Origin of the sequence: Caulobacter sp. S45, assembly GCF_009765965.1 — a bacterium.
Taxonomy (GTDB): Bacteria; Pseudomonadota; Alphaproteobacteria; order Caulobacterales; family Caulobacteraceae; genus CAHJWH01.
Genome location: NZ_LMUL01000014.1, coordinates 1 through 57,671, shown reverse-complemented (window position 1 = coordinate 57,671; position 57,671 = coordinate 1). Strand labels below are relative to the sequence as shown.

Here is a 57,671-nt window from a genome sequence, read left to right as displayed (position 1 = left end):
GTGGGTGAAGTCCTCTTCCACCACTACCCGCGCCAGCGCCTCGCCAATTGGGATCAGCAGCGATTCCGGCGAGCGCCATCGCCTCGCCGACTCGAGAGCGAGATGGTCGCCGTCTCGATGGAAAACGATCCGGCCATAGGCCTCATCACGCTCGAGCAGTCGATTTAACGGCTCCAAGTCTTTGACGGCGTCCGACCCAAGCGGGCGGCCCCTCCAGTCTCGTACGAAACCCCTGAACCACTCGCGCAGGTCGCGCGCCTGACCTGCCACCCGGTCCAGCTCGCTTGGCATTGCACGCGCTGCGATCTCCCGCAACGCATCGGCGGGCACGAGGCCGCCCTGGCGTAGCCAGCTGATCAAACCAGGGCCGTCGGCGATCCAGTCGACTAACGCATCCGTCGGCGTGGCCACGGAGTTCAGGAAGTCGAGGCCGCGCGCATCGGCGACGAACATGGCAGGCGGATCGAGGGACATGGCGTCGGTCTTTCAGAGCTTCTCGGCTGCCTGGATACGTAACCTGTAAATACGTTGTTGACAAGTTACATGACCAGAGCGTAACCCTATTAAGGCGCTCAATGCGGTGTCGCATCTCGCCAGCCCATCGCGGAAGTGGAAAAGGGAGGAAGCCTTATGAGCACCAATGACGTCACTGTGGTGCTTGCCCATGGAGCTTGGGCGGACGGATCAAGCTGGGCGCGTGTCATCGAACGGCTCCGATCGGAAGGCCAGCGAGCCGTCGCCGCGCCCCTACCGCTGACGACGCTCGACGATGACGTCGCTGCGCTGGACCGTACCATCGAGCGGGCCGGCGGCCCGGTCGTGCTCGCGGGCCACGCCTATGCGGGAGCCGTGATCGGCGCCACCCGCTCGAAACGGGTCAAGGCGCTGGTCTATGTGGCCGCCCTCGCCCCTGATGCGGGCGAGACGGTCGCCGACGTGTTCTACCGGACCGAGCCACATCCCCTGGCGCCAAGGCTAGCCCCGGATGCAGACGGGCTGATCTGGCTGCCGGAGGAGGCCTTCGCGACTGCTTTCGCGCCACAAGCGTCGGAGGCCGAACAGGCCGTCCTCGCCGCCGTGCAAAGGCCCATCGCCGCCGCCTGCATCGGCAAGCCCGTCGGGCGCCCCCTCTGGCGGGATATCCCGAGCCTATATCTGGTGGCGGAGGAGGATCGCATGATCTCTCACCTCAACCAGCGCTTCATGGCGGAACGAATGGGCGCCCGCACGATATCCCATCCCGTCGATCACACTCCGATGGTCGCCCGGCCCGATCTCGTGGCCGCCGCGATCCTCGACGCGTTTCCTCGCTGAGAGGCTGGAGATACGGGCTGAAGGCCGACCGATGGAGGGCCGCCCTCGCCCCTTAAGACACCTCAGTAACTGCTTTATGGCAGTTACCACACAAGGAGAAATGCCATGAGTTCGATCACTTACAACAACGTTGACGTCGACGGACTGAAGCTCTTCTACCGCGAGGCGGGGGCTTCGAATGCGCCCAAGCTCCTGCTGCTGCACGGCTTCCCCACGTCCAGCCACATGTTCAGGGACTTGATTCCTCTTCTGGCCGATCGCTTCCACGTCATCGCGCCCGACCTGCCGGGCTTCGGACGGTCTGACACCCCCAAGGCCAACACCTTCGACTCCATCGCCGACACCATCGAGCGCTTCACCGAGATCGTCGGCTTCGACCGCTTCGCCGTCTACGTCTTCGACTACGGGGCGCCGACTGGCTTTCGTCTCGCGATCCGCCACCCGGAGCGTATTACCGCGATCATCTCCCAGAACGGCAACGCCTATGTCGAGGGCCTGAGCGATGGCTGGAACCCGATCCGCGCCTACTGGGAGGAGCCGTCGGAGATAAACAGAAACGCCCTGCGGGCGATGCTGACGCCGGAGACCACCTACTGGCAGTACAGTCATGGCGTGGCGGACCCGACACGGATTTCCCCGGATGGCTACACTCTGGACGATTACTATCTGACCCGCGAAGGCGCGGCGGATGTGCAGCTCGATCTGTTCGGGGACTACAAGAGCAATGTCGCGCTCTACCCGACCTTCCAACAGTATTTCCGGACCCACGCGCCACGGTTCCTCGCGGTCTGGGGAAGGAACGATCCGTTCTTCCTTCCGCCGGGCGCAGAGGCGTTCAAGCGCGACATCCCCGGCGCCCAGGTGAACTTCTTCGACACCGGCCACTTTGCGCTCGAGACCCACGCAACCGAGATCGCCGAGGCAATCCGGAAATTCCTCGGCTGAGCATCAGCGGGGCGGACGCGGCCTCCCCGCCGCCGCCCCGCTTCAATCCCGAAGCTCGCCGAAGATGTGGCCAGAATCCATGCGAACAAAGGAGACGGAAATGAGCAAGACGGTGGCGATCGTGACCGGCGCTAGCCAGGGTATCGGCGGCGCGACGGCTGTGCGACTGGCCCGAGACTTTTCGGCGCTGGTGCTGGTGGCTAGAAACCAAGACAAGCTGGATGAGACGGCGCGGCTGGTTCGTGAGGCCGGGGCCGAGGCGCTGACGATTGCAGTCGACCTGTCCGAGGCGTCTGCTGCGAAGCGCATCGTCGACGACACCCTCGCCAAGTTCGGTCGGATCGACGCTCTGCTCAACATCGCCGGAGCGGTTCCCCAGATCGACCTGTTCGAGATGACCGACGCGCAATGGGACGCGGGGCTGGCGCTCAAGCTGCATGGGGCGCGCCGCCTGACCATTGCCGCGTGGCCGGCGCTCAGGGCCGCCAAGGGCTCGGTAGTCCTGATCTCGGGCAACTCGGCGATCTTCCCCAAAGCGCCCTACGCCGCGGTCGGAACCATCAACGCGGCGATCGTGGCGCTGGCCAAGGCGTTCTCGGATCGCGGCATCGAGGACGGCGTGCAAGTGAACAGCGTCCTGCCGGGCGCAGTGATGACCGGCCGCCGCCGCTCCTACCTGGAACATTGGGCCCCGCTCCACGGCATGACGCTCGAGGAAGCCACGGCTAGGTTTCCGAAGGAGGCGGCGATCGCCCGTTACGGCGAGCCCGCGGAGATCGCCGACCTGATGGCGTTCCTCGTTTCGCCGGCCGCAAAGTGGATGACGGGCTCAGCGCTCCGTATGGACGGCGGGGAGGTCAAGTCGATCTAAGGCAAGATGCGAAACGCGCCGGCATCCCCATTCCCTGACGGAGAAGGTTCAAGCAGGGCTGGACTGCGCTTGCACTGTAGTTCCGCGCCCCAATGGGCCGCTGGAGCTGTTGCCGCCGACGTGCTGGATTCTGCGCGGACAGGGGGCGTCGCCGCAGCCAGCCTTGCCGCCTAGACGCATATTCATCCGCGCCATAGTGAGTGTTGACGGCGGCCGCTACTAGGCTGCATGGTGGGTCTCGACAGTCGTCAATAATGAGCGATTGCGAAAACAGGGAGGGCGGCGGTGAAGAAACTGAACGCCGCCAGGCGTGCCAAGAAGCAGGCCTGTGGATCGCTTCGCGCCGTCATTGGCGCCTCGCACTACAGATATAGCGCCTAAGCCGTGGCGGTCCAGGAATCCGCACCGCCGGTCGGCCCCTTCCCACCGGTCGAGCAGCCCCTGACGGGCCGATCCGCCGCGCCAGGCAGGCGGGCCTGGATCGTGCTGGCCATGCTCTGCTTCGTGTATGTCCTGAACTTCCTCGATCGCCAGTTGCTTTCGATCCTGGCCAAGCCGATCCAGGACAGCCTGCATCTGACCGACAGCCAATTGGGCAGGATCGGCGGGCTGTATTTCGCCCTGTTCTATTGCCTGATCTCCATCCCTGTCGGCTGGCTCGCGGACCGGACCAACCGGGTCGGGGTGCTGTCGCTGGCCTGCGCGATCTGGAGCGCGGCGACAGCGGCTTGCGGGCTGGCGACCAACTATCCCCAACTCGTCGCGGCGCGGATGGCGGTGGGCGTTGGCGAGGCCGGGGGCGTGCCGCCCTCCTACGCCATCATCTCCGACTACTTCCCGCGCGGGCGTCGCGGCACGGCGCTGGGCCTGTTCAACCTGGGTCCGCCAATCGGACAGGCGCTGGGCATCGCCTTCGGAGCCTCCGTCGCCGCCGCCTTCAGCTGGCATCAGGCCTTTCTGGCCGTGGGCGCGGTCGGCTTGCTGGCGGCCGTGGCGATCAAGCTGGTCGTGCCCGAGCCGCGGCGCGGCGGCCTAGACCCCAACCGATTGGCCGAACCACCCGCCCCCCGTGTCCTCAAACCCCCGATCCTCGCCGCAAAGCCTTCGACATCGGGCTTTTGGCCGACGATGCGGATGTTCTTCTCCAGCCCCTCGCTCGTGCTCGTCTCGCTCGCAAGCGGCGCGACCCAGATGATCACCTACGGGTCGACCAATTTCACCACCCTGTTCCTCATGCGCGAAAAGGCCATGACGCTGAACCAGCTGGCGCTCTGGTACGCCCTGCTCGTCGGCATCGGCATGAGTGCCGGGATATTCGCGTCCGGACGGGTGATCGACCGGTTCACGCGCCGTTCGAAGCGGGCCTACGCCCTGGTCCCGGCAGGCGCGCTCGCCCTGGCGGTGCCCTTCTTCGTGGGCTTCGTCTGGGCGCCGTCATGGCCGATGGCCCTGGCCTTCCTGATCGGCCCGGTCTTCCTCAACTACTTCTATCTCTCTTCGGCGGTCGCCCTGGTCCAGGAGGAGGTCGCACCGCACCAGCGCGTGCTGTCGGGCGCCCTGCTGCTGCTGATCATGAACCTGATCGGCCTGGGCCTCGGACCGACCTATGTCGGCGCGGCGAGCGATTTCTTCCGCGCCGCCCACCCGCACCACTCGCTGCAATTCGCCTTCTACGCCCTGCTGCCGTTCTACGGCCTGGCCATAGGGCTGTTCCTGTGGCTGGCGCGGGTGCTGCGAAAAGAAGACCTCACAACGGGAGCCCCGCGCGCATGATCCGGATCCGTCGCCTACTTGCCCTTCGTCGCTTGCTTTTTTGGGGCGCTGCAGCCGCCTGCCTCGCCGCCTCGCCCGCGGCCCACGCCCAAAACGCCCCGCTCGTGGACGCTCCCGCCGGCCGGGTGCAGGGCGCAAGCGCAGGCTCGGTGAACGCCTTCAAGGGCATCCCCTATGCGGCCCCGCCGGTCGGGCCAGCGCGCTGGAAGCCGCCCATCTCCGCCCCGCGCTGGGAGGGCGTGCGCGAGGCCACCCAATTCGGCCCCGCCTGCATGCAGCCCAATCCCCGCTCGATCAGCATCTATGCCGACCCGTTAGCCTCGACGAGCGAAGACTGCCTGTCGCTCAACGTCTGGGCGCCCAAGGGCGCGCACGACCTACCCGTTATGGTGTGGATTCACGGCGGCGCCCTGACCAGCGGCGCCAGCAGCGAAACGATCTATGACGGCGCCCGGCTGGCCGCCCAGGGGATCGTCGTGGTCTCGATCAACTACCGGATGGGCGTGCTGGGCTATCTGGCCCATCCCAGCCTCGGCGCGGAGTCGCCGGCTGGCCTGTCGGGCAACTACGGCCTGCTCGACCAGATCGAGGCGCTGCGCTGGGTCAGGCGCAATGTCGGCGCGTTCGGCGGCGATCCGTCCAAGGTGACGATCGCGGGCGAATCGGCCGGCGGCCTCAGCGTCATGTACCTGATGGCCTCCCCCCCGGCGCGGGGCCTGTTCAGCGGCGCGATCGCCGAGAGCGCCTACATGATCACCACGCCGGCGCTGAAGCGGAGCGTGTTCGGCATGCCCTCGGCCGAGGACGAGGGGGTGAAGCTCGCCGCCAAGCTCCATGCCTCCGACATCGCCGCCCTGCGCGCGATGGACCCGCAGGCCCTGACCAATGCGGCCGCCGCCTCCGGCTTCGCCCCGTTCGGCGCGGTGGACGGGAAGTTCCTGCCGGGCCAGTTGGTCGACGTCTTCGACAAGGGCGAACAGGCGCGCGTGCCGATCCTGGCCGGCTCCAACAGCGGCGAGATCCGCTCCCTGACCTTCCTGCTGCCGCCGGCGCCCGCCAGCGCAAGCGAATACGAGCGGATCATCCGCGAGCGGTATCGCGACCTCGCAGACTCGTTCCTGAAGCTCTATCCCAGCACCGACATTCGCGAGAGCATGCTGGCGACCACGCGTGACGCCATGTACGCCTGGACCGCCGAGCGGCTGGCCAAGGCCCAGGCTGCGATCGGGGCGCCGTCCTATCTCTATCTGTTCGATCACGGCTATCCGGCGGCGGACAGTAAGGGCCTCCACGGCTTCCACGCCAGCGAACTGCCCTTCGTGTTCGGCACGCGGGACCTCCTGCCGCCCTACTGGCCCAAACCGCCGGAGACGGCTGAAGAGACGCGGCTGTCCGACGCCATGGTGGGCTACTGGTCCAGCTTCGTGAAAACTGGCCGGCCCGAGGCGACGGGCGAGCCCCAATGGCCGCGGTTCGGCGCGACGGACGCCTACATGGCGTTCGAAGCCGGCCCGCAACCGAAGACCCACCTGCCCCAGGAAGCCTACGCGCTGCACGAGGCGGTGGTCTGTCGTCGCCGGGCCGACGGAACCCTGGCGTGGAACTGGAACATCGGCGTGATCGCCCCGCCGACGCCGGATAAGAGCCCAGCGTGTCCGTGACCGCCCTGCGCCTGGCCCTCAGCCCTTGAGGGCCAGGAAACCCGCGGCCATGAACTTGGCGATCCGTTGCTTGACCGCGCCGAAGTCGTCGGAGTGGCACACGCCGCCCGAGAGCCGGTCGATCCGCCCGGTCCGGGCGAGCGTGTTCATCAAGGCGCCCGTCACGAAGTGGTATCCCCAGAAGATGTCCGCCTCGGAATAGTCGGGTAGCGCGCGCTTCAGTATGCCGACGAGCTTGAGCACCACCGGATCGAAGTGGACGTCCATCAGCGCCGCCCCCTCGGGCGTGTTGCTGACGCGGGCGCAGAAGGCGGCGTAGTTCAGCCAGGGCTCTCCCCCCTCGATATAGAGGTCAAGGTCGACATCCAGAAAGGCGTGCAGGGCCCCCTCCACCGTAGGGTGGTCGCCGGCCGTCGCCTCATAGCCTTCGAGGGCTTCCATGCGACGGCCGACGGTGACGCCGGCCCGCCGCGCGAACACCGCCTCGAACAGGTTGTTTTTGTCCTTGAAATAGTAGTGCAGGAGCGTGGTGTGCACGCCGACGCGCTGGGCCACGTCGCGAAGGGTTACGCCATCAAGGCCAGCCTTCGAAAACAGGTACTCGGCCGCATCAAGGATGGTTTCCAGAGTTTCCGCCCGCTGAGCCGCCTTGCTGCGACGAACGCGCTTGGCGCTGGAGGCTTCCGACACCGAGCTGTCCCCTGTTTCTCCAGGGGCGAGCGCCCGCGTCACATCTGTCAACGATCGACTCCCTCGGTGGCGATCTTCCCGTTGACGTAGTCGGCACGCAATTGGTTCTTGTCAATCTTTCCGGTCGCGGCGAGCGGCATGGTCTCGACCTGCGCGATCTGGTCGGGCAACCACCAGTCGGCGATCTCACCGCGAAGCATGTCGAGCAGGGCCGGGCCATCGACCGCCTGGCCTTGCCGCGACTCCACGATCAGGACCGGACGCTCGCCCCACTTGGCGTCGAAGCGACCGATCACCGCCACCAGGCCCACGGCGGGATGGCGGCCGACGATATCTTCGATCTCGGCGGGATTGATCCACTCGCCGCCGGACTTAATCAGGTCCTTCGACCGTCCACAGATGGTGAGGGCGCCCGCCTCGTCGATGCTGGCCAGATCGCCGGTGTCGAAATACCCCTCCTGGTCCAGGGCGTCCGTCTCCGCCTTGAAGTAGCGGTCGAGCACGCTCTGACCCTTCACCTTCAGGTGGCCGACCACCCCGCGCTGCTCCGCCAGCGTGACGCCCTCGGCGTCGGTGAGCTTAAGGTCGAGCCCCATGGGCGGGCGGCCGGACGCGCGCGTCTCGGACGGCGGCGCGTCGGCCGGCGCGATGGTGCCCATGGGCGATAGCTCGGTCATGCCCCAACTGGTCTGCACCCGGGCGCCCAACCGCTCCTCCATCCGCCGGATCAGCGCGTCCGGACAGCTCGAACCGCCAATGATCACCCGCTTCAGGTCCGGTAGCTCACCGCCCACCGCGTCGAGATGATCGAGCACGCCGAGCCAGACGGTCTGGACGCCGGCGGCGACGGTCACCCCCTCATCCCGCATTAGCACGGCCAAGCTGGCGCCGTCGGTGTGGCGGCCGGGCAGGATCAGTTTGGCGCCCGTTGCGGGCGCGGCAAACGGCAAGCCCCAGCCGTTGGCGTGAAACATCGGCACGGCCACAAGCAGGGCGTCGCTTCCCGTCAGGGCGATGCTGTCGGCCTGTAGGGCGCGCAGGGTGTGCAGGTAGTTGGAACGGTGGGTGTAGAGTACGCCCTTGGGCTTGCCTGTAGTGCCTGACGTGTAGCAGAGCCCGGCTGGGGTCTCTTCGTCGAAACCGCCCCAGGCGACAGGGGCGCCGTAGGCGTCGAGCAGGGCCTCCTGCGGCCAGACCCGCGCTTTCAGGCCCAGGTTGTCCGGCGCCAGCCCGTCGCCATCCATCAAGATCACGTGCTCGAGACCCGGACAGAGCGGCGCGAGATCCGCCAGCAGCGGCGTCAGGTTGCAGGCGACGGCCAGCACCCGATCCTCCGCCTCGTTGATCATCGCCGCCAGATGGGCTGCGGTCAGACGTGGATTGAGGGTATGGCAGACGAGCCCCGCGCCCATGGCGGCGTAGTACATCTCCAAATGATGCTGGGTGTTCCACGCCAGCGTCCCGACCCTGTCGCCGAAGCTCAGCCCCAGCGCCGCAAGCGCGCCCGACAGGAGGTTGCTGCGGGTTCTCAGCGCGGCATAGCCGATCCGCCGCACGCTCCGGCCCGCCTCCGCCGTGACGATCTCGCGGTCCCCCGACCACTTGGCGGCATGGTCGAGGAACTTGTCTACCGTAAGGGCGTAGGATTGCATGGGCGCTTGGCGAGGACTGTGAGTACGAGGACACTGTTAACGTAGGGATTTGGCCGCCGGCCACGTCCGGTCGGCGGCCGAGCAAGGCGGCGTCAGAACGTCTTCAAGACACTGATGCCGAACTGTCGTGGCGCGCCAGCCAGGCGGATGGGCGACAGCAGCGCGCTGACGTATTGGTCGTCGGTCAGGTTGTAGCCGTACAGGGTGGTGACGAAGCTGCCGTGGGTCCAGGCGAGCGAAGCGCCCAGGATCTTGCGCGACGCCAGGAAGTCGCCCTGCGACGCGTTGTCGAACAGAGTGCCCCACTGGGATGACACGTAGCTGAAGTTGACGTTTGGCGTGATCAGGTCGCCATTCCCCAGATGGAAGTCGTACTGCCCGCTGACATTGAAGGTGACGTCCGGAGCATAGGTCTGCGGATGGCCGCTCAGGTTGAGGCAGACCCCGTTGGCCGGCCCGTTCCGCGGATCGCAAGTCCCAGATTCGGGCAACCGCGGGTCCTCGGCGTAGAAGGTTCCGAGCGCGGTGTGCTCGAGGCCCATCCCGAAGCTGCCCTTGAAGTCACCGAACACCGCCTGGGCCGACGCCTCCAGCCCGTATAGCTTGGTGCCGCTGGGATTGTTGACCTCGGTGCTCTGGAGCGGGTTGTTCGGGATCGGCAGAATGACCTGGAAATCTTCGAAATTGTTGTAGTAAGCCCCGAGCTGAGTGCGCAGATGGCCGTTCAGCAGCTTGGACTTCCAGCCGATCTCGTAATCGGTGACGCGTTCCTGCTTGAACGGCGCAGGGATGCCGCCGCCGCCGAAGTACAGTGGCTCGTTCAATCCGCCCGGTTTGGCTCCGGTCGCGACGAAGACGTAGGCGAAGTTGTTCGGGTCGATGTTCCAGTTCAGCGTCACCTTTCCGGTGACGTTTGAGCCGTCCTCGAAGTTGTTGTCCAGGAAGTTAAGCCCGAATTCCGGCACGAAGAACAGCACGTTGACGTCGGTGGTGCTCCAGCTGGAATAGCGCAGCCCCGCCTGGAGCTGGAAGCCTGCCGGCAAGTTAAAGCTGAGCTGGCCGAACACCGCCTCGGTATTGGTCCTGTTCAAGCCTTGCAGGTCCTCGTCCACCTCGCCCGGCGGAACGCCGACGTCGAACTTGCCGCCCTTGCCCTCCGGATAGAGGTAGTCGTTGCTAGAGTAGTAGGCGCCCAGGATCCAAGTGACCGGTCCCTTGTCGGGCGAGATGATGTTGAATTCCTGGGACCACAGCCGTTCGTCCACCGACTCGGCGATGATAAAGTTGTTGGGCGACGGCGCGTCCGTGCCGTCGATGTCGCCCTTCCACCCCGTGCGACCCTGCTGATAGCCGGTGACCGAGCGCAGCGTGATGCCGTCGGGCAACACATAGTCGATCTTCAGGTCAGCGCGAGCGAACTGGTCGACGGCGTAGGTCTCGTAGTTGTTGTTGAAGCGGAACAGGTTGTTGGTGGGATTAGCGCCTCCGGTAGGAGCCACCAGCGCGTCGCCGAAATAACCGCCGTTGTCGAGATAGCTGTAGTCGACCTTGAACAGTACCTTCAGCGCTTCGGTCGGCCGCCACAACAGCGAGAACCGCCCGCTGCCCCACATCGTGTTGGGGTCCCCGGTCAGGCCGTTGATGTGATAGAAGGTGTCGCGGTACTGGGTGTTGAAGGCGAAGCGCGCGGCCAGGGTGTCGTTGATCGGGATGTTCACCGCGCCCTGCAGCTGGGTGTCGTTGTAGTTGCCGTAGTGGGCCAGCAGATAGCCGCTGTTACCGCCGTTGATCATCGGGTCCTGGGTATTGACGATCACCGCCCCGCCGGTGGCGTTCTGTCCGCTGAAGGTGCCCTGCGGGCCGCGCAGCACTTCGATGCTGGAGATGTCGTAATAGGGCTCGTCCTGGAAGTAGCCGGGGAACGAGGCCACCCCGTCGCGATAGGTGACGACGCCGGTGGCCGTCTGGGTATTGTGCTCGCCCTTGCCGATGCCGCGGATGTCGATGTCGTTGCCCTGGCCGAAGTTGTTCACGGTCAGCGACGGGCTGACGAACTGCAGTTGGTCCACAGTGAACACGCCCCGCTTGAACAGGTCGTCCTGGGTCAGCACGGTCGCGGCGATCGGCGTTTGCTGCAGATTGGTGGTGCGGCGCTCGGCGGTGACGACAACTTCCTTTACCGAAGTCCCGCCGTTGCTACTGCTCGGTGTGGACGACGTGGCCGGAGCCGGCGCCGGCGTCGTGGCTTGGGCGGACGAGGTGGTCTGCGCTCCAGCCATGCTGCACCATCCCAGCGCCCACGCGGACGCGCTCAGCCACAATAGGTGGGTCTTCATGTTCCTCCCCTTGCCAACATCTGGCTCGCGCTCTTTGGCGCTTGAGTCGAAGCTCGCTCACCCCTGCCAGACTGTCAACGCTAATTATTGCACTAGTGAATGTCTTGACCGTCGCGCATGGCGCTGCCTAGATGGCGCACACACGGGGGCCTGAGGGTCCTCACGAAGCAGAAAAGCCAGTGGCGACAACGCCGCGGCGGCGGGCGGGAGACGCGTGTGATCGATCTGAACGGACGTGTAGCTATCGTAACGGGCGCGGGCGGCGGCCTGGGCCGCGCCCATGCGCAGCTGCTGGCGCGGCGCGGGGCGCGGGTGGTGGTGAACGACCTGGGCGTCGCCGCCGAAACCGTGGCCGCCGAGATCGCCGCAGCAGGGGGTCAGGCGCGGGCCGCCTTGGGCTCGGTGACCGATGCGGCGTGTATGAAGGAGATGGTCGACAAGACCCTGGAGACCTGGGGTCGCGTAGACATCCTGATCAATAACGCAGGCATACTGCGCGACAAAACCTTCGCCAAGATGAGCTTGGACGACTTCCGCTTGGTGGTCGACGTGCACCTGATGGGCGCGGCCAACTGCACCAAGGCCGTGTGGGACGCGATGCGCGAACAGAAGTATGGCCGCATCGTCATGACGACCTCTTCTTCCGGTCTCTACGGCAACTTCGGCCAGTCCAACTACGGCGCCGCCAAGATGGCGCTGGTGGGCCTGATGCAGACCCTGGCCCTCGAAGGCGATCGCTACGACATCCGCGTGAACTGCATCGCCCCCACCGCCGCCACCCAGATGATGGAAGGCATCGTACCGCGGGAGCAGTTGGCGATGCTGCGCCCAGAGTTCGTCAGCCCGGCGGTTCTGGCGTTGGTCTCGGAGCAAGCTCCGACCCGCACGATCGTCTGCGCCGGCGCGGGCGGTTTTGAGATGGCCAACGTCACCCTGACCCAGGGACTTCACCTTCCTGGCGACCCGCCCTCGGCCGAGGCGTTGCTGGCGCGGTGGGCGGAACTGGCGGATCGGCGCGGCGAGACGTTGCCGGATCGGGGCTGGGCCCAGAGCGAGCTCGAGCTGAAGAAGGCCGGTTTCGTCGCCCCGCAGACACAGGCCGAGGTCGCCTGAGATGACGCGCGACGCTGTTATCGTCTCGGTGGCGCGGACCCCGATCGGACGGGCTTACCGGGGGGCGTTCAACGCCACCCCTGCCCCGTCGCTGGCGGCCCACGCCATCCGCGCCGCCGTCGCGCGCTCGGGCGTCGATCCCGCCGAGATCGAGGACTGCATCCTGGGCGCGGCCATGCCCCAGGGCGTGCAGCACACCATTGGGCGCACCGCCGCCTTGGCCGCCGGCCTGCCCGTCACCGTCGCCGGGCAGACCATCGATCGCCAGTGCTCGTCGGGTCTGATGAGCATCGCCATGGCCGCCAAGCAAGTCATCGTCGACCGGATGGACGTGGTCGTGGCGGGCGGTGTGGAGTCCATTTCGCTGGTCCAGACCCCCCAGTTCCGCGCCGACCCCGATCCGGCGCTGCTGGCCCTGCACCCCGACATCTACATGCCGATGCTGGACACCGCCGAGATCGTTGCGCGCCGGTACGACATCTCCCGCGAGCGCCAGGACGCCTACGCCCTCGCCTCGCAGCGCCGGACGGCCGAGGCCCAGGCCGCCGGCCGCTTCGACGAGGAGATCATCCGCGTCGAAACCACCAAACTGGTCGTCGATAAGGCCACCGGCGCAACCTCGCACGCAGACGTCGTCCTCAGCCGAGACGAAGGCAATCGCCCCGACACGACCCTCGAAGGCTTGGCCTCGCTGAAACCGGTTCGACCAGACGGGTCGATCACCGCCGGCAATGCGAGCCAGCTATCCGACGGCGGCGCCGCCTGCGTGGTCATGGAGGCCGGGCTGGCCGCCGCGCGAAGCCTGACGCCGCTCGGCCGCTATTGCGGCATGGCGGTCGCGGGTGTGGAGCCCGACGAGATGGGCATAGGCCCGGTCTTCGCCGTCCCCAAACTGCTGAAGCGGTTTGGGCTCGGTATCGACGACATTGGGCTTTGGGAGTTGAACGAAGCGTTCGCCGTGCAGGTGCTCTACTGCCGGGATCGCCTCGGCATTCCCGATGATCGACTAAACGTCGACGGCGGCGCCATCTCCATCGGCCATCCTTACGGCATGTCGGGGACCCGTCTGGTGGCCCACGCGCTGCTCGAAGGTCGTCGACGCGGGGTGCGCCACGTCGTGGTCACCATGTGCATTGGCGGCGGCATGGGCGCGGCGGCCTTGTTCGAAGTGGTCTGATCGAGGGGACAAGTCCGTAGTCCCAAAAACAATATGGCTTAGGGCGGAATCCCGATGAGGTTTACGACATTGATGGCGCTTGTCTTGAGCGCCGGTCTACTCGCTCCGGTGTGCGCCTCCGCCCAGGCCGCGCCCCACCGCGCCTCGCCGCCAGGGTCAGGCTACGCGGACCCGGCCGCCTGGCTCTGCCGACCCGGGCGGACGGACGACGTATGTGGCCGCTCGGACCAGGACGCCACCGTCCTCGACGCCGACGGCTCGACCCGTCTGGAGCGGTTCCGCGCCGATCCCAGCGCGCCCATCGACTGCTTCTACGTCTATCCCACCGTCTCCACCGCGCCCGGCGGCAACGCTCCGATGAAGGTCGAGAAGGAGGAGATCGCGGTCATCAACCAGCAGTTCGCGCGCTTCGCCTCGGTCTGCCGTCCCTATGCGCCGCTCTACCGGCAGGGAACGCTGACGGCGCTCCACGCGGCCATGAGCGGACGTCCGAACCCAGCCGACCGAGCCATGGCCTACGACGACGTGAAAGCCGCCTGGGACTACTATCTTGCGCACGACAACCACGGCCGCGGCGTCGTGCTGATCGGCCACTCCCAAGGGTCTCTGGTGCTGGCGCAACTGACCCGACAAGAGATCGACGGGAAACCGATCCAACGACGGGTCCTGTCAGTCATCCTCGCCGGGTATTACTTGCAGGTTCCCGTCGGCAAGGACGTGGGCGGTGAGTTCAAGACGATCCCCCTATGCCGTGCAGCCGGCCAGATCGGCTGCGCCATCAACCTTGCTTCCTACCGCGCCGACAGCCCTCCTCCCGTCGACGCTCAGTTGTTCGGCGCCTCGCACGGACGGGGGCTGCAGGCGGCCTGCACCAATCCGGCGGCGCTGGGAGGCGGCTCCGGCCCGCTCCACGCCTATCTGGGCGCGGGCCACGAAATGGTCACCGCCAGCGGCGTGCCGCCCGGTCCCTGGACCCATCCGCCGAAGCCGATCTCCACGCCCTTCGTCGAGGTTCCCGGCCTGCTCAGCGCCGAATGCCGCGAGGACAACGCCCACACCTATCTGGCCGTCACCATCCATCCGACGCCAGGCGCCGCACGCACCAATGCGATAACCGGGGACGTGATCGTGAACGGCCGCCTGCTGAAGGACTGGGGCCTGCACCGGATAGATATGAATCTGGCCATGGGCGACCTGATCGACATCGTCCGCGCCCAGGGTCGGACCTATCTGGCCCGAGAGCGGTAGCCGGCAATCCCAGGGCGTCCGTCATGACCCTCACCCCGCCCCTGCCGTCCTTCCGACTCAACGGCAAAAGAGCGCTTGTCACCGGGGCGGGACGCGGCATCGGCGCAGCCGCCGCATCGGTCTTCGCCCAGGCGGGCGCGGCGGTCACCCTGTGCGCCCGCACATCCAGCGAGGTGGAGGCCCTGGCCGGGGACATCCGCGAGGCGGGGTTTGCGGCGGACGCCTTCACGCTGGACGTGACCGACCTCGCCGCCGTGCGCCGCGAGGTCGAGGCGCGTGGGCCGTTCGACATCCTGCTCAACAACGCCGGCGCCAACCGCATCCGCTCCATCGTCGAAGTGACGGAAGAGGACTATGACGCGGTGCTGGACCTCAATCTGAAGGCTGCCTTGTTCGTGGCGCAGGCGGTGGCGAAGGGATTGCTGGAAGCCGAGAGGCCCGGCTCGATCATCAACGTCTCCTCGCAGATGGGTTTGGTCGGCGGGGGCGGACGTTCGCTTTACAGCGCTTCGAAATGGGGCCTTGAGGGCTTGACCAAATGCATGGCGATAGAGCTCGCGCCGCACGCTATCCGCGTCAACACGATCTGCCCGACCTGGATCGAGACCGCGTTGACGCGGCCGCTTCTGGAAGATCCCGCCACACGCGATTGGGTGTTCAGCAAGATCAAGCTCGGCCGGCTCGGTCGCATGGATGAACTGACCGGCGCGCTGCTGCTGCTGGCCTCGGACGCGTCCACGCTGATGACCGGAAGTTCGCTGGTCGTCGACGGCGGCTGGACGGCGGGCTAAGCCGCCGCCATCGGCCGGCGCTGGAAAGTCGCCGTAACCCTTTGCACATACCGAACCGTGGACTTTCCGCGTCCGGCTGCCTAAGCTCCGCGGCTAAGTAGCTGGCCTTCAGGATGCAGGGGGAAATCAACCTCCCGCATCGGCGCTCGAAGGGCTACCGAAGAGCCGTCAACCGATATCCGAGCGAGATCGACGATGAAAATGGCCTATTCGGCCGCGCTTGCGGTCCTAGCGGCGACGGGCGCGCAGGCCCAGGTCAATATTGGAACACAGGCGCCCGACCCCACAGTTCCGTTCGTCATGACGCAAGTGGCGACCTTCAACCTGCCCTGGCGCCTGGCCTTCCTGCCTGACGGGCGCATGCTGATCACCGAGAAGGTCGGCCCGATCTGGGTGGTGACCCAGGACGGCGCCAGGACCCCGGTCGCCAATGTTCCGGCCGTGCTGTCCAAGGGACAGGGCGGCATGCTCGGCGTCTTCCTGTCGCCCCATTACACCACCGACCACTATGTCTACCTGACCTATTCGGAGCCGGGCGACGGGGGCTCCAGCCTGGCGCTGGCCCGGGCTAAGCTATCGCTCAGCCAGGGCGCGGCGAGTCTGGACGACCTCAAGGTGATCTGGCGCGACGGCGAGCGCGGCGAAGGCGGACAGTTCGGCGCCCAGATCGCCTTCTCGCCCGACGGCAAATATCTGTTCCTGACGGTCGGCGACCGCCAGCGCATGACCCCTGCCCAGGACCCCAACCAGCCCTTGGGGAAAATCCTGAGGCTGACGCTCGACGGCAAGCCGGCCCCTGGCAATCCGCAGGCCGGCAAGGTCGGCGCGGCCACCGTGCCGGTGATCGATCCGCCAAAGGACACTGAACTGGCCAAGACCGCGCCGGTGATCAGGACCTACACCTTCCCCGGGCCGAACCTGACGCCGGCGGAAACCTGGACGACGGGCCACCGCACGCCCTACGGCCTGGCCTTCGCGCCCGACGGCCGGCTGTGGGAAATCGAGCACGGCCCCAAGGGCGGCGACGAACTCAACCTGATCGAGCCGGGCAAGAACTATGGATGGCCGCTCGTATCCTACGCGACCAACTATGACGGCGTGCCGATCCCCAGCCCGGATACTCGGCCGGATCTTGCTAAGCCGCTCCTTTACTGGACCCCGGTTATCGCCCCTGGGAACTTCATCTTCTACAAGGGCAAGATGTTCCCGCAATGGAACGGCTCGATCCTGGTTGGCGGCCTTGCCAGCATGTCGCTCACCCGCATCGTCATCAACGGCGCCACGGCGAAGCCGGCCGAACGCTGGAGCCTCGACCACCGCATCCGCGACGTGGAGGTGGGGCCGGACGGTGCGCTGTGGATACTTGAGGATTCCAGACACGGCGGACTGTTTCGCGTGACGCCCAAGTAGGGCGGCGCGCCTCTCGCCGCCGTAACCATTCCGCCCTGGCGGCGAATTAAGCTCCATGCTCCTCTTCGTTTTCTCCTACCTCGGCGGCGCCTTCACCATCGTCAGTCCGTGCATCCTGCCGGTCCTGCCGTTCGTGTTCGCCCGCGCCGATCAGCCGTTCGTGCGCAACGGCCTGCCGTTGTTGTTGGGCATGGCGCTGACCTTCGCCGGGGTGGCCACGTTCGCCGCCGTCGGGGGCGGCTGGGTGGTGCAGGCGAATGGCCTGGGTCGGATCGCGGCGATGGCGATCCTGGCCCTGTTCGGCTTGCTGCTGCTGTTCCCCTCCCTTGCGGATCGGGCCACACGCCCGCTGGTCGCCATGGGCGCGCGCCTGTCCGAGGCGGCGACGCCAGGGGGCGGGTCGGACGGCACCTTCGCCACCTCCTTCCTGCTCGGGATCGCAACGGGCCTGCTGTGGGCGCCCTGCGCGGGTCCGATCCTGGGCCTCTTGCTGACCGGCGCAGCGTTGAAGGGCGCCAGCGTGCAGACCTCGTTGCTGCTGCTGGCCTACGCCGCCGGCGCCGCGTCCTCGCTGGCCCTGGCCCTGCTGGTCGGCGGGCGGGGGTTCGCCGGGATGAAACGCTCGCTCAAGGCCGGCGAGTGGATCCGCCGGGTGCTGGGGGCGGCGGTCATCGCCGGGGTCGTGGCGATCGGGCTTGGCCTGGACACCGGCCTGCTCAGCCGGCTGTCAACGGCTAGCACCGCCAGTATCGAACAGGGTCTGCTCGATAGATTCCACGTCGGTCGGGTGCGGGGCGCTGCCGACGCCCTACCGCCCGGACCGCTGCCGGTGGAAGGTGTCATGGCCCCTTTAAGCGGCGCGGTCCAATGGCTGAACTCGCCGCCGCTGACCGCGCAGAGCCTGCGTGGCAAGGTGGTGGTGGTCGATTTCTGGACCTATTCCTGCATCAACTGCCTGAGATCGCTGCCCTATATCCGGGCCTGGGCGGACAAGTACAAGGACCAGGGCCTGGTCGTCATCGGCGTCCATACGCCGGAGTTCGCCTTCGAGAAGGATATCGCCAACGTCCGCCGCGCCGTCCACGACCTGGGCGTGACCTATCCGGTCGCGATCGACAACGACCACACCGTCTGGCGGGCGTTCAACAACGAATGGTGGCCGGCCCACTACTTCATCGACGGCCAGGGCCGCATCCGCGCCCATCACCTCGGCGAGGGCGGCTACGCCCAGTCGGAAAGGATCATCCAGCGGCTGCTGGCCGAGAACGGCGCTGCTCACGTGGCCGGCGGCGTCGTCCAGGTCCAGGGCCAAGGCGCGGCCGCGGCGGCGAGCGGGAACAGGACGATCACGCCGGAGACCTATATCGGCTATGCCCGCGGTCGAGGCTTCGCCAGTCCCGGCGGCATGGTTCGGGACGAGCGTCATGTCTATTCGCCGCCTTCGCCCCTGACGCTGAATCAATGGGCGCTGGCCGGCGACTGGACCGTCGGACCTGAGCACGCGGTTCCACAAGGGCCCGGCGGCCGGATCGTCTACCGGTTCCACGCCCGCGATCTCCACCTAGTGCTCGGCCCTTCCACCGACGGCAAGCCCGTGCGGTTCCGCATCCGGCTGGACGGCCAGCCGCCGGGCGCCGACCACGGTGTCGACGTCGACGCTAAGGGGATGGGTGTGGTCGCACAGCAACGTCTGTTCCAACTCGTCCGTCAGCACGACGGTGTCCGCGACCGGACGTTCGAGATCGAGTTCATGGATTCGGGCATTCAGGCCTTCGCCTTCACCTTCGGCTAGGCTCAATCAACTGAAACCGCCCCAACTATGCTTCCGCGACCCCGTCACGTTAGCCTGACACTTCTCTTCGAACATGGAATTCGCCACGTTCCCAATCGCAGCGGGGTAGCCGCCCACGATAAAGTTGCCCCATGCGTCCACCGCTCAGCGGACAGGCTTCTTCACGCCTCGATCACGTGCGGCGCAAACCGCGAGAGGTTGCCTGTGATCAGACCATCCTCTCGAACACCCAGGCCAGCTGGCTCGCCGTCGACGCTCCAACTCCCGATAATCGGTCGTACGCCGCCAAAATCGGGAAGGTCGAACAGGCCTTGATAGATGACCCTTCCCTCACCGTATGCGCCGTCCGTGCGGGCGATCTCACGGCCAGCCTTTACGACGTGGATATTGGCGCCTTCACGCGCCAAGACCGGCTTTCGAACATAGCTATCGGAAGCGGGCGCATTCCTCGACGCCCACAGGAGATTGGGATGCCCCGGATATAGATCCCACAAAATCGGCAAGATCGCCTTGTTGCTCCATATCATTTTCCAGATCGGCTCAATCCAAACCGTGCGGCCCTGGTTCTCGATCAGGTTGCGTCCGAACGACTCGCTAACCAGCCACTCCCAAGGATAGAGGTGATACAGAGTGCGGATCTCGCGCTCTTGCAGGTCATAAAATTTGCCGGCCGCCCAGCCGATGTCCGAGGCCAGCAAGACCTCCCCGGCCAGTCCAGCTTCCCGCGCCGTGTCGAGGAGATAGGCGGTCGTAACGGCGTCCTCGCCCGTGCTCTCCTGGGCGTGGGCGAAATGGACAAGATCGCCAGCCAGATAGGGCCCGATATCGCTCCATTTGGCGACGAGGCTATCGTGCAGGCTGTTGAACTGCTCGTGGGTCGGAAAGCACTCTTCCTTCCAGGCCCACTGCACCACTGCGGCCTCCAGCAAGGAGGTGGGCGTATCGCAGTTGAACTCGAACAGCTTTGGAGGGCCACGTCCGTCGAAGCCCAGGTCGAAGCGACCATAGTTGAGCGCTGGCGGCTCGGCCTGCCAAGCCTCGATGATCAGAGGCTCACACCAACCGGGTATGCCGAACTGTGCGAAGAGCCGGTTGGCGACGATGTGCTCGCCGGCGTTCAGGAACATGAGATACAGGTCACGCGTCGCGGTCTCGATCGCCTCGATCTCGGCGGGCGTGAAGACGTAGCAGGCGCTCTCGTTCCAGTAGGGCGCGCCCGCCGCCGTGTGCCAGATGAGGCCCAGAGCCTCGACCTTGCCTTGCCAATCCGCACGCGGGCTGAGCGTTCTGCGCTGCACCCCTATTCTCCGGCGCCAAAGCCGCCAAAGCCCCCGAAGCTTCTCGCGGTCCCACCGAAGCCACCCCGGGTGATCCCGCTAGGCGGCAGGGTCCCATAAGCGACCCCAGGCCGAGGTTGATATGACCCGCCGCCCACTAAGCCGCCATAGCCCGGGGCATATCCTCCGCGGTTGAGCGATCCGAGATAATACCAAAGGAAGGGGCTGACCCCACCGCCGACCGGCCGCGTCGTACCGCATCAATCTTCGGACACCCGCTTGCCCTGTTGATCGACGCATACCCGGGCCGGGCCTGTGGAGGCTTCCCAGCCTTGATCCTTGTGGCGGTCGCATCCCGACACCGCTCCCGCCACGGCCAGGACCATGGTTAGATTCAAATATTCGAATTTTTTCACGTCGCCCGCCCCAGAAACCGTGCGGCTTGTATTCCACTTCGTGGCGACTTCAACCGTGGGCAGCCGCCATGTGAGTCCTTTGCGACGAGGTATCGCGCCGAAGACCAGGGCCGGTGGGACGCGCCTCCTCGGCAAGTGGTCGCTCCTCGAGCATTTGTGCGATCCATTGCGTCAACTCCCTCCCGACCACATGGCGCGGCGACGCCGCAAAAGCAGGTAGCCTGCGGGCACGACCAGCATCGACAGCAGCGGGGCGGTGATCATGCCGCCGATCATCGGGGCGGCGATGCGGCTCATGACCTCGGAACCGGTCCCATGCCCGACCAGGATCGGGAACAGGCCGGCCAGGATCACGGCGACCGTCATAGCCTTGGGCCGCACCCGCAGCAGGGCCCCCTCGCGAACGGCGGCTTCCACTAGATCGGCTGAAGGGGAAGGCCCATACGCGGCGAGCGCGGCCTTCAGGTAGATCAGCATCACCACACCGAACTCGGCGGAGACCCCGGCGAGCGCGATGAAGCCCACGCCGGTGGCGACCGATTGGTGGAACCCGAGCAGGTAGAGGATCCAGAACCCACCGGTCAGGGCGAATGGCAGGGTCGCCATGATCAGTGCGGCTTCGTCGAACCGCCCGAAGGTGACGTAAAGCAGGATGAAGATGATCAGCAGGGTCGCTGGGACGACGATCTTCAGCCGGGCGACCGCGTGCTGCAGGTATTCGAACTGGCCCGAGTAGCTGAGACTTACGCCCGGCGAGAGATGGACGTCCTTGCCAACGGCGCGCCGCAGATCGGAGACGACCGAGACCAGGTCGCGTCCGTGCACGTCGATATAGACCCAGGTCGAAGGCCGGCCGTCCTCGCTCTTCAACATGGGTGGGCCGTCGGTGATCTTGAGGTCGGCGACGGTTCCCAAGATGATCTGCTGACCCGAGGGCGTCAGGATCGGCAGGTTGCGCAGGCCCTCCAGGCTGTCGCGAAGCTCCCTCGGATAGCGCAAATTGATCGGGAAGCGGGCGAGCCCCTCGACCGTCTGGCCGATCTCCTCACCCCCGACCGCGCCCGAGATGGTGCTCTGCACGTCGGCGATGTTGAGGCCGTAGCGCGCCGCCGCAGCCCGGTCGATATTGGCGTCGATATAGCGGCCGCCGCTGAGCCGGTCGGCGAGCGCCGAGGTGACGCCAGGGACGTTTTTCGCCGCGGCGGCGACCGCCTGGGCGATGCGGTCGATCTCACCCAGATCGGAGCCCGCGACCTTCACGCCGATCGGGCTCTTGATGCCGGTGGCCAGCATGTCGATCCGGTTGCGGATCGGCGGGACCCAGACGTTGGTCACCCCAGGCACGCGGACCGCCTGGTCGAGTTGGGCGGTGAGCTTGTCCATGGTCATGCCAGGGCGCCATTGGGCGCGCGGCTTGAACCGGACCACCGTCTCGAACATCTCCAGCGGGGCCGGATCGGTGGCGGTCTCGGCCCGTCCGGCCTTGCCGAACACGCTCTCGACCTCCGGCACGGTCTTGATCAGGCGGTCGGACTGCTGAAGCAGCTCCGAGGCCTTGCCGATCGACAGTCCCGGCAGGGCCGAGGGCATGTAGAGCAGGTCTCCCTCGTCCAGGGGCGGCATGAACTCGCCGCCCAGATGCGTCGCCGGCCAGGCCGTGGTGGCGAACACCAGGGCTGCGATCAGCAGGGTGGCGCGCGGCCGACGCATCACCCAATCCAGCGCCGGTCGATAGATCGCGGTCAGGGCCCGGTTGATCGGGTTGGCCCGCTCCGAGGGAATACGCCCCCGGATCAGATAGCCCATCAGCACCGGGATCAGCGTCACCGAGAGAAGCGCGGCGCCGGCCATGGCGTAGGTCTTGGTCAGCGCCAGCGGCCGGAACAGCCGCCCTTCCTGCGCCTGCAAGGTGAAGATGGGGATGAACGAAAGGGTGATGATCAGTAGGCTGAAGAACAGCGCAGGTCCGACCTCGACGGCCGCTTCGGTGACGACTTGCCAGCGAGCGTCGCCAACCAAGCGTTCGCCGGGATGATCGTGATCCCAGTGTTCGAGCCGCTTGTGGGCGTTCTCGATCATCACCACCGCCGCGTCGACCATGGCGCCGATGGCGATGGCGACGCCGCCGAGCGACATGATGTTGGCGCTGACGCCCTGCAGATGCATGACGATAAGCGCCGTGAGCACCCCGAGCGGCAGGGTGATGATGGCCACCAGCGCCGAGCGGACGTGCCAAAGGAACAGGGCGCAGACCAGCGCCACGACGATGAACTCCTCGATCAATTTCTCGGTCAGGTTATCGACGGCGCGGTCGATCAGGCCGGAGCGGTCATAGGTCGGGACGATCTCGACGCCGGGGGGCAGGCTCGCCTTCAAGGCCTGAAGCTTGGTCTTGACCGCCGCCAGCGTCGCGCGGGCGTTCTCACCTGAGCGAAGGATGATGACGCCGCCGGCGACCTCGCCCTGGCCGTTTAACTCCGCCACGCCCTGGCGGATCTCGGGTCCGATCTGGATCATGGCGACATCGCCCAGACGAACCGGTACGCCGCCGACGGCCATCTTCACCGGAACAGCGCGGAAGTCGTCCAGCGTCTTCAGATAACCGCCGGCACGGACCATGTATTCGGCCTCGCCGAGCTCCAGCACCGAACCGCCGGTTTCCGAGTTGGCCTGCTTGAGGGCTGCGGCCACCTGCTGCTGGGTGACGCCCAGCCCCGCCAGCTTCACCGGATCGAGCACCACCTGATACTCGCGCACCATGCCGCCGATCGAGGCGACTTCGGCGACGCCGGGGACGGTCTTCAACTCATAGCGCAGGAACCAGTCCTGCAAGGTCCGAAGCTGGCTGAGGTCGTGACGTCCCGTGTGGTCGACCAGAGCGTATTCGTAGATCCAGCCGACGCCGGTCGCATCCGGCCCCAACGCCGGATGCGCGGTTTCCGGCAGGCGCGCCTGGGACAGGTATTCCAGCACCCGGGAGCGGGCCCAGTAGAGGTCGGTCCCCTCCTTGAAGATGATGTAGACGTAGCTGTCGCCGAAGAAGGAATAGCCACGCACCGTTTGCGCGCCCGGCACCGACAGCATGGTGGTGGTCAGCGGATAGGTGACCTGATCCTCCACAATCCGCGGGGCTTGGCCAGGATAGGGCGTGCGGATGATCACCTGGGTGTCGGAAAGATCGGGCAGCGCGTCGACGGCGGTGGATTTCAGGGCGAGCACGCCCGCGGCCAGCAGCACGAGCGCGCCGAGGATCACGAAGAAGCGGTTGGCGACCGACCAACGGATGAGCTTGGCGATCATCGGGCGCCCTCCGCCTGAACCAGGGACCGGACAGGCAAGGCCGAAAGGCTGGCCTCGGAATCGAGCAGGAACTGGCCGGAGATCACGACGCGTTCGCCCTCCCTCAGGCCGGCGAGCACTTCGGTCTGGCCGCCAGCCTCACGCCCGACGCTGATCTCGGCCGGCTGATAATGGCCGTTGGCCCGGGCGAGCATTATCAGCGTCCGCCGTCCGGTGGTGATGATCGCCTCGGAGGGAACGAGAAGCGCGGGTCGGCTGTCGCCGCTGAACCCGACGGTGGCGAACATGCCCGGCCGCAGCCGGCCGCCGGGGTTGGGAAGCTCGATGCGGGCCTGCAGGGTTCGGCTGTCGCCGGCCACCTGCGGCAACACCGCTTGAATGCGCCCCGATAAGGTCTGGCCGGGGTAGGCGGTGAGCGTGACCGAGACCTTCTGGCCTTCCCTCACCTGACCGGCCTGGGCCTCGGGCACGGCGGCCGTCACCCACACCGAGGCCAGACCGTTCACCTCGGCCAGGCTCTGACCCATCGACACGGTCATGCCCGCGCGGACATCCAGCTTCTGGATGACGCCACCGACCGGGGTCGAGACCGTGATGGTGGAGCGGGGCCGGTGACCGCTCTCGACGCTGTGGATCAGCTCGTCGGACATGCCGAGCAATCGAAGCCGACCTCGCGCCGCCGCGATCAGGCTGGCGTCGCCGGTCTTTTGGACGGCCAGGAACTCGTCCTGGGCGCCGCTCCACTCGGGGACCAGCAGATCGGCGATCGGCGCCCCCGCGCGAACGATGTCGCCGGGCGCGCGGCCATACACCCGTTGCACGAACCCGGCGGCGCGCGGTTGGACGATGGCGACGTTGCGTTCGTTGAAATCGACCGTCCCGGTCGCGGTCACAGCACTTGGCAGCATTCCGCGTGTCGCTGCGGCGGTACGGATACCGAGGCTTTGGATCGAGGCAGGATCGACCTTCACGCCGGGCGTCGCGCCCGCCCCCTGGGCCGCGTCGTCCGCCATCTTGGGCACGAGTTGCATGTCCATGAACGGGGATTTGCCGGGATGGGCGAAATGCTGGTCCGGCTGCATCGGATCGAACCAGTAGAGCGGCTTGTCCTTGGGCGAGCTCGAGGCCATGGGGCTCGATGCGGGCGACGGCGAGGCCTGGTGCACGCCGAACTGATAGCCCACGACGCCTACAGCGACGAAGCCTACCCCGACGGCCAGGACCAGGGCGTTTCTTCTTGGCGGTGTCATTGGTCTTGCTCCCCATAGGTCAGGGCGATGTCGACGACGTGCTCGGCGGTGTCCGCTTCACGATCCAGGACGTTGAGTTCGGCTTCGACTTCATCGCGGCGGGCGGCCAGGACGTCTGCGAGGCTGGCGGTGCGGGCCTGGTAGCTCGCGGTCTCCAGCTCGGCGCGACGCTGGGCGAGCGGCAGCAAGGTCTCGCGAGCGCGCGCCAGTTGCGAGTGGTGCAGGATGTGCTCGGCCAGGGCGCTGTCCAGGTCCGCCCGCAGGTCGCGACGCGTCGCCTCCTGCTCCGCCAGCGCGCTGTTGACCTCGGCGAGGCGGCTCGCGATCTCAGGGTCCTGCCGGGTCTTGGCGAAGATCGGCAGGCTGAAGCTCACCTGGCCCGAGACGTAGTCCCCGAACCGCGGATCGCGGTGATCATACTGGACGTGGTAGCCCCAATCCGGCTGCTTCTCCGCCCTGGCCTCCTTGGTCGCGGCCTCGGCCTGGTCGATCTTCGCCGCCGCCACCTGCATGATCGGCAACGCGTCGAGATGGGCACGCAAGGCGACCGGATCGAGATCCATGCTCGGCGGCGGCCCACTCGGTTCCGCCGTCGCGGCGCCGTCGATCCAACGCCCGAGCGCGGCGCGCGCCTGGAGGAGTTCGGCGCGCAACGCCTCGCGCCGATCCGCAAGGACGGCCAACAACTGCTGGGGCTCCAGCGTCATCGCCGGTCGCGCGGCGCCGGACAGAAGACGCGCGGGGGCGGCGTCGCGCTCCTGGACCAGTTCCTGCTGCAGCTTGTCCAGGGCGCTCAGCTTGCGCTCAGCGTAGTAGAGCGCGACCCATGCCTTGCCGGCGGCGACCTCCGCCTTCTGCTGGGCGACGGTGAGACTCGATCGCGCGGCGGTGACATTGGCCTGCGCCTGCTCGACGCGAGCATGCCGCTTGGCCCGGTTCGGCACCTCCTGGGAGAAGCCCAGGGAAAGCATACTGAAATTATCCCGATCGGGCCGCCCCGCCAGGGGGCCGGAGATCGGGAAGTCGGTGACCCCGACCGAAGCCTTGGGGTCGGGCAAGGCGCCGGCGGGAATGACGGCGGAACGGGCGGCGTCGACCATCGACGCCTGGGCGGCGACGTTCGGCGCGGAGGCGCGGGCCTCGGCCAGCGCGGCGGCCAGCGTGAGGGGTTCGGCGTGGACGGCGCTGGCCCAGAGCGCGCCGCCCACGACCATCCAGAGGGGTCGCATGGGGTAATCCTGAAATCGTGTGCAGAGGGGGCCGCGGGACGGGAGGGGGCCCAGCGGCAGATCAGGCGACGGTCAGCGCCTCAGGCGTGCAGCCGCCAAAAGGGGACCGCAGGTACAGGACGCGCGCCACGCCTCGATAAACATCGAGGTGTGCCGTCGGGCGCTTCAGGCGATGGATTTTGGGGGTCGCTCGACCTTGGCGGGGATGCGCCCCGCGAGTTCGGTAAACGCTACGAAGCCACGAACGACAGGTACGCCGATCAAGATCTTCGGGCTGGCGTCGTAAGGCAGAGCGATCACCGAAGACGCCATGGCGGCGCAAGCCGCGATGCAGGCCTTAGTCGGATGATCGCAACAGCCCTTGCCATGGGCGCCTGAAGCGGGGGACGGCGCCGTCTTGCTCATCGCCGCCGCCATCGGCATCTGAGCGCAGCGAGCCTGCGCCGCAAACGCGGTCAGCGGGCTCAGGCACAGCGCAAACGCTGCAAGGATGGCGAGGACCCATCTGGGCATGAACCTACATATTTCGGCGCTGGCCCGACTGTCACGCGAATTCATCCTCCACGGATAGCAGGAGCTGCTCTCGCCACGGGGTGTTGGCGCACGGCGAGCCGAGTCGCCGCAACCGAGATAGGATGACGGGTCGCCTGCAAGCGATTCGAATATCCGTTCTTGAGAGACTAGGCCGCCATGTCGTCACCGCCGACGAACCTACAGACGATCGCCGGTTTCTCGGTCGAGCTCGTATGCGCCTTGGGCGCTCGCACCGCCTTCAGCCTGACGGGCGGCATGGCGATGTATCTAAACCGGGCCGTGGAAACGACCCCGGGACTGAAGGCGGTCTACTGCCAGCACGAACAGGCCTGCGTGGCGGCCGCCGACGGCTACGCCAAGGCCGCCGGGTTCACAGCGCCTGGCCTTGCCGTGGTGACGGCGGGGCCGGGCGTGACCAACGCCGTGACCAGCCTGTGTTCCGCCTTTGGCGACTCCAGCCCCATCGTCGTTCTCGCCGGGCAGGTGAAGACGGCCGACATCGATCGCCACGGGACGCGCACCCATGGGGCGCAGGAGGTCCGCTCCCGCGATCTCATCCAGCCCTGCGTCAAGCATTTCGTCCAGCTGACGGCTCAAGGGGCCATGGCCGAACTCAATACGGCTCTGGCGCTGGCGTTCAGCGGGCGTCCTGGGCCGGTGTTCATCGAGATCCCGCTGGATGTCCAGAATGTCCCGCTGGCCTTCGATCAGGCGACCGTGCGCGACGCGCTCGCCGATATCCGCAGCCGGATCGCCGCCAGCCGGTCCCCCACCGACGCCGCCGCGCTTGCGGACGCGCTGGGCTGGCTGCAAGGCGGCGAGCGGCCGCTGATCTATGTCGGCGCCGGCTGTCGGATTGCGGGAGCGGCCGAAGCGGTCGTCGCCTTCGCCGAGACGCGCGCCATCCCCTTGGTGACGTCGTGGCCGGCCGCCGACGCCGTCCCTGCCGAACACCCGCTCAACTTCGGCGCTCCGGGCGGCCTAGCGCCTATGTCCGCCAACAGCATTCTCTACAAGGCCGACAGGATCGTCTTCCTCGGCGCACGCCTGGACCTGGGCACCACCGCGTTCCAGCGGGACGACTTCGGCGCGCAGGCCGAACGGTGGATCGTCGATGTCGACCCGGCTGAACTGGCCAAGTTCGCCCATCTCGCCCGCGTGACGACGCTTGAAGTCAACCTCTGCGCCCTGCCGTCTGCGATCGACGGCCTGGCGGCGCCCCAGGACAAGGCCAGGACCACCCCCTGGCTACAATGGTGCCGCGAGCAGGCAGCCACCTATCTGGCGCAGGAACAGCTGCGGCTCGCGACCGGCGCCATGAACGTTTTCGGCGTCGCGGGCGCCCTATCGAAATGGTCCGCCGGCAAGGTGTTCGTGCCGACCGGATCGGGCGCGGGCATCGAGACCTTCATCCGCTTCTTCGCTCCGCGCGCCGGCGCCCGGTGCTTCTTCGGCGCCTCCTTGGGGGCTATGGGCCTGGGTCTGCCGCATGCCATCGGCGCCGCCTTCGCCCAGGCGCGCCCGGTCATGTGCGTCGAGGGCGACGGCGGGTTGATGCTCAACCTTCAGGAACTGGCGACCCTGGCCCACTACGGACCCAAGGGCTTCGTGCTGTTCGTCCTGAACAACGACGGCTATCTGTCCATCAAGGCGTCGCAGGAACGGCACTTCGGCGCCACCGGCGGGGCGGACAGGGCGTCGGGTGTGTTCATCCCCGACTATGCCGAGATCGCGGCGGCCTTCCGTCTCGGCTATCGCCGCATCGAGAGCTTGGCGCAGCTGGATGCAGCGCTCGAGGGCTTTGACGCCGAGGCCCCGCCGCTCATCGTCGACCTGATCGTCGACAAGTCGGAACCCCGGGGACCGACCGTTCGCACCATCATCGGGCAGGATGGCAAGCTGTCCTCCACCTCGCTGGCCGAACTTCAGTGGTGAACGGGGTCCGCTCGCCCCAAGGCCTGGCCAGCCTGTTTTCACTGGACGGCAAGGTCGCGCTGGTCACCGGCGGATCGCGCGGGATCGGTCACGCCCTCGCCGACGGCCTGGCGGCGGCGGGAGCAGTCGTTGTCGCCGTGGCGCGATCCGCGAACCCGGACCATCCCTTCAGCCAGCCGGTTGGTTATCTGGCGGCCAACGTCGCGCTGGGCCTGGACGACGTCCTGGCCGCCATCGTGGCGGAGCATGGCCGGCTCGACATCCTGATCAATGCCGCAGGCGTCACCCTGCCCGAGGACCCCGAGCGGCCGGATTCGGCGATGGACAGGTTCGACCAGACCATCGGGGTCAATCTACGCGCCGCCTACGCCAACTGCCTGGCGGCGTCACGGGTCATGCGCGATGGCGGCGCCATCATCAATGTGACCAGCATCGGCGCCCATGCCGGCTTTCCGGGGAATCCGGGCTATGGGGCGGCCAAGGGCGGTCTGCGGTTCTTGACCAAGTCCCTGGCGGTGGACCTCGGGCCCAGGGGCGTCCGGGTCAACGCCCTGGCCCCCGGCTACATCCAGACGGCGATGACCGCGAAAAGCTATTCCGATCCGATCCAGCGCCAACAGCGCGCCGACCGTACCTGCCTGGGGCGTTGGGGTGTGGTTGACGATCTGGTGGGCGCGGCCGTCTTCCTGGCCAGCGACGCCTCGCGTTACATGACCGGACAGGATCTGGTCATCGACGGCGGCTGGACGGCGAAGGGGCTTTGATGACCGATTTCAACCATCGGGTCGGCTTCATGCAGGGCCGCTTGTCGCCCCTGGTCGACGGCAAGATCCAGGCCTTTCCCGCGGCCCACTGGCAGGCCGAGTTTCCGATCGCCCGGAGCCTTGGGTTCGCCCGGATGGAATGGACGCTGGATCATGACGGGTTGGCGGACAATCCACTGATGACGGCTCCTGGGCAGGCTTTGATCCAGGACCTGGCGCGCGACAGCGGTGTGACGGTCAGCTCGATCACCGGGGACTGCTTCATGCAGGCTCCGTTCTGGAAGGCGCACGGCGCGGCGCGGCAGGCCCTGCTCGATGAGTTCGCCGATGTCGTCGCCGGCGCCCAGGCGGTGGGGGCGCACCTCGTGGTCGTCCCGCTGGTGGACAACGGCGCGATCCAGAACCCCGCCGATGAGGCGTCCCTGATGGACGGGCTGGTCGATCTGACGCCGCGACTGACTGAACTCGGCGTCAGGGTGGCTTTCGAGTCCGACTTCCCACCGAACGAGCTGACGGCCTTCATCGCCCGGTTTCCGCACGACCGCTTCGGGATCAATTTCGACATCGGCAACAGCGCCGGCATGGGCTGGCCGCCCGAGGTGGAGATTCCCCTGATCGCCAACCGGATGCTCAACGTCCACGTCAAGGACCGGCTGCTGAACGGAACGACCGTGCCCCTGGGCGAAGGCAATGCGGACCTGCCCGGCGTGTTCACACTGTTGAAATCGGTCGGCTACAGCGGTCACTTCATCCTGCAGACCGCCCGCGCGGCCGATGGCGATCACCCAGGCGCCGCCGCCCGCTACCGCCGGGCGGTGCTCGACTGGATCGCCCAGGCATGAACCTCGATCTGGCAGGAAAGATCGCCCTGGTCGGGGGCGCCAGTCGCGGCATCGGTCTGGCCATCGCACGGCGCCTGCATGCCGAGGGGTGCCGACTGATCCTGACAGCCCGGGGCAAGGAGGAACTGGACCGCGCGGCCGGAGAACTGGACGGCGCGGTCGCCTACAGCCTGGACCTGCGCGAGGAAGCCGCCTGCCAGGACCTGGCGGCTCAGGTCGGGCAGCGGTTCGGACGCCTCGACCTGCTGGTCACCAACGCCGGGTCCGGGGCCTCGGTCCCTCCAGGGCAGGAAACGCCCGACGAGTGGCGGCGTGTCCTGGATTTGAACCTGTTCAGCGCCATGAACCTGATCTGCGCCTTGCGTCCCTTGATGACGCGAGACAGCGCGGGCTCGATTGTCTGCATATCCTCGATCTGCGGTCGCGAGGCGCTGGGGGCGCCGGTGGCCTATTCCGCGGCCAAGGCGGCGCTCGACGCAGCCGTCCTCGGCTTGTCGCGCCCCTTCGCGCGAGACGGTGTCCGGATCAACGGCGTGGCGCCGGGGAACATCCTGTTCGACGGCGGGACATGGGACGCCAAGCGACGGGCCGACCCAGAGGGCGTCCGGAACATGCTGGACCGCGAGGTGCCCTTGCGGCGGTTCGGCGCGCCGCAGGACGTCGCCGACGCGACCGCCTTCCTGCTATCGGACCGCGCAGCCTTCATCACCGGCTCTGTCCTGGTGGTCGACGGCGGCCAGACGAGGACATGATCATGCCCCCAGCGGCGACCCCAAGCGGCAGCACGGCCTACAGTCTGTCCGGACGGACAGCCCTGGTCACGGGCGCAGCCGGCCTGCTGGGACCGCAGCACGCCCATGCCCTGGCGGAAGCCGGAGCAACGGTCCTGGCGACGGACATCGATCCGGACAGGCTCCAGGCGGCCTGTGCCGATCTGATCGCCCAGTTTCCCGGTCAGATTCACCTCGACGTGCTGGACGTCGCCTCGGAGACCTCGCTCCTTCGGTTAGCGGAGCGTCACGACAGGATCGACATCCTGGTGAACAATGCGGCGATCGACCCCAAGGTGTCGGCGGATGGTGGCGGCCTGGAGCTCAGCCGGCTGGAGCACATGCCGCTGCAGGCCTGGGACGACCAGATTCGCATCGGGCTCACCGGCGCCTTTCTATGCTCCCGGATCTTTGGCAGCCGAATGGCGGAGCGGGGCGACGGCGTGATCCTCAATATAGCCTCCGACCTGTCGGTCATCGCCCCGGATCAGCGGCTGTATCGAAAGGCCGGAGTCGCGCCGGGCGACCAGCCGGTCAAGCCCGTCACCTACTCCGTCATCAAATCCGGCCTGGTCGGCCTGACGCGCTACCTGGCGAGCTATTGGGCCGACCGCGGCGTGCGGGTGAACGCCCTGTCCCCCGGCGGGGTGTTCAACAACCATCCTCCCGAGTTCCTGGATCGGCTAACCAATCTGATCCCCATGGGCCGGATGGCGGACGTCGCCGAATACCGCTCGGCGGTCCAGTTCCTGTGTTCCCCCGCCTCCAGCTACATGACCGGGCAGAACATCGTCATGGACGGCGGCAGAAGCATCCTATGATGTCGCCCGACCTTGGTCCCGGCCCGGGCGGTGATGGAAGGCGCCCGGCTCCAAGATCCCTCCGTCGAGGTGCAGCGGCAGCTGAGGCCTTAGCGCGCTCGCGGCGTTGAGCAGCGCGATACGACTCCGCTCGATCTTCTCCGTCGTGAAGCGCCCAATCAGCCCGGATACGGTCAATGCACCGAGCACGTGACCGTCCATGTTCACCAGCGGAACCGCGACCGCCGCAAGCTCGGCGTTGCGGCTGCCGATCGAAATCACCCATCCATGCTTTCTCGCTTGTTCGGCTTCCGATCCTTCCGCTCCGCCGAAGGCGCTGAGCAGGACGCCCGCGGCGCCGCGATCCAGCGGGTGCCGCGAACCCTCCTCAAGGTGGTGGCGCGCGGATCGCGGAGAATTGTGGCGGAACAGGCAGAGCCGCATCTCTCCGTCCTGAACGTAGAAGGAAGACGTCTCTTCGGCGCTTTCCGCCAAATCCCGCAGCACCGGCCGGATGAGATCGGCTAGCCCGATATCGGCGCGGCTGAGATGCCCGAGCCGCTGCAACTCGCGGCCGAGCACGAAAATTCCACGGCCGTCGCGATGTAGGAAACCTTTCCGGATGAGCGAACCGCACAGCCGCAGGATGGTGGCCTTCGACAACGCTGAGCGCTGGGCGAGTTGGGCGAGGCTCAATCCTTCGCCTTGCGCGCGGAAGCATTGCAGCAGCGACAGGGCGCGCTCGACGGCCTCGACGCGATTGGCCTTCTTCTGATGCTCGACGGCGCGTGGCGTCGGATCATTTTCCACTCTCGATTCCCCTCATTGTTGTTCCGTCAGGCGGAACGAATTCTGTTTGACGAAACCACAGGTGACGCTTAACCGAAACCATAAGAAAAGGGAGATGACATGAGCCGACGGAAAAACGTCGCCAAAACCTATCCCGCGCTCGCTGACGGGGGCGTTTCGTGAAGGCGGAAAGGCGGCGCTTCCTGGCGTACGGCTCCACGGCTCTGCTTTCCGCCTGTGCACCAGGCAGGTCGTCCAACCCGGATGTGACATTCATCATTCCCTACGCGCCTGGCGGGGGTTTCGACTCCTACGTCCGCGCGGTGATCCCGGCGTTGCAGAAGAGCCTTGGCGCACTGGTCATCCCCCAAAACGTCGATGGAGCGGGCGGCGCGCAGGCGGCGCAGGAAATCCATCGCGCCAAGCCGGACGGCTCGATCATCTCGATCGTCAACATCCCGGGGGCCATGATCCTAAGAGAACAGGGCGGCCTGGACTTCGATCTGCAGAAGCTCAGCTGGATCGCCAATATGGGACGCGACGCCTATGCGCTCCTGGTCCCCGCCACGTCCGCGATCCACAGCGTCGACCACCTGCGCGCCCTCGGCCATCAGCGGCCGGTCAAGTTCACCTGCGTCGGTGCGGCGGGCACCGCCTATTCCGCGACCAAGATCGGCGCCCGGCTGCTGGGCGTGCGCAGTCAGATCATCACGGGCTACAAGGGCACCAACGACTATATCGTTGCGGCTGTGCGGGGCGACGGCGACGCCGCGATCGCATCGCTGGCTTCGGTCAACTCCTACCTGAAGGCCAAGGCGGTGCGGGTGCTCTGCACGTTCGAAAAGACCGGAAGCCTGCCGGGCGTGCCGGACGCGACCACGCTCGGCCTGCCGGACCTAGTCGACATCGCGCAGTTTCGGCCGATCGCAGGACCGCCGGGGATGCCCGCCCCGATCATCGAGCGGCTCTCCAAGGCCTTCATCAGCGCGCTCCGCCAGCCTTCGGTGGTCGAATGGGCCGCGCGCAACCACGCCAACCTGACTCCGGACGATCCGGCCGGGACGATGCGCATCCTGCAGAACCAGGCCCAGTTCGTCACCCGCTGGAAGAACCAGCTCGCCGTCGCGTGACCCCAGGCGCGCCCGTCGCTTGCGCCGTAACGAGAGGAAGATCATGGCAGACGATCCAAACGACGCGCACGGCGCGCCACCGCCCCCCATCGGCCACAACTCCGATGCGCTGACGACCGAGGAAAAGGTCGCCAACCTCTATCACTCCAAGAAGGATCGCGTCTTCGTTCGCGGCTTCGAAGGTGAATACGACGTCAAGAAGGAACTAACGCGCCTGCGCTCCAGTCCGCGCGTGCTCAAGGGATCGGAGATCAAGTTCGTCGATGGACCGCAGGCCTATAGCCGCCACTATGTGGAGCCCAAGGACGGCATCACCCAGACCTTCCATATGCACCTGGAAGAGTACGCCCCGGGCGGCTATTCCCAGAAGCACGGGCATGTGAACGAGGCGGCCTTCTACATCCTCGACGGCGAGGGTTACGAAATCCACGACGGCGTACGCTACGACTGGAAGGCGGGCGACGTGGCCATCGTCCACAACAACTGCGTCCACCAGCACTTCAACGCGTCCAAGACCAAGCCGGCGCGTTGCCTGGTGATCAAGACCAAGCCGCTCTACCTCTTCCTCAACATGCTGTTTCAAAAGCAGGTCAAGGCCCGCGTGACCGACGAAACCCCCGAAAGCATGGGTTTCGACGTGCGCGAGGAAGAACTCGACTTCAACCATCCTGAGGGGGGCTACTGATGGCTTGGGAAGAAAGTACGGCTTGGCTTCGCGGCGGCGGCAACGAAAAGCTCTACCAGAACCTGCTGGACGAGGCGACGGACGCTCCCGTGCGCAACGCCCGGCGCAAGAAGGTGGTGCGTCCGGACGAAATGCCCTGGGAGATGTCGCGCCAAGGACTGCTCAAGCATCTGATCAACGAGCAGATGAACACCCGCATCGAGACGGTCGACGTCTACATGCAGCTCATCCCCCCCGGCTCCCGCTCGGGCAAGCACCGACATTTGGCGGAGGAATGCATCTACGTCCTGGAAGGTGCGGGCTACGATATCCATCAGGATTGCGACGTCGAGATCACCGATCAGTTCATCTGGACGCCGCAGGAAGAGACCCAGCGCTTCGACTGGGAGGCGGGTGATTACATCTACATTCCGCCGAACACCATCCATCAGCACTTCAACGCCAACCCTGAGCGCCCCGTGCGGCTCATTTCGTCGACGGCGCGGATCTTCAGGCAGATGGGGCTGAACACGCTCGAGCAGATGGAGGATGCGCCGGAATACGATCCGAACGTGGTGCTGACCGAGGAAGTCGTGCGTCAGTACATGCGGGGCAAGGCGGCGGTCTCTTAACGGAGCTGTCGAAGTGCGGAACGCGTCCGGTGACTGACGATAGGCGCCATAGCTTGGCCGATCATGCGCTCGGCGCCTTGTTCGACCATTCGCACGAAGATCACGATCACGACCATGATCACGACCATGATCACGACGAGGATTTCGCTGGGGCCGGTGGGGAGGCCGGGGACGCCACGCTGATCAGCCTGGGACTCGACATCGGTTCGTCGAGCACCCAGGCGGTGCTTTCGCGGTTGAGCGTTCATGGCGCCCGCCGAGATGATGCCGAGCCGGTGGCGCTCTATGCCTCGCCGATCATGGCGACCCCCTTCCGCGACAACGACCTGATCGACGAAGAAGCGCTATGGCGGATCGTCGAGCGGGTGTTTCGCGAAGCCGGCTTCAGCCCCGACGAGGTCGATACCGGCGCGGTGATCCTGACCGGCGCGGCGAGCGGGCGGACGAACGCGGCGGCGATCGGTGCGCGCCTGTCGCAGGCGGTGGGCGATCTCGTCTGCATCGCCGCCGGCGACCACATGGAGGCGATGCTCGCGGCCTTCGGATCGGGCGCTGTCCGGGCGTCACGGGAGGACGGCGGTCGGCGCCTGCTGCTGGTCGACATCGGTGGAGCGACCACCAAGTTGGCCCTGGTGGAGCGCGGCGAGGTGCTCGCCACCGCCGCGATGGCGGTGGGCGGTCGACTGCTCGCCGTCGATCGGGAGGATAGGCTCACACGACTCGAACCGGCGGGGGCCAGGCACGCCGCGCGCGCCGGTTTCACGTGGGCGCACGGCGACACCGTCCCACCGAGCGGCCGCGCTGCGGTGGCCACGGCGATGGCGGCGCTGGTCGTCCAGGCGATCATGGCTGCGGTCGGCGCCGCCTCGCTCACGGAGGCCGCCGCGACAACCATGCTGACCGATCCGCTCGTGGGGACGTCGGGCGTGGACGGGATCATGATCTCCGGCGGCGTCGCGGAATATGTCTACCGACGGGAGCGGCGCGACTTCGGCGATCTAGGCCCGGCGCTGGGGATCGCCTTGCGCCGGGCGCTGGACGAGGCCGCGTTCGCTCCCCTGCTCGAGCCGAGCGAGCGTATCCGGGCGACCGTGCTCGGCGCATCCCGCTATTGCGTGCAGATGAGCGGCGACACCATCTACATCTCATCGCACGCGAAACTCCTGCCGCGCAGAAACCTGCCCGTGCTCCGTCCAGCCGTGGATTTGTCTGGCGAAATCGATCCGGTCGCGCTGGCGACGGCGATCCGCGGCCGCCGCGCCCTGGCGCCCCTCGTCGGCCAGGACCTGGCCCTGGCGCTTCGCTGGTCCGGAGCACCGAGCCACCGCCGCCTCCACGCCCTTGCGCGGGGGATCGCGGCGGGGCTCGACGACCGCATCGCGGCGGGCGCCCCGCTCTATCTCATGCTCGAAGGCGACGCCGCCGCCAGCCTGGGCGCTATCCTGAAAGACGAACTCGACATACCCATAGAGGTGCTGGTGATCGACGGCGTCAGACTGGGCGATTTCGACCATGTCGATCTTGGCCGCATCCGGTTGCCGTCGAGAACCGTGCCGGTTACGGTCAAGTCGCTCCTGTTCGGCTCAACGCCCCCTTCCCCACCCGGCCGCCTATCGGCCTAAGTGGAGAAAAGCTAGGAGACGACCGCCAATACAGCACCCATTCCCCGGCGCCGCCTTATCCATCGAGGCGATTACAGTTAAAAATATCGCTTCATGATATTTTGAAGAGTTTTTCCGCATTGGTTTGGAAGAACGCTTTCTTCACTTCCGGCGCCATCTGCATTCGATCCAGGCTGTGAACTTCCTCGATCGAGTGCTGGTAAGGATAGTCCATCGCATAGAGCACCCGGTCGGTCCCGACCACGTCTTGGGTGAACTTGATCGCCGGCTCCCAGGCCACCCCGCTGTTGGTGATGTGAAAGTTCTCGCGCAGATACTCGCTCGGCTTCTTCTTCAGCGGCTTCATGCTCTCATAGCGGTTCGAGCGCACCGTCGCCGCGTGCATGTAGTCGAGCCGGTAAGCCCAGAACGGCAGCGCCTCGCCCATGTGGCCGATGATGATCTGCAGCTTGGGGAAGCGATCGAACACCCCGCTGGTTATCAGGCGCAGCGCGTGCAGGCCGGTCTCGACCCCGAAACCGAAGATCGCGCCATCCAGGCCCACTTCCAGAAAGGGGCGGATCATGTCGCGTGGCGGAGTGTTGGGGTGGAGATAGATCGGCGTGTCGTTGGCCTCCGCCGCCTCGAATATCTCCCAGAATTTCGGGTTCGACAGGTATTCGCCATGGGTATGGGAATTGATGATCACGCCGGTGAGGCCGAGTTGCTTGATCCCGCGCTCGATCTCCTTCGCCGCCTCGGCCGGCTTCTGCGGAGCGATCGCGACCATGCCGGAAAATTTCGTGGGGTGATTGCGGCACGCTTCGGCAAGCTCGTCATTGGCGACCTTGGCGAAATCGACGGCCGAGTCGGCCTCCATCACCTGCACGCCGGGCGAGGTCAGCGCGATAACTTGCCGGTCGATACCGGCCTCTTCCATGTGCCGTAGGCGCATGGCGCCCAGGTCTGTGAGACAATTCATGATGTGGCGGGGCCGTTCGGCCTGGCTGGTCATGTAGAAGCCGATCAGGCTGACGAAGCCGGGATCGGGATCGGGGCCTTCGAGGATCTTGCGCCAGATGTTCATCATCTCGGCGGGCGCGAAGGCTTCTTCGGTAGCGATGCGGGCGTAGTCGGCCTTGGGCGGCCGCTCTGCTTTCGGCTGGTCCATTCTCAGCGTCTCCTCTTTTTTCTGAACGGCGTCAGCCCACGAAGCGCGGCGTCGGCTCCATGCCCGCCCGGCGGCACCAGTAGGCCCAGGCCCGGTCGTAGCCTTCCGCCGGCTTGGCGTCGGCGAGGCGGCCGCAAATCGCGTCGATCTCGCCGTCGGTCAGGTACTTGACCGGCGGGAAGCGCGTGGCCTGAAGTTGTAGTCCGGCGTTCACCTCGAGGTAGACGGCGGTATAGGTGGCTTCGCGCACCGAACGACCGATGACCGTGGAGCCGTGCCCCCGCATCAGCGCGCTGTTGTTCTGCGCCAGCACCTTGGCGAAGTCGCGTCCCATCGCCATGCTGGAGATCAGCAGGGTGGTGTCGCCGAACGAATCCTGCGCGTCCCAGACCGGAACATGGCGGCCGATGGTGGCGCAGCTGTGGACGATGGGGCGCAGCGGCTCGCTGGTCACGCTGAATGGGATGACGCTGCGGCTGTGACTATGGATGACCGACTGGACCTCCGGCCGCGCCTCGTAGAGCGCACCGTGGATGTAGCGCTCCAGATATCCCTTCGCGGCGTCGGGCTGGACCGGCGCACCGTCCAGTTCGTATTCGATGATATCGTCGTGGGTGATCAGCTCCGGCGCCAGGGCGCGCGACAACAGGAAGTGTCCAGGATTGGTTGGGTGGCGGGCGCTGACATGGCCGAAGGCGTCGACCACGCCCTCCTGGGCCAGGATGTGGTTGGCGGTCACGATGTCGTCGATGATCGCTTCCAATGCATTGGTCGGCATGGCCTGGATTCCTCTCAACATCGTCCGCTCCGCTCGACCGGAGTCGTGTCCTCTTCCCGTCCGCTAGGCGCGATGCCCCGTGGCGATCGCGCATAGGGCCGTCGCGTCTGCCGGAGGCGCATCGCTGCGCCAGACGACGTGCATATCTGGGCGAAGCAGCAGCAGGTCCCGGCCATAGACCGAACGCGCCACGTCGTCGGCGAGGTCCAGAACCGTCAGGCGGACATTTCGCGCACGGAACGCCGCTTCCAACGCGCCGGTGTCGTGGCCACCGCGCAGGCGCAGCAGGGTGTAGCCCTCGGTCGGGATATGGTCCTGGACCGGCGTCCCGTCCGCCAGCCAGACGTGGGGCAGGCGCGCGCCGGGCCAGGTGGTCGGCTGGTAGTCGCGGAACAGATGTTCCGGTCCGCCGGGAATGTTGTCGATGATCGGCGAGTCGACGTAGCGGTAGCCAAGCTCGGCCCCGATCATCTCGTTGGTCTTGCGCTGCTCGATATCGGCGACGCCGGCCAGATGGTCCCGCGCGGCCTGGCCGGCCGCCGTGGCGTCGCGGATTTCCGGACGCCACTGCGAGCGCCACTTGCGCCGCCCCATCGAGGCGTAGCGCGACGCGCCGACATTGCGGTCGCCGACCTGCCGACGTTCGATCTCGTAGGAATCGAGCAGTCCGGGGCCGCCCCAGCCTTGGAGCGTCGCCGCCAGCTTCCAGGACAGGTCGAACGCGTCCCCAACGCCGGTGTTCATGCCCAGTCCGCCGGTGGGGATCACAAGGTGGACTGCGTCGCCCGCCAGGAACACGCGATCCATGCGATAGGCGTCGGCCAGCAACAGGTTCTGCCGCCACTCCCCGCAATAGAGCATCTCATAGTCGACCGGCGCGCCGATGGTGCGCTCGAACTGGGGCTTCATCGCCTCGTCGCTGTCGACGACGGCGTGAAGCGTCCAGTGCCGGGTGGAATCCTGCATGATCAGGAACGTCGCCTGGTTGTCAGCGACATGATAATGCCGCCCGTGTCCGGGGCCGTCCTGCAAAGGCAGGCGATCGTAGAGCGTGTCGCAGCGAAACAGCGCCTGGCGAAGCTGCAGCATGTTTCCCTCGCCACGCAGGGGAATGCCGAGCTGCCGACGCACCGGGCTGCCGCCGCCGTCGCAGCCGACGAGGTAAAGGCCCCGCAGCGTCTCGGTCCCGCCGTCGTCCGTGCGCATGGTCACCGTGACCCCGGCCGGGTCCTGCGAGAACGCCTGGAATTCGCAGCCGTAGCGGACGCTGACCGACTGCAGGCGCTCGGCCTCGGCCTTGAGCAGCGGCTCCACCGTGTACTGGGAGATCAGCTGGTAGGGTTCGAGCGGCATGGTCCCATCGTTCACCTCGCGCCCCTCCCGCCGAGCCGCATCGACCGAAGGGTAGGTCAGGTGCAGCAGCGGCGGCTCGATCATCGACAGGATGACGAAGACGTCCATCGGCACGTGGGAAGCAAGTCCGGCCGCCCGAAGTTTGTCCGCTAGACCGATACGGCGAAACATCTCCATGGTGCGCGCATTGCAACGCTCCATCTTCGGCAGGAATTCAGGCTCGGGCTTGCGCTCAATGATCGTGCAACAGACCCCACGTCGCCCGAGATCGACAGCAAGCGTCAGTCCGACCGGACCCGCTCCGACGATGATGACTTGGGTGTTCATCCAAAAACCTACGCGCCGCTCTCATGTTTGCGCCCCCAGCGCCGATGAGGGGCGTCATGGGCAGGTCGGCGTAGAGCAGGTGTACATCACGTCGATAGAGGGTCAAGCCCACATAATGGGATTATGATCAGATTCACTCCTGTGCGATTGCGGTCCTGACCACCGCCGCGCAGAAGCGCACACGCTCGACGAGCCGGCGGATTTCCCCCTCCCCCCGCTCCCGGACGGGAATGGTGAGGCTGAGGCTTCCCAGGATGTCGCCGCGAAGATCGAGCAACGGGGCGGCGACGCCCATCACGCCCGGCGTGACCTGGGCCTCGGTGATGTCCCAGCCCGCGCGCCGGATGCGGCTCAGCGTGGCCCGCACCTCGGGCTGGGTGGCGCCGAGCCCGCAATCGGCGAATTGCTGGGAGAACTCCGCCTGGAGGCGGTTGATGGTGGCTGCGTTGAGGTGGGCCAGGATAATCCGCGAAGCAGCCCCCCTGAATAGGGGCCGGGCCAGTCCGCGGGTGTAGTTGCTGCGGAATGCGACCTTGCCCCGTTCCTGGTGAATGCAGAGGACGCGATCGCGATAACGCCGACACAGCAGGGCTACGCCCTGTTCGGACTGGGCGAGTTCCACCATGAGCGATTGGGACGCGGCCAGCAGCGGATCGCGCTGCCGCATCTTGTAGTCGAGCTCGGCGATCCGAGGGCCGAGGGTGAAACCCGCGTCAGGCAGGGAGGTGATCAGGCCGGTCTCAGTGAGGATCTTGAGATAGCGATACAGGGTGGAGCGCGTGAAGACGAGTTGCTCGAGCATGGCGTCCGTGCTCACCGGCCCCGCGCTGTCCTCGATGAGGTCCAGAATTCGCAGCATCTTCCGCGGTGTCGTATCGCCGGCCATACCCCTGAGCACCCCTTCGCTTCATCCACCCAAGTCCCACCCCCTTATCCGGCGCGCGTCCGGCGACGGCAATCGCGAGAGGGGAGATTTGCGAGGCATGGACATCTATATCATATCCCATTAAATGGGATCATAAGGCGGCCTCGAGCCAGAAGGCCCCGGGAACTGGGAGGTCGGCATGCCGGATCCGGCGCAACATCGGGGCGTCAACGACGCCGACAGGTTGGCGGAGATCGAACAGCGGCTACGCCAACAGGTGGCGGCCTGCACGCTGATGCTCAACGACTTGGAGATATTGGGCTACAGCGGCCATGTCAGCGCGCGCCTGCCGGGCGGCGACACCTTCCTGATCCAGTCGTTCGACCAGAGCCGCGCCGAACTGCGGCCAGAAATGCTGCTGGTATGCGACCTGGACGGCAAGATGCTGTCGGGGCCGCCGGGCCAACGCCCCCCAGCCGAGGTCTTCCTGCATTGCGAACTGCTGCGCGCCCGGCCCGACGTCAATTCGGCGGCGCATTTTCATCACGACCGCACCACCGTCTTCACCCTGGTCCAGGACGTGAAGCTGGTCGCGATCAAGAACCACGCGGTGCGCTGGGCTTCCGGCATTCCGGTGCATGAGGATCCAAGCCATCTGAATACGCCCGAACGCGGACGGGCGCTGGCGGGCACGCTCGGTCCTCACCACGCCGCCCTAATCCGCGCCCACGGCCAGGTCGTGGTCGCCGAGGATATCCCCGGCCTGCTGATCGACTGCGTGCATTTCGTCGAGAACGCCGAAGCCATGTACGACGCCTCCCTGCTAGGCGCCGTGCGGCCGCTCACCGAGTCCGAGATCGCCCTATTCCTGCAGGACCTGAAGCGGGACAAGCACGTCCCCAAACTCTGGAACTACTATGTCGGCCGGGCCCGGGCACGTGGGGTCCTGCCGCAGGATTGGGTTCTCTGATGACCGGGCCGTCACGCGACAGGCCCGAGATCAGCATTTCGAGCCTGGTGGACGGACAGAGGATCAGTCCGTTCCTGGTCAAGATCATCCTGCTCGGCTTCGCGGCGCAGATCGGCGACGGGTACGACTTGACCGCAGCGGCCTACGCCGCTCCAGGGATCGTGCGGGCGTGGCACCTCAAGCGTGAAATCCTGGCCCCGGTGTTCAGCGCCAGCCTGTTCGGCATGCTCTTCGGGGCCCCGCTCTTCGGCTATGTCGGCGACCGGTTCGGCCGTCGGATCGCCATCGTGGTCAGCGCCGCGCTTTGCGGGATCTTCACGCTCTCGTCGGCCGGCGCGAATACGATCTGGGCGCTCGCCCTCCTGCGCTTCCTCACCGGGATCGGGCTTGGCGGCCTGACGGCGAACACCATCGCGCTGATGGCCGAATACGCTCCGAGCCGAGCGCGCGCCACGCTGATAACCCTCATGTTCATGGGCATAACCTTCGGCGGAATGGTTCCGGCGGTTGTAACCGTCGTGGCGCCGGGCTCGGGCTGGCGGACGCTATTCCTGGTCGGCGGCGTCATGCCTATCATCGCGGCCCTGCTGAACCTGCTTTACATGCCCGAGTCGCTGAAATTTCTGGCGGTCCGCGCGGCGGCTCGCGGCAAGATCGTCGCCCTGGCGCGGGCGATGCGGCCCGATGCACAGATCGCCGACGACACCAATTTCATCTTCCCTGTCGATGCGTCGGGCCGCTTCCGGCCGAGCCAGCTGTTCGAGGGCAAGCTGAGGTGGATAACTCCGCTGGTCTGGATGCTGTTTGTCACCAACTTGATGGCGAATTTTTTCCTGAGCAGCTGGATGCCCACCGTCTTCCGCGAATCCGGCCTATCCGCATCGCAAGCCGCGGTGACCACCTCAATGTACTATGTCGGCGGCGTTCTAGGCGGATTGACGATCAGCCGGTTCCTGGACCGGGCCGGTCTCGGCGTGGTGGGGGTGTTCATGCTGATGGCGTGCCCGGCCGTGGCCATCCTGGGCCTGCCGGGCTACTCGCCCCTGATGCTCAAGTTCGTGGTGTTTCTGGTCGGGCTCACCGTCCTGGGCAACCAACTCGGGCTCAATGCGGTCGCCGGCTTGAGCTATCCCACCAAAATCCGAGCGAACGGCGCGGGTTGGGCTTTGGGTGTAGGGCGCTTCGGCGCGATTCTGGGCCCGCTGATTGGCGGCCAGCTGCTCGGCATGCACCTTCCGCTTAGATACCTTTTCCTGGCTCCGGTCGTGCCGCTGTCGGTGGGGGCGGTCGCCGCCTTTATCCTCCGACCGCTTGCAAGCGACCGGTTCGGCGGCCGGCGCATGGCGTCGGACTAAGACACAGACCAGACCCGCCAGCCGCGCGCGCGTCCGCCACCCTATGCGACGGAGCCTGTAAGCTCGTCGGCTGATGAGGCGATCGTCGATCAAGGCGGTTGTGAAGGCCCGCGAGAGCCAAGTCATACTTCCGTGGCGTCCCCGCACTCGCGGGCATTCAGGGCGCGCCGTCTTGACCGAAGCGACTGACGCCCATTCGAAATTGGACCGCTTATGCGACGGAGGCTGCGATCACGACTTGCTCGAGCAAAAAAGCGCGAGCAGTACATCCGCTCGCGCCCAAGTGCCAGGAAGGCTGAGTTTAATTTACACAACAATTCAATCGACATCAATATCTAAAGGTTAAATCCGGCATAACAACATATGCGTCACTGAAATGAGCACGTCGCAACACCGTCCCCACTGACATTTGATCCAATTCAAGTCTCAGAAATATGTTGCTGGTCAGATCATAGTAGTTGTTGATTCTGACCATCCCACCCGCATATTTTCCAGCCACATTCTGGGTCCCGGTATAGGCCTTGGTGGGCGTATAGAAGGCGTCGTTGGCGGCCATGCGCCAGATGAAGTCATATTCCGCATTGATCCGGAACTTAGGCGTCAGTCGAACGGAAGCGGTTGGCGCGATGATGAAGATGTTTTGATAGCTGAAGAGTTCGGCCTCCCCGAAAATGCCTTTGTCCGTATAGATTGGATCGAACAGGTGCGTCGTCCCGGTCTTGTTGAAGGCGTCCCCGCCGGAGGCTCCGTCGAGACGGAAGCCGAAGGTGGACGGGAAGCCCAGTGGCGAGACCTTGACGTTCTGCGTCAGCGAGGCCATCCATGCGTCGACTTCGCGCCCGATATGGAAGCCGGTCTGCTTATAGGCCATCCAGTCGAAGGTCAGCCGGTCAATCCGGCCCCAAAGGCGGCTACCGTAGGTGAAGCGGTGATCTTCTCCCGTCGTCGGCCCTGCGGCGAGGTTTTTGTTGAAGCTCTCTATGTAAAGCGGATCAAGGAAGATGTTGTAGCGATTCCCCATCGACACAAGAGCCGCGCTTCCCGTCACCGACCGGATGTATTCCTCGTGGCTGATGGTCTGGTTGAACGCCTTGCCGAAGTTCTGGTCGGTCGGATAGGCGGTGAAATATCCCAACCTGAACCGATCGGTGTGGATGTAGAAGCGATATCCGTTCCAGGTCTGGTGCAGATTTGGTCCGTTACCGGCGCTGATGAGCTGCTCGGGCGCGTCGGTATATTCCTGACGGCCGATCATAGCGCCGACCAGAACACCCTTATATTCCTCGCGGAATTCGCCAAACATCTGCTGCAACGACAGGGAATTGTCCTGCTTTGCACTGACGGATTGCACGTCTGGATGACCGTTTTCGCTCAGATCGGCGTGGCCTAACTCGGTATACAGTCTAAAATGATCGGTGATGTGCAGATCGGCACCCACGATCGTGCGATTTTGCAATTCGGTATAGTTGTTCTTGTCGGTGAGCTGACCGTTGCCGTAGAAGTGCGCCCGGAGCCGATCCTCGGCGCTGAGCGTCAAGGTCACCTCGTCGCCGAGCAGGGGCATGGCCTTGAGAGGCGGCGCCTTGCCCTCCTTCTGCAGTTTGCTCCAGTCTTCTTCCCACCTGGAATCGAAGAACTGGAAACTGCGCGGTTTCGACCAGCCCGCCGCCTCGATCGGATAGGGGTCGTTCGGCGCGGTCGGCGAGACTGCGCCCCGCTCGAGCACGTCGGCCTGGATGGGGGACGGTTGGGCCACCTCGGTTTGAGCCAAAGCGGCCCCCGAATGCGTAAGCGCGGTCAGCGCCACGCAGGCGCAAAGGTGCAGATAAAATCGTCTCATATTTCCCCTCCCTATATTTTTGATCGTCAGGTCGAGCTGCACGATCATATTCATTATATAAATCTACGAATTTCGCGGATCATTTCACCCGCACATTCGCAGAATTTATATCCAGATATGTTCGATGATTATTGAAATCATCGATCCATAAATCATGAGATTATATTTCACCGTCTACTCTGCGACGTTTGTGACTTTAGCGCCGGGGATGTACCAGTCTGGGTGCATGCGGTTTTCGACGCCGTTGTTCTTCAGGGTCTGTTCGTACTCGGTGCGGATGTGGGGGTCTTCCATCCAGTAGGGGATGGCGCTGCCGCCTTCGGGGATTTCCATGGCGGTGTAGTCGGTGTGCTGTTCGCCGGGCGGGCCGGGCTCGCGGCCGGGCGAGTGGGGGCCGAACCAGGCGCTGAGCCGGAACGGCTCCTTGGTGACGCTGAAGTGCTGGTGGTTCCAGCGCGCGCCGCCGGGGGCTGCGGAGACCATGCCGCCGGGCTCGTAGTCCAGCCGGCGCACCTGGTCGGCGTGGCCGTCCTTCCAGGGGGTGGGGCCGAGCTTCTCGGGCCAGGTGTAGGTGTAGCCGCCGCCCTTGACGCAGATCAGCACCGCAGCCGAGGTGTGGGCGTGGGCCTTGGAGTAGCGGCCGTTCTCGTGCTGGCCGACCCACAGATAGAAGGTGTTGCCGGTCATGAACGGCTCGATGCGGCGATAGCCGGGCGAGCGGCGGTTATCCAGCGGCAGCTCGCAGTCGACGATGTCGGGCATGAAGTTGGAGCGACGCATGGCCAGGCCGCGCACCGGGTCGGGCTCGATGTTGTCGTTGGGCTTGTAGAAGTCGTCCGCGCCGCTGAACCGGTCGCGGAATTCGTAGGGGCAGTTGAAGATGGCGTCGACGTTGTCGATCAGGTTCATCAGGTTGGGCGCGGTGGTGCCCCCGATCAGGATCGCCGGGCTGGACGTCGCGTTGACGATGCGGTGCATGGCGTTGACCGGGATCGAGAACAGCGAGCCGGGCTGCCATTCGAACACGTGGCGCTTGGCGTCGCCTTCCAGCCAGACCTCGGTCGAGCCGCGGCCCTCCACCACCAGGTAGATCTCTTCGTAGAGGTGCTTTTCCGGGTTGAGCGCGCCCGAGCCCGGCACCTCGACCACATAGCAGCCCCACTTGCCCTCGGTGCCGAACAGCTGGATGTAGCTGCCCTTGCCGCCGCGCCGCTTCCAATCCGTCATCGGCAGGTTGCGCACGTTCTTCACGCCCAGGTCGCGGAACACCGGGATGCCCTCGGACTCCATGAACTTGTCGTAGGGCGTCATCGGACGGCCGAACTTGCCCAGCCCCGCACGCTTGTTCCCCGACGGTTCGTGCCAGTGGCTCTGGCCGGGCATGTCGTGCGCCATGATCGCTCCCTAACGCGTCGGCCGCGCCCCCGACCCTGCGGCCCGAGGCGTGGCGGTTATGTGTGCGCACAGCGCACGTAAATAACTAATCCCGCACATATCAATCGCCTGTCGCATACCTTTGTCAACCGATAAGGACCCCTCCCCCTTCCAATCCAACAGGAACACCTCAGCAATAGGGTCGCCATCATCTCCAAGCTCGCTGTATGATGGAGCCGATACCAAGCACACCCAGCGCCACAAGCGTCCAGAGACCCCTCCAACTTGACCTTTTTCTATTTGATTTTGCTAATTAAATTGACTGATAGACGGTCGAGTGAATTCTTCGGATCACACGACAAATCCACTTCCGTCACATTTGCTGATACGATGGGTAAGGAGAAAAATGCCCCTACGGATTTATCGCTTTTCGGAAAAATTCCGCCCCAAATATCAGCTCTCGGCAATCGGACATGTGAATTATAGCGGCTCACCGCCTTAATTTGAGACGGGAAATTCTCCACTTATTGATATAACATAACAATTTACTGTATCGCTTCGAACGTCATAATTGCGTTGCTCTGCTGGCGGCCGACCGCAGGGCTTCCAGCCTGAAGTGGCGAGCAGGGATGCGTTTGCACGCCCCAAGGCATGGGAGATGCGGCGCCTCGCGCGAACGCGAATGGGGCGCCTAGATAAGCAAGGGCGGGGCTAAAGGATTCGCCGCCTTAAGCGCCCAGCGCATGGATCATATCGACGATCATGTCGCTTTCGCCGATGACGCTCAGGGTCTGGGTCCAGGGCCGCAGTTCCATAAGGCTCTGCGAAAGGACATCCGGCGAAGCCATCGAACCGCGAATGACGATTCCAGATGTTTTGACCGCGTGCTCAACACAAGCCTCGCCGATCACCGAAGCCCCCGTGGTCGGGTCGCCCGCTGTCGTCACCATGATCACGAGGTCGGACGCCGCTATCTCGCTCACGAGGTCTTCAGCGTGTCCGGCGACCACGTCCCACCACTTGTCGAGCGTTCCGCTCTGCGGGTTGGGAATATCCTGCAGCCATACCGAGCTTCGGAAAGAGACCCGATGCCAAACGCCTTCCGCGAGATGGGCCAGGAGCCGAGCCGCCCCCGCCTCGAGCGCCACAACCATGATGTTGCGTGGTCGCGAATTGGGCGCAGCTATCCGATAGGCCCCTTCCCTCATCGTCGTGGCGCGGGCTGAGCCGGCGATCATGACTTTCCCTCGTTTCGATGGCAAGACGCAAGCAACCGCATAAAGATTCAAACAGAGGCGTGTGCAACGCCAGACCGGGCCGTCAACGCCTCTTTCGCCGCATCCTTGAAGGCCTCGTCCGGCCCCAGGATAATGGCGGCGGAACGGATACGCTGGCTTTCGGGGTCTCGACCCGGCGGCAACTGCCCCTTGTCCGCGAGCGCCTTCGCCGCGCGCATCAAGCGAAGCCGGGCCATGATGATCCCGTTATCCGTGGTGGTCAGGTTCTCCTTCGTACGGTCCACAATCGGACCCATGCTTTCCTGTAGGGAAGCATCCTGCATGCCTATGCCTTCGACGCCGCTATAGTTGACGCCCGCCCTCTGGGACGCACGGTCCATCAGATAGTCATTGGTCTTGTTGGCGAGGGGGATGTAGGTCCCCGGCACATATTGAACATGGATGCCCTTGCCATCACGCATCGCCTGGACCTCGTGTTCGCTCAACGCCCTGGTCGGGTGATAGTCGAAACTCCAGGTCCAGCAGTTCTCGTCGTCGATCGGAATCCAGAAATGCCCATGGATCGGGTGGTCCGCCCGCGGGGGCACCATGGTGAAGCACGGCATCACCCAGGGCGTTATCCGCCAATAGTAGTTCCCGTCTTCCGCCTTGCGGCGCGCGCCGATGTAAAGACCGGCGGCGTGCTCTACCACTTCGAAGAAGGGCTGCGAGTCGCTGAGGTTGTATTGATTGCCCCGCGCGCCCTTGAACAGCGGATCGGAATTCAGGTTGCCGCGATGCAGGAACGAGACGTGGGCGCTGTCGATACCGCCTTCCATCGCTTGCAGCCAATTGGTCTCCTGCAACCGCTTGGAGGAGAAGGTCTGGTCGGCGGGAACCGACATGAACTCCCACGCGGGTTCAGGGGGCGGGGTCTCGGGCGGCCCCATATAGGTCCACAGGATGCCGCCGCGCTCGATCAGCGGGTAGTTCTTCAGCTTGATCTTCTTGCAGAAGCCGCTTTCCACCGGCTCGGAGGGCACGTCCAGGCAGTTGCCTTCAACGTCGTACTTCCAGCCGTGGTAGGGGCAGCGCAGGCCGCTCTCTTCGTTACGGCCGAACCACAGCGACACGCCGCGATGGGCGCAGAATTCGTCGATCAGCCCATAGCGCCCGTCGCTATCTCGAACGGCCAGCAGGCGCTCGGACAACAGCTTCACGCGCACCGGCGGACAATCGTTCTCGGGCAGTTCCTCAGCCAGCAGCGCAGGCAGCCAGTAGGATCGGAAAAGCATTCCCATCGGCGTGCCGGGCCCGGTGCGGGTGACTAACTCGTTCTGCTCGGGTTTCAACATTGTCGACTCTTCCGTTCAACCCAACTGTCAGGCAGGGACTTTTCTTTGTTTCACGTCGCGCACGATGTCCGCGAGGCGCACGCCCGGATCGCCCAGCATCGCCTCGTCCAGCACCGCCCCGGAGCTGATCAGTTCCCGGGCGAAGCGCAGCTCGCGCGGCGCGTTCAAAGCGCAGGCGGACAGCACGCGGCCATTCCTAGTCTGCAGCAGCACATAAGGAACCTGGCCGGACGTCCCGCGCACGATGGTCTTGGCGTCTGCGCTCGGCAGCCCGATCACCTGCAGATTGACCCCGAACTGATCGCTCCAGAACCAGGGGATCTCGGCATAAGGTGCGTCCCCGCCCGCGATCACCTTGGCCACCGCGATCGCTTGATTCTGTGCGTTCTGCCAGGATTCCAGCAGGATGTGCTGCTTGAGCAGGGGATTGTAGTGCCGCGCCACGTCGCCGGCGGCGAACACCTGGGGATCGCGCGTCATGCCGAAGGCGTCGACCACTACGCCCCGGTCGGTTTCCAGCCCCGCCTCGCGCGCCAGTTCGTCGTTGGGTTCGATGCCGACGCCCACCACCACCACGTCGGCCACGAAGGTCTCGCCACCCGATCCCCGCAGGGCGATGGCGTCGCCCTCGCGCGCGATGGAGACGACCGAGGTCCCGAGCGAAATGTTCACGCCATGGGAGCGGTGCAGGGCCGTGTGGTGCTCGCTGATCTCCGGAGGGACGGCGCGCGCCATGACCCGGTCGGCGGCTTCCAGGACCGTGACCTCGGCGCCGCGATGGCGGGCCGCGGAGGCCACCTCCAGCCCGATGAAGCCGGCGCCGATGATCACCAGCCGCGTCCCGGCGGACAGACGGCTACGCAGCGCGCGGCTGTCCTCGATGGTGCGGATGAGATGGAGTGGGACGCTGTCGGCGCCGGGGACGGTCAACTGCCGCGCCCGCGCGCCGGTCGCCAGAACCAGCGCGTCGTAGATCAGCACGGACCCATCATCGAGGTGGAGCTCGCGCCGGTCGCGGTCGATGGAGGTCGCCGTAACACCGAGCCGGAGCTCTATGCGCTCTTCGGCATAGGCCTGTTCGGGGCGTACCCAGACGATGCTTTCGTCCTCGTCGGAGATCAGCATCTCCTTGGACAGGGAAGGTCGCTCATAGGGTAGGTGCACTTCCTTGCCGACGATCGTCACCCGGCCTGCAAACCCGGCCGCGCGCAGCGCTTCGGCGCAGCGACCGCCTGCCTGGCCGCCGCCGACGATCACGACCTGCTCCGGTGATAGGGCGCGCATCATGCCGCTTCGCCGCCGCCTGAACGCGGCGTGGTTGAGGCGTAGACCTGCCCGTCCCGCGCGAGCGCATCCCAGGTGCGCAGGGCGACGGTGCAGGGAGCCGCGGTCGGCTTGCCGGTGATGATGCTGAATTTTCCCTGGTGGAACGGGCACTCGACTTCGTCACCGTCGACGAAGCCCTCCGCCAGCTCGCCCGGACCATGGGTGCAGAGGTTCTGCGTGACGTAATAGTGTTCCCCGACTTGGAACACGGCCACCTCTTCACCCTTGATCTCGGCCTTCACGGGAAGATCCTCGGTAACGTCTGAAATCAGGCACAGCGGCACGAGCTGCTGCTCACTCATAGTTCGATCCCTGCATACGCCGCCTAGACTGGAAACGAGTATGTGCGCTCACCGCACATTTATGGCGCATATCGAACGCACTCGAACTGAACGACGGTCAAGGCCTAAAGTCAAGAGTCCCAATGATCCACGCGGGACGCTTCTCCGGGTGCGCCCGGCTTGACACCGGGCCACCGTCCTTTAAATCCAAATGTTCGTTAGGCTTCCAATTTGTGCGTTCTACGAACATCCGACATCGGTTGGGTTTCGCGGCGCGCCACACGAGGACTCCGTGAACGATGAACGATCCTCTGGTTCTGAAGACGGCGCTGGGCAAGCACGCGCACGTGGCCCCGCTTAAGGACGGGCGCGTGACGTCCACCAAGGTCAAGCTGGACTTCATCGAATTCGACCCCCTGCCCAAGGCGTTCCGCCGCATGGTCCGGGAAGGCGATCTGGATGTGTCCGAAATGGCGGTCGTCAACCACGTGCTCGCCCATCACTACGGCAAGCCGATCGTGGGGCTGGCCATCCCGCTCTGGAGCCGGCTGCCGCACACCAACCTGGTCCGTCCCGCCAATTCCGAAGTCCGCGGCCCCAAGGACCTCGAGGGGGGCAAGGCGGGCGTGCGGGCCTACGCCCAGACGTCGGGGGTCTGGGTGCGCGGCGTGCTGAAGACCGAGTACGGGGTCGATCTGGAGAAGATCACCTGGATCACCATGGAAGACTCCCACCTGGTGGAATACGCCGACCCGCCAGGCGTGATCCGCAACGCCACCTCGTCGGGCCTGCGCGAGCTGATGATGGCCGGCGAGCTGCGGGCCATCATGGGCGAGCGGGACGTCGATCCGGGTGGGGTGCGCACCGTGATCCCCGACGCGGAGGCTGCCGCGCGGAGTTGGATGCGCGAGCAGGACATCGTGCCGATCAACCACATCCTCTCGGTCAAGACCGACCTGCTGGTCCAGCACCCCTGGCTGGCCGGCGAGCTCGACGAGATGTTTGAGCAAGCGCGACGGGTGGCGATGACCGATGGCGTCCCCCCTCCCCCGGTCTACGGGATGGAGGCGAACCGCAAGTCGCTGCAAATCCTGATCGACTTCTGCACCGACCAGCAGATCGTGCCCTGTAGCTACGCAGTCGATGACATGTTCGTCACGCCGGGCCAGGACACGTCCCATCTGCGGGCGCGCGGCGCGATGTCGAGCGCGGGGACCGCATGATGATCATCGACATCCACGGCCACTACACCACCGAACCCCAGGCGCTGCTGCAGTTCCGCGACAAGCAGCTCGCGGGCCTGGCCGATGCGATGCGTCGGCCGACCACGACCGATCTGGGCGTCACCGACGAGATGCTGATCCAGTCGGTCCAACCCCAGCTCAAACTGCAGCGCGAGCGCGGGAGCGACCTGACCATCTTCTCGCCCCGCGCCGCCGGCATGGCGCACCACGTCGGGACCGAGGCGATCAGCCTTGAGTGGACCCGAATGTCCAACGACCTGATCCATCGGGTCTGCACCCTGTTGCCGGACAACTTCGCCGCCGTCGGCCAGCTGCCCCAGTCCCCGGGCGCGCCGCCGGCCAACTGCATCCCCGAGCTCGAGCGCGTGGTCAACGAGCTGGGCTTCGTCGGGGTCAACCTCAACCCCGACCCGTCCGGAGGCTACTGGACCGGCCCGCCCCTGACCGACCGCTCGTGGTATCCACTCTACGAGAAGCTGTGCGAGCTCGAGGTCCCGGCAATGGTGCACGTCACCTCGTCGTGCAACCCCAACTTCCACCACACCGGCGCCCACTACATCAACGGCGACACCACCGCCTTCATGCAGCTGATCCAGGGCGACCTGTTCAAGGACTTCCCCGAGCTGAAGTTCGTCATTCCCCATGGCGGCGGGGCGGTGCCTTTCCACTGGGGCCGCTATCGCGGGCTGGCGCAGGAGATGAAGAAGCCGCTGTTGACCGAGCACCTGCTGAAGAACGTCTTCTTCGATACCTGCGTGTATCACCTGCCTGGCGTCGAGCTGATGGCCAAGGTCATCCCCATCGACAACATCCTGTTCGCCTCGGAGATGCTCGGCGCGGTCAAAGGGATCGACCCGGAGACTGGCCACTACTACGACGACACCAAGCGCTACGTCGATCAGCTGACCAACCTGGCCGAGGCCGACCGCCAGAAGATCTTCGAGGGCAATGCGCGTCGCGTCTATCCAAGGCTCGACGGTCAGCTGACCGCGCGCGGCAAGCCCATGGTCAGCAGCAGCTGATGTCCTCTTCGTCGACGATCATGGCGGCCTTCATCCAGGTCGGCGGCAGCTCGTCCTGGGTCACGTTCTGCAGCGGCTTGAAGAACTTGAACTGGTGGCGCACGTCCGGCGCTGACCAGAAGGCCACCACCGTCTCCAACGGCGGGCAGCCCGGCAGGCCACAGCTTATCTCCGCCACGAACACCACCGCGTCCGCGTCCAGGCCGAAACGCGCCCGTGTCCAGATCTTCAGCCTGTCGGTGGCGGCTAGCGACGCGGATGTGGGCCTTGGTCTTCCGAACATCTTGCCAACTCGCGACCGCCGAATTCCCGACGCTTCTTCCAATCAAACTATGTCGACCACCCCGTGTCGACAAGTCTAAAGGACACGACATCATGGTAGAGCAGGTTCAAGCTGCCGTCAGGACCGGACCAAGCACCATCGAGTTTCAAGAATTCGCCATGCCGGACATTCCGGAAGATGCGGCTTTGCTGAAGATGGAGGTTGCCGGCATCTGTGGTACCGACGTCAAACTCTACAAGACCCCGCCGAACAACAAGCCCACCATCATGGGCCACGAGAATATCGGCTACATCGCCAAGGCCGGCCGCGAGTTCACCCGCCGGAAGGGCTTCAAGGAAGGCGACCTGGTCTTCGTCGAGCACTATGTGATGTGCGGCAAGTGCCAGTGGTGCCACCAGGGCCAGTATCGCCACTGTGAGAACACCGACTGGCGCAACAATCCCGACGCCATCCGCTACGGCTACACCTCCATCGAGAAGCCCCCGCACCTGTGGGGCGGGTTCGCCCAATACGTCTACCTGCCGTGGAACGCGGTCGTGCACCATGTACCCAAGGGCGTTTCGCCCGAACTCGCCGGCCTGGTGACGCCGATGGCCAACGGGGTGGAGTGGTCGCTGTTCGACGCCGAGGTCGGCTACAACTCCACTGTCCTAATCCAGGGGCCGGGCCAGCAGGGCCTGTCGCAGACGGTGATCTGCAAGCAGGCCGGCGCCGCCCTGATCATCGTCACCGGCACGTCCAAGGACAAGGCCCGTATGGAGGTCGCCAAGCTGCTGGGCGCCGACTACGTGATCAATGTCGACGAGGAGGACCCGTTGGCCCGGATCAACGAGATCACCGCGGGCAAGGGTGTGGACTTCTCGCTGGACTGCACCGCCGGCGCGGGCACGATTCCGATCCTGCTCGGCATCAATGCGATGAAGCGCAAGGCTGGCCTGATCGTGGTCCAGGGCGAGATGAAGGAGTTCCCCAACTTCCCGCTCGAGAAGATGACCACCAAGGCGATCACCATCAAGAGCGCCCGGGGCCACAGCTACCGGGCCTGCGAGCTGGCGCTGGAGCAACTGGCGTCCAAGCGGTTCCCGCTCGACAAGATCACCACCCACAAGTTCGGCCTCAAGGACGTCGACCTGGCGATCCGCTCGGTCGGCAACCAGGGCGTACCGGACGTGATCCACGCCTCGCTCATGCCCTGGGAATGAGGCTGTCTCGTAGGGTGGGTGCGGGAAACCGCATGGCTGAACGTCTAGGAGCAGGGATGTGACGATAGGATTCCGGATTCTGGAACGGCGTCGCGTGGTCGGCGAGGATATCGTGCGCCGGTACAGGGACGTGCCCGTCGCCTGCGTGAGCGATGTCATGTCCCGCTTGACCGCCGGCGGTCCCAGCCTGCGACCGCTCCATGCCGGTGGCGTGCTCGCGGGCGCGGCGCTGACGGTGAAGACCCGTCCAGGCGACAACCTGATGATCCACAAGGCGCTCAAGATGGTCGGGCCCGGCGATGTAATCGTGGTCGACGCCGGCGGCGACCTGACCAACGCCCTGGTCGGGGAGCTGATGCTGTCCCATGCGAGAGCATCCGGCGCGGCCGGCGTGGTCATCAACGGGGCGGTGCGCGACCTGGGCTGGATCCGCGCCAACACCTTCCCGGTCTATGCGGCGGGCGTGACCCACCGGGGACCCTACAAGGACGGCCCCGGCGAGATCAACACGCCGCTGGCGATCAACGGCATGGTGGTCGAGCCCGGCGACCTCATCCTCGGCGACGACGACGGCTTCGTCTGCGTGCCGTTCGACGAGACCGAGAGCCTCTACACATCGGCCTGCGAAAAGCGGGACAAGGAGGCCGTGATCTTGGCCAACACCCTGGCCGGCAAGCTGGACCCCAAGACCTGGGTCGATCCCGAACTCAAGCGTCTCGGCTGCAGCGGAGTATAGCCATGGCCTCGGCCATCATCGACGGGATCACGACCCGCTATGAAGTCCTCGGCTCCGGGCCGCCCCTGCTGATGTATTCGCCGGGCGGCTTCGATGCGGTGATCGAAAAATGGCGTACCCAGGGCGTCTATGCCGAGATCCAGCTGCTGGAACACCTTCCACGGCATTACAGCTGCATCGTCTTCGATCGACGCGAGACGGGCGCATCCGGTGGGCGCGTGGAGCGGATCACCTGGGCGGACTACGCCCGTCAAGGCGCCGCCCTGCTGGATCATCTCGGCGTGGACTCCGCCCACGTGATGGGCGGCTGCATGGGCTGCAGCGCGGTCGCCGCCTTCGGTGTCGCCTATCCCGAGCGGACGCGCAGCATGATCCTGTTCTGGCCGGTCGGCGGCGCACACTACCGGTTGAACGGTCATCAGCGCTTCGCCGAGCACCTGGCCTTCGTGCGGCAGAACGGTCTTGCAGCGGTGATCGAACTGGCGCGCACCGAGGGCAAGGCCTTCGGCGCCGATCCGAGGGGCGGTCCCTGGGTGTCGGTGCTGAAGCACGACGCGGCCTTCGCCGACCTCTACGCCAAGCTGGACGTCAACCGCTACAGGACCCTGGTCGCCGGCATGGCGCGGACCCTGATGGACCGGGACACCGCCCCCGGCGCGGAACCGGAAGACCTGCTCCAGCTCGACATCCCCGCCCTCGTCGTGCCGGGGTCGGACGCAGCCCACGCGACGTCCGCCGCCCGATACTTCCAGGAATGCATCCCCGGCGCCGAATATTGGGATGCTCCCGTTCCCGAACAGACACAGGCGGCGACCGCTCCAGTGATACTTGAGTTTCTCTCAAGGGCCGATTTGAAATATTCAACCAAGGCTTGATAAAACCTATCCAAGGGCGCCGCGGATCGCTTGAACCACCTCGTTGCTCTGGAACACTGGGTCCAACTCGCCCAATCGCGGCGCAACCGACACCAATCCGAGCAACCTTGGCGACCTCTCGTTGACGATGTGTCGACCGGATGTAAGAACATGACGCATGCCGAACTCAACGACCGCAGGTCGCCCGACCAAGACGACTTCGAAGCGAAGCCCCAAGGATTTCGCCCCGAAGCCTGCACCCGTCGTCGCGCTGCTGGAAAGCCACGACGAGGAGACCGCCGAATCCGGCAATTTCGTCATCGCGCTCGCGCGCGGACTTTCGGTGATGCGGGCCTTCACATCTCAGAGCCAGCATCTGACGCTTTCGGATGTCTCCCGGATCGTCGACCTTCCCAGGGCGACCGTGCGCCGTTGCCTGCTCACATTGCAGACCCTTGGCTACGTCGAGAGCAAGGATCGCTACTTCAGCCTGTCTCCGAGCGTGCTGACCATCGCCCAGGCCTATCTCACCTCGAGCGCCCTGCCCCGCGTCTCGCAATCGTTCCTTGAACGGCTGAGCGAACAGATCGGCGAAAGCTGCTCCATCTCGATCCTGCATGGACAGGAGGTGATCTACGTGGCGCGTTCGGCGCGCAAACGGATGGCGTCCCTGCATCGCGAGGTCGGCACCCAGCTTCCCGCCCATTGCACCTCGATGGGCCGTGTCCTGCTGGCTGCGTTGTCGGAGTCCGAGCTGGAGCGGTTCTTCGCCAAGGCGACGCTTACGCGCTTCACACCTGCGACCATAACCAGCCCCGCGAAACTCACCACGGTCCTGAAACGCGTGTCGAAGGAAGGCTACTGCATCGTGGACGAGGAGCTGGAGGGCAACCTGCGTGCGATCGCCGTCCCCGTCCGCAACGCCGCCGGCGCCATCGTCGGGGCCATGAACGTCAGCACCCAGGCCTCCCAGACCAGCCGCGCCAGGATGGTGGAAGTCTTCCTCCCGCCGATGCTCCAGGCCGCCGCTGAACTGCGCCCCCTGCTCGTCAGCTAGGCTCGCTCCGCTGGGTCTGGATGTACCGCCACATCAGCTCGGCACGTCGCGATGCACCTGTTCGGGCCTGGGCGGCCCAGCATGGAACGGCCCCTATTCCGGACCGGAATTTAATTCTTCCAAGGCCACCTTCGGGTTGGGCTCGCACCACTACTCGGGGCGGCCGCTTGCGCAGCAAGCGCGGCCCGTTGGCGTTTTTCAATCGGAAGGCGATCGTAACCGCACTCTCCTTTTGTTGATTGGGCTGCAGACCTAGGGCGTTGGCTTTAGGTCCTTATCGGTTGACAAAGGTATGCGACAGGCGATTGATATGTGCGGGATTAGTTATTTACGTGCGCTGTGCGCACACATAACC

49 protein-coding genes (1 of these 49 running past the window's edge) are annotated in these 57,671 nt (G+C 65.6%); 28 read left to right on the top strand and 21 right to left on the bottom strand.

Annotated elements, in window-relative coordinates; genetic code table 11:
* Positions 1 to 474, bottom strand: partial view of a CGNR zinc finger domain-containing protein gene (locus GSQ87_RS07460; RefSeq protein WP_158914874.1) — the 5' portion only. Its footprint begins 141 nt before the window's first position; only the first 474 of its 615 coding nucleotides appear in the window; the start codon lies at positions 472 to 474; its stop codon lies beyond the left edge, outside the window.
* A gap of 156 nt (positions 475 to 630) precedes the next feature.
* Between GSQ87_RS07460 and GSQ87_RS07455 the strand changes: the two genes are divergently transcribed.
* The 5 genes from GSQ87_RS07455 to GSQ87_RS07435 all read left to right on the top strand — a co-directional run bounded on the left by GSQ87_RS07455 (position 631) and on the right by GSQ87_RS07435 (position 6,564).
* Positions 631 to 1,314 carry an alpha/beta fold hydrolase gene (locus tag GSQ87_RS07455; RefSeq protein WP_158914872.1) on the top strand — a complete coding sequence of 228 codons (684 nt, stop codon included), beginning with the start codon at positions 631 to 633 and terminating at the stop codon, positions 1,312 to 1,314.
* A gap of 105 nt (positions 1,315 to 1,419) precedes the next feature.
* Positions 1,420 to 2,259 (top strand): alpha/beta fold hydrolase, encoded by an 840-nt coding sequence (locus GSQ87_RS07450; RefSeq protein ID WP_158914870.1) that lies wholly within the window; start codon positions 1,420 to 1,422, stop codon positions 2,257 to 2,259.
* 100 nt (positions 2,260 to 2,359) lie between these two features.
* On the top strand, positions 2,360 to 3,130 hold the full coding sequence (locus tag GSQ87_RS07445; protein WP_158914868.1) for an SDR family oxidoreductase: 771 nt from the start codon (positions 2,360 to 2,362) through the stop codon (positions 3,128 to 3,130).
* Positions 3,131 to 3,622: 492 nt separating this feature from the next.
* Positions 3,623 to 4,903 carry an MFS transporter gene (locus GSQ87_RS07440; RefSeq protein ID WP_158917422.1) on the top strand — a complete coding sequence of 427 codons (1,281 nt, stop codon included), beginning with the start codon at positions 3,623 to 3,625 and terminating at the stop codon, positions 4,901 to 4,903.
* A gap of 104 nt (positions 4,904 to 5,007) precedes the next feature.
* Complete coding sequence (locus GSQ87_RS07435; RefSeq protein ID WP_371416657.1) at positions 5,008 to 6,564, top strand: carboxylesterase/lipase family protein; 1,557 nt, start codon at positions 5,008 to 5,010, stop codon at positions 6,562 to 6,564.
* Between the two features lie 18 nt (positions 6,565 to 6,582).
* Here GSQ87_RS07435 and GSQ87_RS07430 read toward each other — a convergent pair whose 3' ends face one another.
* The 3 genes from GSQ87_RS07430 to GSQ87_RS07420 form a co-directional block, all read right to left on the bottom strand.
* Positions 6,583 to 7,254 carry a TetR/AcrR family transcriptional regulator gene (locus GSQ87_RS07430; RefSeq protein WP_158914864.1) on the bottom strand — a complete coding sequence of 224 codons (672 nt, stop codon included), beginning with the start codon at positions 7,252 to 7,254 and terminating at the stop codon, positions 6,583 to 6,585.
* 47 nt (positions 7,255 to 7,301) lie between these two features.
* Positions 7,302 to 8,906 carry an AMP-binding protein gene (locus GSQ87_RS07425; RefSeq protein ID WP_158914862.1) on the bottom strand — a complete coding sequence of 535 codons (1,605 nt, stop codon included), beginning with the start codon at positions 8,904 to 8,906 and terminating at the stop codon, positions 7,302 to 7,304.
* Positions 8,907 to 8,998: 92 nt separating this feature from the next.
* Entirely contained in the window at positions 8,999 to 11,242 is a 2,244-nt protein-coding gene (locus GSQ87_RS07420) for a TonB-dependent receptor (RefSeq protein WP_158914860.1), read from the bottom strand.
* Between the two features lie 219 nt (positions 11,243 to 11,461).
* On the opposite strand from GSQ87_RS07420, the gene GSQ87_RS07415 reads away from it, so the two are divergent.
* From GSQ87_RS07415 to GSQ87_RS07390, 6 genes are all read left to right on the top strand, one after another.
* The gene (locus tag GSQ87_RS07415) at positions 11,462 to 12,355 is read left to right on the top strand and encodes an SDR family NAD(P)-dependent oxidoreductase (RefSeq protein ID WP_254063119.1); all 894 of its coding nucleotides are present in this window, start codon (positions 11,462 to 11,464) and stop codon (positions 12,353 to 12,355) included.
* Position 12,356: 1 nt separating this feature from the next.
* Positions 12,357 to 13,532 (top strand): acetyl-CoA C-acyltransferase, encoded by a 1,176-nt coding sequence (locus GSQ87_RS07410; RefSeq protein ID WP_158914856.1) that lies wholly within the window; start codon positions 12,357 to 12,359, stop codon positions 13,530 to 13,532.
* Positions 13,533 to 13,616: 84 nt separating this feature from the next.
* On the top strand, positions 13,617 to 14,780 hold the full coding sequence (locus tag GSQ87_RS07405; RefSeq protein ID WP_254062812.1) for a DUF3089 domain-containing protein: 1,164 nt from the start codon (positions 13,617 to 13,619) through the stop codon (positions 14,778 to 14,780).
* Between the two features lie 23 nt (positions 14,781 to 14,803).
* Entirely contained in the window at positions 14,804 to 15,571 is a 768-nt protein-coding gene (locus GSQ87_RS07400) for an SDR family NAD(P)-dependent oxidoreductase (RefSeq protein ID WP_158914852.1), read from the top strand.
* Between the two features lie 195 nt (positions 15,572 to 15,766).
* Positions 15,767 to 16,981 (top strand): PQQ-dependent sugar dehydrogenase, encoded by a 1,215-nt coding sequence (locus tag GSQ87_RS07395; RefSeq protein WP_158914850.1) that lies wholly within the window; start codon positions 15,767 to 15,769, stop codon positions 16,979 to 16,981.
* Between the two features lie 55 nt (positions 16,982 to 17,036).
* Entirely contained in the window at positions 17,037 to 18,773 is a 1,737-nt protein-coding gene (locus GSQ87_RS07390) for a cytochrome c biogenesis protein DipZ (protein WP_158914848.1), read from the top strand.
* 161 nt (positions 18,774 to 18,934) lie between these two features.
* Here the strand turns inward: GSQ87_RS07390 and GSQ87_RS07385 are convergent, their stop codons facing one another.
* The 5 genes from GSQ87_RS07385 to GSQ87_RS07365 all read right to left on the bottom strand — a co-directional run bounded on the left by GSQ87_RS07385 (position 18,935) and on the right by GSQ87_RS07365 (position 26,758).
* The gene (locus GSQ87_RS07385) at positions 18,935 to 20,071 is read right to left on the bottom strand and encodes a glutathionylspermidine synthase family protein (protein ID WP_158914846.1); all 1,137 of its coding nucleotides are present in this window, start codon (positions 20,069 to 20,071) and stop codon (positions 18,935 to 18,937) included.
* Between the two features lie 566 nt (positions 20,072 to 20,637).
* Positions 20,638 to 23,766: an efflux RND transporter permease subunit gene (locus GSQ87_RS07380; protein ID WP_158914844.1), complete on the bottom strand. Its 3,129-nt coding sequence runs from the start codon at positions 23,764 to 23,766 to the stop codon at positions 20,638 to 20,640.
* Positions 23,763 to 25,016 (bottom strand): efflux RND transporter periplasmic adaptor subunit, encoded by a 1,254-nt coding sequence (locus GSQ87_RS07375; RefSeq protein ID WP_158914842.1) that lies wholly within the window; start codon positions 25,014 to 25,016, stop codon positions 23,763 to 23,765. The genes GSQ87_RS07380 and GSQ87_RS07375 overlap by 4 nt, the downstream gene beginning before the upstream one ends.
* Positions 25,013 to 26,245: a TolC family protein gene (locus GSQ87_RS07370; protein ID WP_158914839.1), complete on the bottom strand. Its 1,233-nt coding sequence runs from the start codon at positions 26,243 to 26,245 to the stop codon at positions 25,013 to 25,015. Before GSQ87_RS07370 ends, GSQ87_RS07375 begins: the two co-directional genes overlap by 4 nt.
* 165 nt (positions 26,246 to 26,410) lie before the next feature.
* On the bottom strand, positions 26,411 to 26,758 hold the full coding sequence (locus tag GSQ87_RS07365; protein WP_158914837.1) for a hypothetical protein: 348 nt from the start codon (positions 26,756 to 26,758) through the stop codon (positions 26,411 to 26,413).
* Positions 26,759 to 26,935: 177 nt separating this feature from the next.
* Between GSQ87_RS07365 and GSQ87_RS07360 the strand changes: the two genes are divergently transcribed.
* The 5 genes from GSQ87_RS07360 to GSQ87_RS07340 are packed head-to-tail and all read left to right on the top strand — an operon-like array spanning position 26,936 to position 31,911.
* Positions 26,936 to 28,714, top strand: a complete 1,779-nt coding sequence (locus GSQ87_RS07360) for a thiamine pyrophosphate-binding protein (RefSeq protein ID WP_158914835.1) — start codon at positions 26,936 to 26,938, stop codon at positions 28,712 to 28,714.
* Positions 28,711 to 29,478, top strand: a complete 768-nt coding sequence (locus GSQ87_RS07355; protein WP_254062811.1) for an SDR family oxidoreductase — start codon at positions 28,711 to 28,713, stop codon at positions 29,476 to 29,478. The genes GSQ87_RS07360 and GSQ87_RS07355 overlap by 4 nt, the downstream gene beginning before the upstream one ends.
* Positions 29,478 to 30,320: a sugar phosphate isomerase/epimerase gene (locus tag GSQ87_RS07350; protein ID WP_158914833.1), complete on the top strand. Its 843-nt coding sequence runs from the start codon at positions 29,478 to 29,480 to the stop codon at positions 30,318 to 30,320. Before GSQ87_RS07355 ends, GSQ87_RS07350 begins: the two co-directional genes overlap by 1 nt.
* On the top strand, positions 30,317 to 31,072 hold the full coding sequence (locus GSQ87_RS07345) for an SDR family NAD(P)-dependent oxidoreductase (protein WP_158914831.1): 756 nt from the start codon (positions 30,317 to 30,319) through the stop codon (positions 31,070 to 31,072). Before GSQ87_RS07350 ends, GSQ87_RS07345 begins: the two co-directional genes overlap by 4 nt.
* Positions 31,073 to 31,074: 2 nt before the next feature.
* Entirely contained in the window at positions 31,075 to 31,911 is an 837-nt protein-coding gene (locus tag GSQ87_RS07340) for an SDR family oxidoreductase (RefSeq protein WP_158914829.1), read from the top strand.
* Here GSQ87_RS07340 and GSQ87_RS07335 read toward each other — a convergent pair.
* Complete coding sequence (locus GSQ87_RS07335) at positions 31,906 to 32,700, bottom strand: IclR family transcriptional regulator (protein ID WP_158914827.1); 795 nt, start codon at positions 32,698 to 32,700, stop codon at positions 31,906 to 31,908. The two genes, GSQ87_RS07340 and GSQ87_RS07335, sit on opposite strands and share 6 nt — an antisense overlap.
* A gap of 245 nt (positions 32,701 to 32,945) precedes the next feature.
* Between GSQ87_RS07335 and GSQ87_RS07330 the strand changes: the two genes are divergently transcribed.
* Genes GSQ87_RS07330 through GSQ87_RS07315 form a run of 4 tightly spaced genes read left to right on the top strand, consistent with a single transcriptional unit; the run spans position 32,946 to position 36,727 of the window.
* Positions 32,946 to 33,809: a tripartite tricarboxylate transporter substrate binding protein gene (locus tag GSQ87_RS07330; RefSeq protein ID WP_158914825.1), complete on the top strand. Its 864-nt coding sequence runs from the start codon at positions 32,946 to 32,948 to the stop codon at positions 33,807 to 33,809.
* A 43-nt stretch (positions 33,810 to 33,852) separates the two neighbouring features.
* Positions 33,853 to 34,494: a cupin domain-containing protein gene (locus GSQ87_RS07325; protein ID WP_158914823.1), complete on the top strand. Its 642-nt coding sequence runs from the start codon at positions 33,853 to 33,855 to the stop codon at positions 34,492 to 34,494.
* On the top strand, positions 34,494 to 35,105 hold the full coding sequence (locus tag GSQ87_RS07320; RefSeq protein ID WP_158914821.1) for a cupin domain-containing protein: 612 nt from the start codon (positions 34,494 to 34,496) through the stop codon (positions 35,103 to 35,105). Before GSQ87_RS07325 ends, GSQ87_RS07320 begins: the two co-directional genes overlap by 1 nt.
* 29 nt (positions 35,106 to 35,134) lie before the next feature.
* On the top strand, positions 35,135 to 36,727 hold the full coding sequence (locus GSQ87_RS07315; protein WP_216839120.1) for an ethanolamine ammonia-lyase reactivating factor EutA: 1,593 nt from the start codon (positions 35,135 to 35,137) through the stop codon (positions 36,725 to 36,727).
* 91 nt (positions 36,728 to 36,818) lie between these two features.
* Here the strand turns inward: GSQ87_RS07315 and GSQ87_RS07310 are convergent, their stop codons facing one another.
* The 4 genes from GSQ87_RS07310 to GSQ87_RS07295 form a co-directional block, all read right to left on the bottom strand.
* Positions 36,819 to 37,877, bottom strand: a complete 1,059-nt coding sequence (locus tag GSQ87_RS07310) for an amidohydrolase family protein (protein ID WP_158914819.1) — start codon at positions 37,875 to 37,877, stop codon at positions 36,819 to 36,821.
* A 31-nt stretch (positions 37,878 to 37,908) separates the two neighbouring features.
* Positions 37,909 to 38,676 (bottom strand): class II aldolase/adducin family protein, encoded by a 768-nt coding sequence (locus GSQ87_RS07305; protein ID WP_216839119.1) that lies wholly within the window; start codon positions 38,674 to 38,676, stop codon positions 37,909 to 37,911.
* A gap of 42 nt (positions 38,677 to 38,718) precedes the next feature.
* Positions 38,719 to 40,335 (bottom strand): FAD-dependent monooxygenase, encoded by a 1,617-nt coding sequence (locus GSQ87_RS07300; protein WP_158914817.1) that lies wholly within the window; start codon positions 40,333 to 40,335, stop codon positions 38,719 to 38,721.
* 133 nt (positions 40,336 to 40,468) lie between these two features.
* Positions 40,469 to 41,221: an IclR family transcriptional regulator gene (locus GSQ87_RS07295; RefSeq protein WP_158914815.1), complete on the bottom strand. Its 753-nt coding sequence runs from the start codon at positions 41,219 to 41,221 to the stop codon at positions 40,469 to 40,471.
* A gap of 178 nt (positions 41,222 to 41,399) precedes the next feature.
* Here GSQ87_RS07295 and GSQ87_RS07290 point away from each other — a divergent pair, with 178 nt between their 5' ends.
* Positions 41,400 to 42,170 carry a class II aldolase/adducin family protein gene (locus tag GSQ87_RS07290; RefSeq protein ID WP_158914813.1) on the top strand — a complete coding sequence of 257 codons (771 nt, stop codon included), beginning with the start codon at positions 41,400 to 41,402 and terminating at the stop codon, positions 42,168 to 42,170.
* Positions 42,170 to 43,525 (top strand): MFS transporter, encoded by a 1,356-nt coding sequence (locus GSQ87_RS07285; RefSeq protein WP_158914811.1) that lies wholly within the window; start codon positions 42,170 to 42,172, stop codon positions 43,523 to 43,525. Before GSQ87_RS07290 ends, GSQ87_RS07285 begins: the two co-directional genes overlap by 1 nt.
* Before the next feature lie 328 nt (positions 43,526 to 43,853).
* On the opposite strand, the gene GSQ87_RS07280 is transcribed toward GSQ87_RS07285, so the two are convergent.
* The 6 genes from GSQ87_RS07280 to GSQ87_RS07255 form a co-directional block, all read right to left on the bottom strand.
* On the bottom strand, positions 43,854 to 45,419 hold the full coding sequence (locus GSQ87_RS07280; RefSeq protein WP_216839117.1) for an alginate export family protein: 1,566 nt from the start codon (positions 45,417 to 45,419) through the stop codon (positions 43,854 to 43,856).
* A gap of 120 nt (positions 45,420 to 45,539) precedes the next feature.
* Positions 45,540 to 46,760, bottom strand: a complete 1,221-nt coding sequence (locus GSQ87_RS07275; protein ID WP_158914807.1) for a cupin domain-containing protein — start codon at positions 46,758 to 46,760, stop codon at positions 45,540 to 45,542.
* Positions 46,761 to 47,467: 707 nt separating this feature from the next.
* Positions 47,468 to 47,977: a hypothetical protein gene (locus GSQ87_RS07270; RefSeq protein ID WP_158914805.1), complete on the bottom strand. Its 510-nt coding sequence runs from the start codon at positions 47,975 to 47,977 to the stop codon at positions 47,468 to 47,470.
* A 47-nt stretch (positions 47,978 to 48,024) separates the two neighbouring features.
* Positions 48,025 to 49,311: an aromatic ring-hydroxylating dioxygenase subunit alpha gene (locus GSQ87_RS07265; protein ID WP_158914803.1), complete on the bottom strand. Its 1,287-nt coding sequence runs from the start codon at positions 49,309 to 49,311 to the stop codon at positions 48,025 to 48,027.
* A 27-nt stretch (positions 49,312 to 49,338) separates the two neighbouring features.
* Entirely contained in the window at positions 49,339 to 50,595 is a 1,257-nt protein-coding gene (locus GSQ87_RS07260; protein WP_158914801.1) for an NAD(P)/FAD-dependent oxidoreductase, read from the bottom strand.
* Positions 50,595 to 50,939 (bottom strand): non-heme iron oxygenase ferredoxin subunit, encoded by a 345-nt coding sequence (locus GSQ87_RS07255; protein ID WP_158914799.1) that lies wholly within the window; start codon positions 50,937 to 50,939, stop codon positions 50,595 to 50,597. The genes GSQ87_RS07260 and GSQ87_RS07255 overlap by 1 nt, the downstream gene beginning before the upstream one ends.
* Positions 50,940 to 51,217: 278 nt before the next feature.
* Between GSQ87_RS07255 and GSQ87_RS07250 the strand changes: the two genes are divergently transcribed.
* On the top strand, positions 51,218 to 52,141 hold the full coding sequence (locus GSQ87_RS07250; protein ID WP_158914797.1) for a phosphate ABC transporter substrate-binding protein: 924 nt from the start codon (positions 51,218 to 51,220) through the stop codon (positions 52,139 to 52,141).
* Complete coding sequence (locus GSQ87_RS07245) at positions 52,138 to 53,184, top strand: amidohydrolase family protein (protein ID WP_254062810.1); 1,047 nt, start codon at positions 52,138 to 52,140, stop codon at positions 53,182 to 53,184. Before GSQ87_RS07250 ends, GSQ87_RS07245 begins: the two co-directional genes overlap by 4 nt.
* Here the strand turns inward: GSQ87_RS07245 and GSQ87_RS07240 are convergent.
* On the bottom strand, positions 53,171 to 53,467 hold the full coding sequence (locus GSQ87_RS07240) for a hypothetical protein (protein WP_158914795.1): 297 nt from the start codon (positions 53,465 to 53,467) through the stop codon (positions 53,171 to 53,173). The genes GSQ87_RS07245 and GSQ87_RS07240 overlap by 14 nt on opposite strands.
* 158 nt (positions 53,468 to 53,625) lie before the next feature.
* Here GSQ87_RS07240 and GSQ87_RS07235 point away from each other — a divergent pair, with 158 nt between their 5' ends.
* From GSQ87_RS07235 to GSQ87_RS07220, 4 genes are all read left to right on the top strand, one after another.
* A complete protein-coding gene (locus GSQ87_RS07235) occupies positions 53,626 to 54,669 on the top strand; it encodes a zinc-binding dehydrogenase (RefSeq protein ID WP_216839115.1) in 1,044 nt (347 codons plus the stop codon).
* A 58-nt stretch (positions 54,670 to 54,727) separates the two neighbouring features.
* Entirely contained in the window at positions 54,728 to 55,405 is a 678-nt protein-coding gene (locus GSQ87_RS07230; protein ID WP_158914791.1) for an RraA family protein, read from the top strand.
* A 2-nt stretch (positions 55,406 to 55,407) separates the two neighbouring features.
* A complete protein-coding gene (locus GSQ87_RS07225) occupies positions 55,408 to 56,280 on the top strand; it encodes an alpha/beta fold hydrolase (protein ID WP_158914789.1) in 873 nt (290 codons plus the stop codon).
* 157 nt (positions 56,281 to 56,437) lie between these two features.
* Positions 56,438 to 57,316 (top strand): IclR family transcriptional regulator C-terminal domain-containing protein, encoded by an 879-nt coding sequence (locus tag GSQ87_RS07220; RefSeq protein WP_158914787.1) that lies wholly within the window; start codon positions 56,438 to 56,440, stop codon positions 57,314 to 57,316.
* Positions 57,317 to 57,671: the final 355 nt, after the last annotated feature.

Bases quoted from the DNA above. Each gene is read 5' to 3' on its own strand.
- GSQ87_RS07455 (WP_158914872.1), top strand. From the start codon at position 631: ATGAGCACCAATGACGTCACTGTGGTGCTTGCCCATGGAGCTTGGGCG.
- GSQ87_RS07450 (WP_158914870.1), top strand. From the start codon at position 1,420: ATGAGTTCGATCACTTACAACAACGTTGACGTCGACGGACTGAAGCTC.
- GSQ87_RS07445 (WP_158914868.1), top strand. From the start codon at position 2,360: ATGAGCAAGACGGTGGCGATCGTGACCGGCGCTAGCCAGGGTATCGGC.
- GSQ87_RS07440 (WP_158917422.1), top strand. From the start codon at position 3,623: ATGCTCTGCTTCGTGTATGTCCTGAACTTCCTCGATCGCCAGTTGCTT.
- GSQ87_RS07425 (WP_158914862.1), bottom strand. From the start codon at position 8,906: ATGCAATCCTACGCCCTTACGGTAGACAAGTTCCTCGACCATGCCGCC.
- GSQ87_RS07420 (WP_158914860.1), bottom strand. From the start codon at position 11,242: ATGAAGACCCACCTATTGTGGCTGAGCGCGTCCGCGTGGGCGCTGGGA.
- GSQ87_RS07410 (WP_158914856.1), top strand. From the start codon at position 12,357: ATGACGCGCGACGCTGTTATCGTCTCGGTGGCGCGGACCCCGATCGGA.
- GSQ87_RS07400 (WP_158914852.1), top strand. From the start codon at position 14,804: ATGACCCTCACCCCGCCCCTGCCGTCCTTCCGACTCAACGGCAAAAGA.
- GSQ87_RS07395 (WP_158914850.1), top strand. From the start codon at position 15,767: ATGAAAATGGCCTATTCGGCCGCGCTTGCGGTCCTAGCGGCGACGGGC.
- GSQ87_RS07390 (WP_158914848.1), top strand. From the start codon at position 17,037: ATGCTCCTCTTCGTTTTCTCCTACCTCGGCGGCGCCTTCACCATCGTC.
- GSQ87_RS07380 (WP_158914844.1), bottom strand. From the start codon at position 23,766: ATGATCGCCAAGCTCATCCGTTGGTCGGTCGCCAACCGCTTCTTCGTG.
- GSQ87_RS07375 (WP_158914842.1), bottom strand. From the start codon at position 25,016: ATGACACCGCCAAGAAGAAACGCCCTGGTCCTGGCCGTCGGGGTAGGC.
- GSQ87_RS07370 (WP_158914839.1), bottom strand. From the start codon at position 26,245: ATGCGACCCCTCTGGATGGTCGTGGGCGGCGCGCTCTGGGCCAGCGCC.
- GSQ87_RS07365 (WP_158914837.1), bottom strand. From the start codon at position 26,758: ATGCCCAGATGGGTCCTCGCCATCCTTGCAGCGTTTGCGCTGTGCCTG.
- GSQ87_RS07360 (WP_158914835.1), top strand. From the start codon at position 26,936: ATGTCGTCACCGCCGACGAACCTACAGACGATCGCCGGTTTCTCGGTC.
- GSQ87_RS07350 (WP_158914833.1), top strand. From the start codon at position 29,478: ATGACCGATTTCAACCATCGGGTCGGCTTCATGCAGGGCCGCTTGTCG.
- GSQ87_RS07345 (WP_158914831.1), top strand. From the start codon at position 30,317: ATGAACCTCGATCTGGCAGGAAAGATCGCCCTGGTCGGGGGCGCCAGT.
- GSQ87_RS07340 (WP_158914829.1), top strand. From the start codon at position 31,075: ATGCCCCCAGCGGCGACCCCAAGCGGCAGCACGGCCTACAGTCTGTCC.
- GSQ87_RS07325 (WP_158914823.1), top strand. From the start codon at position 33,853: ATGGCAGACGATCCAAACGACGCGCACGGCGCGCCACCGCCCCCCATC.
- GSQ87_RS07320 (WP_158914821.1), top strand. From the start codon at position 34,494: ATGGCTTGGGAAGAAAGTACGGCTTGGCTTCGCGGCGGCGGCAACGAA.
- GSQ87_RS07310 (WP_158914819.1), bottom strand. From the start codon at position 37,877: ATGGACCAGCCGAAAGCAGAGCGGCCGCCCAAGGCCGACTACGCCCGC.
- GSQ87_RS07305 (WP_216839119.1), bottom strand. From the start codon at position 38,676: ATGTTGAGAGGAATCCAGGCCATGCCGACCAATGCATTGGAAGCGATC.
- GSQ87_RS07300 (WP_158914817.1), bottom strand. From the start codon at position 40,335: ATGAACACCCAAGTCATCATCGTCGGAGCGGGTCCGGTCGGACTGACG.
- GSQ87_RS07295 (WP_158914815.1), bottom strand. From the start codon at position 41,221: ATGGCCGGCGATACGACACCGCGGAAGATGCTGCGAATTCTGGACCTC.
- GSQ87_RS07290 (WP_158914813.1), top strand. From the start codon at position 41,400: ATGCCGGATCCGGCGCAACATCGGGGCGTCAACGACGCCGACAGGTTG.
- GSQ87_RS07285 (WP_158914811.1), top strand. From the start codon at position 42,170: ATGACCGGGCCGTCACGCGACAGGCCCGAGATCAGCATTTCGAGCCTG.
- GSQ87_RS07280 (WP_216839117.1), bottom strand. From the start codon at position 45,419: ATGAATATGATCGTGCAGCTCGACCTGACGATCAAAAATATAGGGAGG.
- GSQ87_RS07275 (WP_158914807.1), bottom strand. From the start codon at position 46,760: ATGGCGCACGACATGCCCGGCCAGAGCCACTGGCACGAACCGTCGGGG.
- GSQ87_RS07270 (WP_158914805.1), bottom strand. From the start codon at position 47,977: ATGATCGCCGGCTCAGCCCGCGCCACGACGATGAGGGAAGGGGCCTAT.
- GSQ87_RS07265 (WP_158914803.1), bottom strand. From the start codon at position 49,311: ATGTTGAAACCCGAGCAGAACGAGTTAGTCACCCGCACCGGGCCCGGC.
- GSQ87_RS07260 (WP_158914801.1), bottom strand. From the start codon at position 50,595: ATGCGCGCCCTATCACCGGAGCAGGTCGTGATCGTCGGCGGCGGCCAG.
- GSQ87_RS07255 (WP_158914799.1), bottom strand. From the start codon at position 50,939: ATGAGTGAGCAGCAGCTCGTGCCGCTGTGCCTGATTTCAGACGTTACC.
- GSQ87_RS07250 (WP_158914797.1), top strand. From the start codon at position 51,218: ATGAACGATCCTCTGGTTCTGAAGACGGCGCTGGGCAAGCACGCGCAC.
- GSQ87_RS07245 (WP_254062810.1), top strand. From the start codon at position 52,138: ATGATGATCATCGACATCCACGGCCACTACACCACCGAACCCCAGGCG.
- GSQ87_RS07240 (WP_158914795.1), bottom strand. From the start codon at position 53,467: ATGTTCGGAAGACCAAGGCCCACATCCGCGTCGCTAGCCGCCACCGAC.
- GSQ87_RS07235 (WP_216839115.1), top strand. From the start codon at position 53,626: ATGCCGGACATTCCGGAAGATGCGGCTTTGCTGAAGATGGAGGTTGCC.
- GSQ87_RS07225 (WP_158914789.1), top strand. From the start codon at position 55,408: ATGGCCTCGGCCATCATCGACGGGATCACGACCCGCTATGAAGTCCTC.
- GSQ87_RS07220 (WP_158914787.1), top strand. From the start codon at position 56,438: ATGCCGAACTCAACGACCGCAGGTCGCCCGACCAAGACGACTTCGAAG.